Annotated in this window: 53 protein-coding genes and 1 pseudogene; 11 read left to right on the forward strand and 43 right to left on the reverse strand. The window is 36.6% G+C overall.

Going from position 1 to position 55,203, the window contains the following annotated elements; translation table 11 throughout:
• Positions 1 to 101: 101 nt before the first annotated feature.
• Both M1V25_RS06980 and M1V25_RS06985 read right to left on the reverse strand, forming a co-directional pair.
• On the reverse strand, positions 102 to 527 hold the full coding sequence (locus M1V25_RS06980) for a hypothetical protein (RefSeq protein ID WP_498842812.1): 426 nt from the start codon (positions 525 to 527) through the stop codon (positions 102 to 104).
• Between the two features lie 50 nt (positions 528 to 577).
• A complete protein-coding gene (locus M1V25_RS06985; protein ID WP_498842813.1) occupies positions 578 to 856 on the reverse strand; it encodes a hypothetical protein in 279 nt (92 codons plus the stop codon).
• A 223-nt stretch (positions 857 to 1,079) separates the two neighbouring features.
• On the opposite strand from M1V25_RS06985, the gene M1V25_RS06990 reads away from it, so the two are divergent.
• Together M1V25_RS06990 and M1V25_RS06995 are read left to right on the forward strand one after the other, a co-directional pair.
• Entirely contained in the window at positions 1,080 to 8,723 is a 7,644-nt protein-coding gene (locus M1V25_RS06990) for an AAA family ATPase (RefSeq protein ID WP_498842814.1), read from the forward strand.
• A 144-nt stretch (positions 8,724 to 8,867) separates the two neighbouring features.
• Positions 8,868 to 9,068: pseudogene (locus tag M1V25_RS06995) on the forward strand (helix-turn-helix domain-containing protein); the annotation flags it as partial.
• On the opposite strand, the gene M1V25_RS07000 reads toward M1V25_RS06995, so the two are convergent.
• The 30 genes from M1V25_RS07000 to M1V25_RS07145 all read right to left on the reverse strand — a co-directional run bounded on the left by M1V25_RS07000 (position 9,058) and on the right by M1V25_RS07145 (position 39,932).
• Positions 9,058 to 10,065, reverse strand: a complete 1,008-nt coding sequence (locus tag M1V25_RS07000) for a DUF8534 domain-containing protein (protein WP_498842815.1) — start codon at positions 10,063 to 10,065, stop codon at positions 9,058 to 9,060. The pseudogene M1V25_RS06995 and the gene M1V25_RS07000 overlap by 11 nt on opposite strands.
• Positions 10,025 to 10,243 (reverse strand): hypothetical protein, encoded by a 219-nt coding sequence (locus tag M1V25_RS07005; RefSeq protein ID WP_498842816.1) that lies wholly within the window; start codon positions 10,241 to 10,243, stop codon positions 10,025 to 10,027. Before M1V25_RS07005 ends, M1V25_RS07000 begins: the two co-directional genes overlap by 41 nt.
• Entirely contained in the window at positions 10,240 to 12,606 is a 2,367-nt protein-coding gene (locus M1V25_RS07010) for a type IV secretory system conjugative DNA transfer family protein (RefSeq protein WP_498842817.1), read from the reverse strand. Before M1V25_RS07010 ends, M1V25_RS07005 begins: the two co-directional genes overlap by 4 nt.
• Positions 12,607 to 12,700: 94 nt before the next feature.
• Positions 12,701 to 13,222: a single-stranded DNA-binding protein gene (locus tag M1V25_RS07015; RefSeq protein ID WP_498842818.1), complete on the reverse strand. Its 522-nt coding sequence runs from the start codon at positions 13,220 to 13,222 to the stop codon at positions 12,701 to 12,703.
• A 31-nt stretch (positions 13,223 to 13,253) separates the two neighbouring features.
• Positions 13,254 to 13,514: a hypothetical protein gene (locus tag M1V25_RS07020; protein WP_498842819.1), complete on the reverse strand. Its 261-nt coding sequence runs from the start codon at positions 13,512 to 13,514 to the stop codon at positions 13,254 to 13,256.
• A 29-nt stretch (positions 13,515 to 13,543) separates the two neighbouring features.
• Complete coding sequence (locus M1V25_RS07025; protein ID WP_498842820.1) at positions 13,544 to 14,458, reverse strand: hypothetical protein; 915 nt, start codon at positions 14,456 to 14,458, stop codon at positions 13,544 to 13,546.
• Positions 14,459 to 14,469: 11 nt separating this feature from the next.
• A complete protein-coding gene (locus M1V25_RS07030; RefSeq protein WP_498842821.1) occupies positions 14,470 to 16,041 on the reverse strand; it encodes a hypothetical protein in 1,572 nt (523 codons plus the stop codon).
• A 32-nt stretch (positions 16,042 to 16,073) separates the two neighbouring features.
• On the reverse strand, positions 16,074 to 17,516 hold the full coding sequence (locus M1V25_RS07035) for a hypothetical protein (RefSeq protein ID WP_498842822.1): 1,443 nt from the start codon (positions 17,514 to 17,516) through the stop codon (positions 16,074 to 16,076).
• A gap of 29 nt (positions 17,517 to 17,545) precedes the next feature.
• On the reverse strand, positions 17,546 to 18,130 hold the full coding sequence (locus M1V25_RS07040) for a type II secretion system protein (RefSeq protein ID WP_498842823.1): 585 nt from the start codon (positions 18,128 to 18,130) through the stop codon (positions 17,546 to 17,548).
• Between the two features lie 29 nt (positions 18,131 to 18,159).
• Positions 18,160 to 19,308: a type II secretion system F family protein gene (locus M1V25_RS07045; protein WP_498842824.1), complete on the reverse strand. Its 1,149-nt coding sequence runs from the start codon at positions 19,306 to 19,308 to the stop codon at positions 18,160 to 18,162.
• Positions 19,305 to 21,095 (reverse strand): GspE/PulE family protein, encoded by a 1,791-nt coding sequence (locus M1V25_RS07050; RefSeq protein ID WP_498842825.1) that lies wholly within the window; start codon positions 21,093 to 21,095, stop codon positions 19,305 to 19,307. Before M1V25_RS07050 ends, M1V25_RS07045 begins: the two co-directional genes overlap by 4 nt.
• Before the next feature lie 38 nt (positions 21,096 to 21,133).
• Complete coding sequence (locus tag M1V25_RS07055) at positions 21,134 to 21,697, reverse strand: hypothetical protein (RefSeq protein WP_498842826.1); 564 nt, start codon at positions 21,695 to 21,697, stop codon at positions 21,134 to 21,136.
• A complete protein-coding gene (locus tag M1V25_RS07060) occupies positions 21,690 to 23,069 on the reverse strand; it encodes a type IV pilus inner membrane component PilO (RefSeq protein ID WP_498842827.1) in 1,380 nt (459 codons plus the stop codon). Before M1V25_RS07060 ends, M1V25_RS07055 begins: the two co-directional genes overlap by 8 nt.
• 3 nt (positions 23,070 to 23,072) lie before the next feature.
• Positions 23,073 to 24,752: a secretin GspD/PilQ domain-containing protein gene (locus tag M1V25_RS07065; RefSeq protein ID WP_498842828.1), complete on the reverse strand. Its 1,680-nt coding sequence runs from the start codon at positions 24,750 to 24,752 to the stop codon at positions 23,073 to 23,075.
• A gap of 16 nt (positions 24,753 to 24,768) precedes the next feature.
• A complete protein-coding gene (locus tag M1V25_RS07070) occupies positions 24,769 to 25,701 on the reverse strand; it encodes a TcpQ domain-containing protein (protein ID WP_498842829.1) in 933 nt (310 codons plus the stop codon).
• Between the two features lie 62 nt (positions 25,702 to 25,763).
• Positions 25,764 to 26,030 carry a hypothetical protein gene (locus tag M1V25_RS07075; protein WP_498842830.1) on the reverse strand — a complete coding sequence of 89 codons (267 nt, stop codon included), beginning with the start codon at positions 26,028 to 26,030 and terminating at the stop codon, positions 25,764 to 25,766.
• A complete protein-coding gene (traF, locus tag M1V25_RS07080; protein ID WP_498842831.1) occupies positions 26,020 to 26,640 on the reverse strand; it encodes a conjugative transfer signal peptidase TraF in 621 nt (206 codons plus the stop codon). Before traF ends, M1V25_RS07075 begins: the two co-directional genes overlap by 11 nt.
• Positions 26,637 to 28,889 (reverse strand): TraB/TrbI/VirB10 family type IV secretion system protein, encoded by a 2,253-nt coding sequence (locus M1V25_RS07085; protein WP_498842832.1) that lies wholly within the window; start codon positions 28,887 to 28,889, stop codon positions 26,637 to 26,639. The genes traF and M1V25_RS07085 overlap by 4 nt, the downstream gene beginning before the upstream one ends.
• A 5-nt stretch (positions 28,890 to 28,894) precedes the next feature.
• Positions 28,895 to 29,932: a TrbG/VirB9 family P-type conjugative transfer protein gene (locus M1V25_RS07090; RefSeq protein WP_498842833.1), complete on the reverse strand. Its 1,038-nt coding sequence runs from the start codon at positions 29,930 to 29,932 to the stop codon at positions 28,895 to 28,897.
• A 44-nt stretch (positions 29,933 to 29,976) separates the two neighbouring features.
• A complete protein-coding gene (locus M1V25_RS07095; protein WP_498842834.1) occupies positions 29,977 to 30,579 on the reverse strand; it encodes a hypothetical protein in 603 nt (200 codons plus the stop codon).
• A 26-nt stretch (positions 30,580 to 30,605) separates the two neighbouring features.
• Complete coding sequence (locus tag M1V25_RS07100) at positions 30,606 to 31,400, reverse strand: VirB8 family type IV secretion system protein (protein WP_498842835.1); 795 nt, start codon at positions 31,398 to 31,400, stop codon at positions 30,606 to 30,608.
• Positions 31,401 to 31,423: 23 nt separating this feature from the next.
• Positions 31,424 to 32,632: a type IV secretion system protein gene (locus M1V25_RS07105; protein WP_498842836.1), complete on the reverse strand. Its 1,209-nt coding sequence runs from the start codon at positions 32,630 to 32,632 to the stop codon at positions 31,424 to 31,426.
• 14 nt (positions 32,633 to 32,646) lie between these two features.
• Positions 32,647 to 33,366, reverse strand: coding sequence for a TrbJ/VirB5 family protein (locus M1V25_RS07110; protein WP_498842837.1), 720 nt, complete (start codon positions 33,364 to 33,366; stop codon positions 32,647 to 32,649).
• Positions 33,363 to 35,792: a VirB4 family type IV secretion/conjugal transfer ATPase gene (locus M1V25_RS07115; RefSeq protein WP_498842838.1), complete on the reverse strand. Its 2,430-nt coding sequence runs from the start codon at positions 35,790 to 35,792 to the stop codon at positions 33,363 to 33,365. Before M1V25_RS07115 ends, M1V25_RS07110 begins: the two co-directional genes overlap by 4 nt.
• A 161-nt stretch (positions 35,793 to 35,953) precedes the next feature.
• Positions 35,954 to 36,682, reverse strand: coding sequence for a hypothetical protein (locus tag M1V25_RS07120; protein ID WP_498842839.1), 729 nt, complete (start codon positions 36,680 to 36,682; stop codon positions 35,954 to 35,956).
• 26 nt (positions 36,683 to 36,708) lie between these two features.
• On the reverse strand, positions 36,709 to 37,053 hold the full coding sequence (locus M1V25_RS07125; RefSeq protein WP_498842840.1) for a VirB3 family type IV secretion system protein: 345 nt from the start codon (positions 37,051 to 37,053) through the stop codon (positions 36,709 to 36,711).
• Between the two features lie 45 nt (positions 37,054 to 37,098).
• Positions 37,099 to 37,497: a TrbC/VirB2 family type IV secretion system protein gene (locus M1V25_RS07130; protein WP_498842841.1), complete on the reverse strand. Its 399-nt coding sequence runs from the start codon at positions 37,495 to 37,497 to the stop codon at positions 37,099 to 37,101.
• Positions 37,475 to 38,470, reverse strand: coding sequence for an ATPase, T2SS/T4P/T4SS family (locus tag M1V25_RS07135; protein ID WP_498842842.1), 996 nt, complete (start codon positions 38,468 to 38,470; stop codon positions 37,475 to 37,477). The genes M1V25_RS07130 and M1V25_RS07135 overlap by 23 nt, the downstream gene beginning before the upstream one ends.
• 27 nt (positions 38,471 to 38,497) lie before the next feature.
• Entirely contained in the window at positions 38,498 to 39,724 is a 1,227-nt protein-coding gene (locus tag M1V25_RS07140; RefSeq protein WP_498842843.1) for a hypothetical protein, read from the reverse strand.
• A gap of 40 nt (positions 39,725 to 39,764) precedes the next feature.
• Complete coding sequence (locus M1V25_RS07145; RefSeq protein WP_498842844.1) at positions 39,765 to 39,932, reverse strand: hypothetical protein; 168 nt, start codon at positions 39,930 to 39,932, stop codon at positions 39,765 to 39,767.
• Between the two features lie 360 nt (positions 39,933 to 40,292).
• On the opposite strand from M1V25_RS07145, the gene M1V25_RS07150 reads away from it, so the two are divergent.
• A complete protein-coding gene (locus M1V25_RS07150) occupies positions 40,293 to 40,898 on the forward strand; it encodes a helix-turn-helix domain-containing protein (protein ID WP_498842845.1) in 606 nt (201 codons plus the stop codon).
• Here M1V25_RS07150 and M1V25_RS07155 read toward each other — a convergent pair.
• From M1V25_RS07155 to M1V25_RS07180, 6 genes are all read right to left on the reverse strand, one after another.
• Positions 40,888 to 41,466 carry a response regulator transcription factor gene (locus M1V25_RS07155; protein ID WP_498842846.1) on the reverse strand — a complete coding sequence of 193 codons (579 nt, stop codon included), beginning with the start codon at positions 41,464 to 41,466 and terminating at the stop codon, positions 40,888 to 40,890. The genes M1V25_RS07150 and M1V25_RS07155 overlap by 11 nt on opposite strands.
• A gap of 63 nt (positions 41,467 to 41,529) precedes the next feature.
• Positions 41,530 to 43,776 carry a sensor histidine kinase gene (locus tag M1V25_RS07160; RefSeq protein WP_498842847.1) on the reverse strand — a complete coding sequence of 749 codons (2,247 nt, stop codon included), beginning with the start codon at positions 43,774 to 43,776 and terminating at the stop codon, positions 41,530 to 41,532.
• A complete protein-coding gene (locus M1V25_RS07165; protein WP_498842848.1) occupies positions 43,763 to 44,851 on the reverse strand; it encodes a hypothetical protein in 1,089 nt (362 codons plus the stop codon). Before M1V25_RS07165 ends, M1V25_RS07160 begins: the two co-directional genes overlap by 14 nt.
• Positions 44,832 to 45,518: a hypothetical protein gene (locus M1V25_RS07170; protein WP_498842849.1), complete on the reverse strand. Its 687-nt coding sequence runs from the start codon at positions 45,516 to 45,518 to the stop codon at positions 44,832 to 44,834. The genes M1V25_RS07165 and M1V25_RS07170 overlap by 20 nt, the downstream gene beginning before the upstream one ends.
• Entirely contained in the window at positions 45,499 to 45,678 is a 180-nt protein-coding gene (locus tag M1V25_RS07175; RefSeq protein WP_498842850.1) for a hypothetical protein, read from the reverse strand. The genes M1V25_RS07170 and M1V25_RS07175 overlap by 20 nt, the downstream gene beginning before the upstream one ends.
• A gap of 6 nt (positions 45,679 to 45,684) precedes the next feature.
• Positions 45,685 to 46,368, reverse strand: coding sequence for a C39 family peptidase (locus tag M1V25_RS07180; RefSeq protein ID WP_498842851.1), 684 nt, complete (start codon positions 46,366 to 46,368; stop codon positions 45,685 to 45,687).
• Positions 46,369 to 46,671: 303 nt separating this feature from the next.
• Between M1V25_RS07180 and M1V25_RS07185 the strand changes: the two genes are divergently transcribed.
• From M1V25_RS07185 to M1V25_RS07210, 6 genes are all read left to right on the forward strand, one after another.
• Positions 46,672 to 46,929, forward strand: coding sequence for a hypothetical protein (locus M1V25_RS07185; RefSeq protein ID WP_498842852.1), 258 nt, complete (start codon positions 46,672 to 46,674; stop codon positions 46,927 to 46,929).
• The gene (locus M1V25_RS07190; protein WP_498842853.1) at positions 46,926 to 47,084 is read left to right on the forward strand and encodes a hypothetical protein; all 159 of its coding nucleotides are present in this window, start codon (positions 46,926 to 46,928) and stop codon (positions 47,082 to 47,084) included. Before M1V25_RS07185 ends, M1V25_RS07190 begins: the two co-directional genes overlap by 4 nt.
• Positions 47,085 to 47,553: 469 nt before the next feature.
• A complete protein-coding gene (locus M1V25_RS07195) occupies positions 47,554 to 47,898 on the forward strand; it encodes a hypothetical protein (protein WP_498842854.1) in 345 nt (114 codons plus the stop codon).
• Positions 47,891 to 48,772 carry a hypothetical protein gene (locus M1V25_RS07200; protein ID WP_498842855.1) on the forward strand — a complete coding sequence of 294 codons (882 nt, stop codon included), beginning with the start codon at positions 47,891 to 47,893 and terminating at the stop codon, positions 48,770 to 48,772. The genes M1V25_RS07195 and M1V25_RS07200 overlap by 8 nt, the downstream gene beginning before the upstream one ends.
• A 288-nt stretch (positions 48,773 to 49,060) precedes the next feature.
• Positions 49,061 to 49,363: a helix-turn-helix transcriptional regulator gene (locus tag M1V25_RS07205; RefSeq protein ID WP_498842856.1), complete on the forward strand. Its 303-nt coding sequence runs from the start codon at positions 49,061 to 49,063 to the stop codon at positions 49,361 to 49,363.
• A gap of 55 nt (positions 49,364 to 49,418) precedes the next feature.
• The gene (locus M1V25_RS07210) at positions 49,419 to 49,577 is read left to right on the forward strand and encodes a hypothetical protein (RefSeq protein WP_498842857.1); all 159 of its coding nucleotides are present in this window, start codon (positions 49,419 to 49,421) and stop codon (positions 49,575 to 49,577) included.
• 340 nt (positions 49,578 to 49,917) lie between these two features.
• On the opposite strand, the gene dnaB is transcribed toward M1V25_RS07210, so the two are convergent.
• Genes dnaB through M1V25_RS07235 form a run of 5 tightly spaced genes read right to left on the reverse strand, consistent with a single transcriptional unit; the run spans position 49,918 to position 54,136 of the window.
• The gene (dnaB, locus tag M1V25_RS07215) at positions 49,918 to 51,276 is read right to left on the reverse strand and encodes a replicative DNA helicase (RefSeq protein ID WP_498842858.1); all 1,359 of its coding nucleotides are present in this window, start codon (positions 51,274 to 51,276) and stop codon (positions 49,918 to 49,920) included.
• Positions 51,277 to 51,293: 17 nt separating this feature from the next.
• Positions 51,294 to 51,782 (reverse strand): hypothetical protein, encoded by a 489-nt coding sequence (locus M1V25_RS07220; RefSeq protein ID WP_498842859.1) that lies wholly within the window; start codon positions 51,780 to 51,782, stop codon positions 51,294 to 51,296.
• Positions 51,783 to 51,786: 4 nt separating this feature from the next.
• Complete coding sequence (locus tag M1V25_RS07225; protein ID WP_498842860.1) at positions 51,787 to 52,965, reverse strand: hypothetical protein; 1,179 nt, start codon at positions 52,963 to 52,965, stop codon at positions 51,787 to 51,789.
• A gap of 14 nt (positions 52,966 to 52,979) precedes the next feature.
• Entirely contained in the window at positions 52,980 to 53,129 is a 150-nt protein-coding gene (locus M1V25_RS07230) for a hypothetical protein (protein WP_498842861.1), read from the reverse strand.
• A 2-nt stretch (positions 53,130 to 53,131) separates the two neighbouring features.
• Positions 53,132 to 54,136: a ParA family protein gene (locus tag M1V25_RS07235; protein WP_498842862.1), complete on the reverse strand. Its 1,005-nt coding sequence runs from the start codon at positions 54,134 to 54,136 to the stop codon at positions 53,132 to 53,134.
• A gap of 182 nt (positions 54,137 to 54,318) precedes the next feature.
• On the opposite strand from M1V25_RS07235, the gene M1V25_RS07240 reads away from it, so the two are divergent.
• Together M1V25_RS07240 and M1V25_RS07245 are read left to right on the forward strand one after the other, a co-directional pair.
• Positions 54,319 to 54,672 carry a type II toxin-antitoxin system RelE/ParE family toxin gene (locus M1V25_RS07240; RefSeq protein ID WP_498842863.1) on the forward strand — a complete coding sequence of 118 codons (354 nt, stop codon included), beginning with the start codon at positions 54,319 to 54,321 and terminating at the stop codon, positions 54,670 to 54,672.
• Positions 54,669 to 54,965 (forward strand): helix-turn-helix domain-containing protein, encoded by a 297-nt coding sequence (locus M1V25_RS07245; RefSeq protein WP_498842864.1) that lies wholly within the window; start codon positions 54,669 to 54,671, stop codon positions 54,963 to 54,965. The genes M1V25_RS07240 and M1V25_RS07245 overlap by 4 nt, the downstream gene beginning before the upstream one ends.
• Positions 54,966 to 55,203: the final 238 nt, after the last annotated feature.

Genomic DNA, 55,203 nt, shown 5'->3' on the forward strand with positions numbered 1-55,203 from the left:
CACCTGTTAAACGACGAAACTCATCTGCTGCTAACTTGTTTATCGTTTCCCATCTCATTGATCATATCCACCTTTAATTTTTAAATAGCTATTTTGCTAGATTAAATACGGTTTGGAAAGAACTCTAGTGTATGATTCATGTTGAAATATTGCCTGGCGATAAAATGAATTGAACCCACCACCGTTGCTTTGTGATATTCACTCAACCCTGTGGCAATGATATCACCACCCAAGCGGACAATATTGTGGAAACGTATTTTTTCGTACTCCTGGCCAAAGATTGCAAAGAGTTGGTCACGTTTACTACTTTGGTATTCATAATTACGTGCATTAAAAACCGCAGAACCGATTTTATAAAAGTCATGCTCTTGCACATTACTTTCAATTAACTCAATGGCTTTTTTGCAGATTGCTGTTGCAAATGTTGAGTTTATATAATGGTTAACCTTATCTGCTGATAATTTACAAAGTGCGCATTGTGGTTTTAAGAATAACTCAAGGTTTGTTTTTTCAAAGGCAAGCCCCATTAAGAACTTTTGCCGTGAGTCCTTTTTGCGTTCACGTGCTGAAAGGGCAGTTAACTCGGTGCACTTGCGGTTGAGTCTGATGATGACTTTTTTACTTCATCATCCAATTTGTTCATCATCTCTTTGTCTTCTTTGTATTTTTCGGCAATCGCTTTAAACTCTTTTTCGATGATGCCATCTTCTAAATCAGTCACACCATATTTGAGTGCCAACTTACCAACTTTATCAGCGCGATCTTTATCAATCTTTGCTTCCAGTTTTTTAAGCTCATCGATTTGCTTTTGAATATCTGCTTTACGTTCCTGTGTTGTCTTTTTCTTGGCAGCCATCAAAACTTCCTTAATTTTAATCCGATTATGACAGGTCTATGATAGCAGCAAAGGACTATTAAGAAAACATGAGCGTAGCGAATTCATTAGAACATTAGGTTATAACCAGATTGGCATCTTGGTTTTTGCGTTCATAACCTAATACGCACTTGTGCAAGTCTTGCGACTTGCTGTGCGATCTGCTAAAGTACAGGGTATCAATATAAGGATTGAATTGTACTAGATGGCGATTTATCACTACTCCCGAAACTTCGGTAAGCGAGCAGAAGGCTTTAATGCGGTATTTGCCGCAGCTTACATTCGTGGAGAATTAAAAAAGTGTATACGCCTAGATAAGACAATTGATTTTGGTGATAAGAATCACGTTGTTTTTAAAAAGAGTTATTTGCCTGATAATTCCCCTGAGTGGGTAAAAAAGTTTGATGTAAACAAAGAGCTATCTGATCAAATATGGAATAGAATCGAACTTATTGAAAAGCATCCACGAGCACAACTTTGTTTTCATGATGATGTTTCTATACCACTTGAATTTAATTTCGCTAATGCCAAAGAGCTTGTTGATGAGTTTGTTAAAAAGCATATTGCTGTCGATGGCATATTTGCTGACGTTGCGATTCACTGGGAAAAACATAATCCACATTTTCATATTTTAATGCCATTGCGTCAACTAACAGAAACAGGCTTTGGAAATAAAGTTAGATATAACTATGGTGATCTTAAAGAGGTCTATTTAAAAGTCAGAAGTGAATGGTCTGAGTGTGTTAATGAATTTGCAAAATGCAAAGGACTAGATGTTCAAATTGATCATAGAAGTTATGCTGATCGTGGTCTTGATTTGGTGCCTATGAAGAAAGTGGGCAAAGCTAAACATATGAAAGACAGCGAACATCAAAAGTATAAATTAGCACAAAATCAATTGATTAAAGCTGAGAATTTATTAAAGATTCAAGACAACCCAGAGATTATTATTAAGAAACTTGAGCAGGAACGTGTTTGTATTGATTCAGCACATGTTGAAGAAGAGCTATCACGCTTTGTGGTGCCTAATGATGTATTAACTATTGTTAAAAATCAGCAGGAAAACGATGCTGCTGAAAGGGTAGAAAATGGTGATCAAAGTGCAGCTATAGCACCCTTACCATTGGCAGCTAAAGCCGAAAATGTGCAAGAAAAACCTGCTAATGATCATCAATCTTCTTTCGATTCTACGTCTCAAATAGCAGATAATTCAAATAACTTTCCGTCCTCGTCAAGTCAAAATAGTGTGATTCCTACACTATCATCCGACATTGAGAGCGATATTGATAAATATATGGTTAGTACTCATCAGGCTAGTTTGATTAATAATTCACCACTTTCACAATCTGCTTTGACATATCAGGTGATCGAAAAGCTTGAAGCGAGTCACGGTATTTTTAGTGACAAGCAGATTAAAGAGTCAGTTTTTGAACATGATGAAGTGGGGACACAGAACTTTAATCAGGTGTATCAAAAGGTTATTCAGGATAAAAAACTGGTTTATCTTGGTGTGGGTATAGATGGTAGAGATAGCTATACCACTAAGCTGCATTTTGATAAAGAGATAGCATTGCGCGAAATGGCCAGAACGCTTAGTAAGCGTAAAGGCTTTAATGTTTACGATACTGATATTGATAAGGTCTTAAAATCATATGATTTACGACCAACTCAAGAACAATCATTACGTCATTTGCTCCAGGGCAAGTCAATTGGTGTGACGGTTGGGTTTGCCGGAACTGGTAAAAGCTTTATGATGAAGCTTGCTAATGAGATATGGCAAAAAGCGGGCTTTAATGTTTTGGGTACCGCGTTATCTGGTGCTGCTGCGGCTGAGTTGCAATCCTCTTCTGATATTAAATCGCATACCACAGCTTCTCTACTCTATCAGTTAAACAAAGGTCATATGCGTTTATCTAAACGTGATATTGTTGTTGTTGATGAGTTTGGGATGCTGGCACTTGATGATGCTCATCGTTTGATGAAGCATGTGGTGCAAGCTGAAGCCAAGCTTGTTGGTATCGGTGATGACGAGCAAACACAGCCGATTGGCCCAGGTGCATCGATGCGCTCAATTATTGATGAAGTTGGTGCTTCTAAAATGACGGATATTATTCGTCAGAATAAAGAGTGGCAGCGTGAGGCAACGATTTACTTTGAAACACAGGAGATAGGTAAAGGTTTTGATCTTTATCAGTTACATGGTCATGTTCATTTTTATGATAAGGTTGAAGGTAAGCATACTGCGATGCTTGAGCGGTGGCAGTCACACCTTGACGCTGGCGTACCACTATCTGAAGTGATGCTGCTGGCGCATAAGAATGATAGTATTGATACGCTCAATAAAATGGCACGGGAGCGACTGGTCAATCAAGGCAAGTTATCGGGTGGTGTTAACTTTAAAAATGACAATGGTAAACAGTTAACCATTGCTGTTGGTGAGCGCTTATTGTTTACGCGCAATGATAAAAATCTTGGTGTTAGGAATGGGTTTATGGGTACAGTGAGTGCTGTTGATGATAATCAAGTCACTGTGACGCTTAAATCAGGTCAAAGCATTACGTTTGATCCAGCAGCTTATAATCACTTTAACTATACCTATGCTGCCACCATCCATAAATTACAGGGTGCGACCTTTGATCACACACTTGTAGATATTGACTCTATTGGCTGGGATCGTCATTTATTCCTGGTTGGTGGGACGCGTCACCGAGATAACTTTGATTTATTTGTCGACGGTGAGACCTTTAATGATCTTGACCATGTTAAAGAAGTGGTTTCACGTGGTGGTTTAAAAGATCATATTTATGATTATCCAGTACAATTTGCCATTAACCGTGGGTTTGATGGTGAGCATATTGTTGAGCGTGCCGTAGGTTTAGTTGCTAAAACAGCGGACAAGTTACACGATGCCTGGTTGTATTTATCGAATTATCAAGCGTATGTTGAGAAAACACTCGCACGTAAAGAAGCGACCATCAGTGATGAGCAGCGTGAAATGGTGCGTATTAGAGAAGAGGCGCGGATTGTTGCCTCATTTGCCGATAAGCGTATTGAGATTGCTAAGTTATCTAAAGGCATTAATGAGGCGTTGGGTGAGCGCACACTTGCTGATGCGCAAGATGATCCAAAAGTACAAGGCTTGTGGGATGAGCTTTATGAAGCACAGGTTAGTAATGGTGAGTTAGCTAATCGCATTAAAAACAATGCCATTGATCTAACTGAAAGTTTACATGCGAATCGTATTACCAGTGCGACACTTAATAAGGCGTATGATTTCTATGAGAAGCGTGAGCAAATTCTATCTCTTGCTAAAGCATATACCCTTAAGCAGCTATGGCAGCCAGAGCAAGCTGAGAAGGTGGTAGGCGATCTAAGTAGTTATCAGCGACACATATTTAAGGTCTTTGATACGGAAGCGCAAGCTTTTGACTTTATCAATGAGTTACGTAATCAGGCAGCTAATGTCCAATATGAAAAAGCCTTTAGACATTTTGGTGTCGAACATCGCAGCTTTATTAAGGATGCCAGAGATTATATTCAGAGAAACCATACGCTTTTTGAAAGCTATGCAGAGCTTCGCAGCTTAAAATCGTTAAGTGATGGTAATGATGAGAATAAAGAGAATCAAGAAAAAATTGAGGCAGTTTCACGGCGTTGCGCATTGTTAAGACAATCGAGAAATGCCGTTGCTTCAACCTTAGCATCTTCTGGTATTGCTAAAGAAGTTAGTGACTTTTTCCGTATTGATCAGACTAAACTTGAGTCACATGCTCAGGAGCATAAAACCGCACATTATCTTATTGATCGCTTCAAGGCATCTGATACAACATCGATTGCTCAGATGATGACAGCGCATCAGATAAAATCAAAATTTGCGATGATGAGTGGGTATGTCGAAAATGCCTTTACTGATGGCTGGAAAGATATCAATATTGCTAACTGGCACTTTGATAGACACTTACAGGTTTTAAGAGGTACCAAAGAATACCGTCAATCCATTGGTGTGATTAATGATTATATGACACTGGCAAAATGTGCTCGATCAAACTGGCAAGAATTTTATCGCATTGCTGAGCAACAGAAGGCTTATACATCATTTGCCAATAAAGAAAAGGATGGTCATCACAATAAGCAAAATAGTCAATCGATTGATCGCAAAGATAGGTTACGTCAAATGGCGCAGCATTATGGTTATCAGCGTGATGCGTTGGCGTATGATATTATACAAAAGCTTGATCAGTATAGTGGTGCCATTGATTTTGCGAAGATTGATCTGGAGCGATTGCATGAAGCTGCGGGTAATTATGATCGGGTACGTCGTTACCAGTCTGCTTTACAGCGAGTATCACGTTTTGAAGAAGCGAAAGCATTACTCGAAGACGGTAAACGCTATGGTAATCACTTACAGGCGGCTCATGTATATCAACAGGCAAAAGCGGATGTCAAAAAACTTGAGAAGGTTTCTTTACTTCGCAAGCTGACATCAGCAACTAAGCATCAGGATATCCATTTAGTTAAAAACTACCTTGATGCGTCGTATCAAAGCTTTCGTTATTATAAAAAGACACAGCATGCGTTTGATGGTCATGTTTATGTTGATTCTGTGTTTAAACCGGAGCATTTACGAGTTTACGCTGAAACATCAGCTGGATTTGCAAGACAAGCTGATTGCTATGCGTATGCGCTTATTGAGAAGGGCGTTGATTATCGATCTATTCTGGCGCATCAGATTAAAGATGAATCGCGCTTGGCTAAAACCATTGAGCGTATTGATAAAGGTCATGCCAAAGAAGCTAAGCGTTTAGCGATTGACGCTTATTTGAATCCTCAAACACCGCAAGCACAGTTAGAGAAACTTGCTTATCAGTTTACGCAAGATAGTAAAGGTTATTATGGTCTTGCGCGCGAGGCAGGCTTATTGTGGTTGCCACTTTATAAAATAGCAATGCCTGAGAAATTGCGCCAGGTACGTGCTGAATTAAGCGCTTCTGATCAGGCAATATTTGATGCGATTACTGCGCATAGTGATATTTGCCGCACGGTTGCCGATAAGACCAAGGAATTAAAAGCACTTGAAGCGCAGTTGGTCGAGGTTAGAAAAGCTACTAGTACAGACAAGGTAAATAAAATAGTAACAGAAATAGGATATCAGGCAGCAGTAGGGCATGATAGCAATATATCGATTGAAGAAGCTTCACTTAAAACTGAAATTGCAAGCTTAAAGGATAATTATTATTACACTATTGCTATGCGCAATGAAATGGCTTATGAGCTTGCGCAAGAAAACCCTGAGCTTTTAGCTACTGATGAAGATAAGCAGAAGAAATTGCGTGATAAGTTCCCACACTTTTATGCAAAACGCTTTGTTTATCATGTTGGGCTACATGAGGCGCGTCTTATTGCTAAAGCTCGTGTTGAGAGATACCTACAATCAGGTGCCAAGGATAAATCCATTGCTTATGAGATTATGCAAAATCTTGGTAAGCATATGTTTTATCTTACAGGGCGTAAAGATTGTGATATTAAAAGCATTTCAATACAGGCACTTGAACATAAATATGCCGAAGGTGTTAAAGCAATTAATGACAGTCAAAAAGCATCTGTTTATCAGGCGCTTGCAGATTATGATATTGCAATGGCAAAAATACAGCAGGCGTGGAGTAACGTTCGCCAAGCAAAACGACTTAAAAATCCTGATGTTAATATTGCGGAATTAGAAGGTAAAGCTAGCCATCTAACACAAATTAAAAATGAAAAAGCGCATAAAGCTTATGTCAGTAGCAGTCAATTTAAAGATGAGCTGTTGAAAGATACCTTTAAGCATATAGATGTTACTAAGCTAAATAAGGCAGCACACAGTCATCAGTTGATTATTGATATTGGTGAATACTGCAAAGTGAAAGATAAGGATAATCAGGTCTTAGCGCAGATGTTGGCACTTGATCTGTCATTAGATTATGGTAAAGGACAGGTATATAATGCCTTTAAAGCACATGCTGCTGATTACCAAAAAGGCTATTACATTGATACAGTTCGTGCGAGAGAAACTGAATTTAAGCAGTCCTTAAGTGCTGATCAGCGACCATTATACGATGAAGTGTTGCGCTATGTTGATGCAGATCGTCGTTTGCGTTATGTGAAAACACCTGGTTCTTATCATGATAAACTATTACAAACACGGCATAGCCTAGCTGTGCAATTTGCTAAGTGGCCGTCACGTTATGAATCAATGCTGCAATTTGAGGAAGTGAAGTGGAGCCAGGTGCAGGCATATAGTGAACGTGTACCAGTTCTAAATCACATTCACTCAATAATGCAACCACAAAAAATAGTTGAAGCAATACAACCAAGAGAAATAACACGCTTTGATATTAAAGCCATTAATCAGGCAATTTATGCAAATTTAGATGTATATGACTATGCCCTTGGTCAGCCAATGAAAGCGACACAAGATTATGTGTTGTATGAGCATGATCGTATGGTGATGCTAACGGGTGATAAAAAAGGGCAGTGGTATGATCCTCTTAAAGATCAATATCGTCAGCCAGTAGATGCATTTAAAGAAAACTTTGATCAGCAAACAACAGGTATGAGTCATTTTGAGATGGCAGCAATTTTTGCGGGACTTAAAGTGGATGAAGTTAAAACCACTGAAATCTATGATCCTCAGAAAATTGCACAGCAACGTGAAGCTGAGGCAGCGAAAACGCGTGCAGCTGAAATTGCTAAGGCACAAAAACTATGGGCAGCAACCGTACCGTTAAAGGGCACTTTAGCAGAGCGCTACTTAAAAGAGCATCGCGCTATCTATCCGATTCATACGATGCAAATGCGCTTCTTAGCTAAAGGTGCATATAGTTATGAGCAAGATGGGCAAATGGTAACAAACAAACTGCCTATGCTGGTAGTTCCTGTGTATGGCAAAGAAGGGATTACTGGGGTGCAGCGTATTTACTTAGACCCTAAAACTGCTGACAAGCCACACTTTATGGATAACCCTAAACTGACATTAGGTGTGATTTCTGGATCAGCTGGCTTTGTCAATATTGGCTCAGAAAAAGAAAAAGGACGGCTTTATATTGCAGAGGGACCAGAAACTGCTGCTTCTATTGCAATGGCTGATCCAAAAGCCACGGTATTAACAGCCTGTGGTTCTGCGGCGAATATTGGCAAAATGAAAGATATGATTGAGCGTTTTAATCCAAGTGAAGTTATTATTGCAGGGGATAATGATGGAGTTGAATCTAGGTCTTATGCCTTAACCTATGAAGCACAGGCGAAATTAAAAGAACAGGGTATTGATGCACGTGTGATTATGCCGAAGAGTATCGAAGGATTTAAAAAGACAGACTGGAATGACGTGTTGGTACATCAGCACGTTGATGATATTTCAGAGCAAATGGGATTAACGCGTTTGCATACGCGTGTAGATAAACAGCAATTGGCATTGAGTCAAACTGCGCCGGGGATATCCCAAGAAACAAAAGAGGCTTTATCAATGTATGCCAAGCGTTATATGGCGAATCGTGAAGAGTTGATGGATAGGGATGAGTATATTAATGACTGGCTGCGTGAATACTCAAATGATATTTTACAGGCGCACAAATCTGATATTGAGGCGTTAGTGAAGTTTGAGCTGGATTATCCAGGGGAGCGTACAGACTTCAATTTAACCGATGATAAGGTTGAAGCCGTTATTGCTAAATCAGGTAACCCAATTTCCTTGGCTAGTGTGTCAACGATGATAGATATTTATGCTAGGCATCATAGAGAAAAAATGCAGCAGAAGTTATCCAAAGCTAAAGGACAGTCACAGTCAAATGATGAAGGTTATGATATTGGTGATTGATAGAGGATAGCATATAGCGTGAAAACTAAGCTCAACAGGTAATTTGTATTAGTCTAGATATAATCTGACACTCATCTTGACTTAGATGAGATTGCCTGTTTTGATAAACGTGAAACAAAACAAATCAAAAACAGGAGCAACCTCATGTTGGATACTAATAATAAATTCATCAAAAATAAAGTCGGTTTGTTAAATTTAGCAGAGGAATTAGAAAATATTTCCAAAGCATGCAAAGTAATGGGTTTCTCACGTGAAACCTTTTATCGTTATCAAGAAGCGGTAAAAGATGGTGGAGTTGAAGCTTTGTTGGATAAAAACAGACGTGTGCCTAATTTCAAAAACCGTTAAAAGGCTTAAAATTACCTATATCATCGTTGGAATCTGTCACTGAAAAAATCACCAAATAAGGCTTACTATCTTCACCTAATCGACCAGATGATTTTTTGAGTGTACCTTGAAGTTTAACCACAATTTCTCTATTTTTATAACTAAAAATCAGCTTGTTATCGACAATATCGCTTGCTACACCAATACATAACGCATAAGGACGACTATCACCCCATCTTGATAATGATGCTTCCAGTTTTATTTTAATTTGCTCAATGTCAGGGTAAGTAAAAAGGAATTCACTGGCTTTGATACCCTTTTCAAGCTGATATTTACTGGCAACCTGTCTTAGTTTTTTGTAGGTATCACCAATCTTAACCGACTCAATACTAAGTTGATTAAGCTTTGCATCTTCAATAATAGAATACAAAAACCTTGCTAATCTTGGATACTTAGTCGCTGTGCTTTTCGATAACGATTTTTCGCTTTTTTCTTTTTCATTATCCTCGCCTAATCCACCACGAACGTGAATTTTTAACAGGCTTGTTTTACTGACGCGTTTCACCTCATTGTTAGATGTACCCGATGAACGAGGTACCCCTTTAAATCGACAAGCTTTGTGATGCTCACCCCTTGAATTAATATGCTGCAAATAATAATTATCTTTGTGACTTAAGCCAATTGTCATCAAGGCATGGCTGCCTTCCTCAACTTCACAGTCACAGTCAAGCCAACATTCACGATCTCGGATATACTCACTTAACATTTTCACCGTTTGCTTTTGTTGATGATTTCCTTTGTTTTTGATGAATACCCAAAACAAAGCATTTGTTTCATCTTCACTCAATAACCGAATAGAAACAACTCGATCATTGGTTTTGAATTTTTTAATGATTTGCATCACTACACTCCAAAAATTCCACTCACCTGTTTTATAATTTTCCCTTAGTACCAGACCATAGACCTCGTAACATCTATTGAAAAGGCTCGGTGAATGCCCGCTGCTGACCGACATTTGTAATGCGACGCCTTAGTACATGAGCATTTGGATAATAAAGCGCTTTTGATATCTGCTCGATCGTTGTATATTCTCCATTGAGCTTCCACACTTGCCCCCTGTTATTGCGCTTAGTGTGTTCAATTTCCATATTTACTTGTTGACCGTAGTAGTTTATCGGTTTTTTTATAATCATACTCCACCTTGTATTTTTTGTTTTTCTGTTTGAGGTATTAAAAAACGTTCATCATGTGGAAGTCTTACTTGATATAGAAGCTCATACATAATGGTTCCGTTAATCTCTTTGCTTTCCCCTAATAAATGATGATTACGCATAATTTTTAGATAAATCTCTATTGTTATCTGGCTATCCTTAGCCAATTGCTCCACTATAACCGAACTGATATATCGCTTGGAAATATCTGTAAAAATATACTGATTGACCAAATCATCATTCTCAATAACCTCATCAATCAGTATACGAACTTGCTTTTTTAAGTTATTTAATAATGGCTTTTCATTATTAATAGCAGATTGTTTCTGCTCATAATGTTGTTGAGATATAACTTCAGTAGGATTTTTAATCAGTTCTTTTTTTTCAACATAATTGATACCAAACCGACCTTTGTATCTCTCATCTTCATAATAAAAAATACGGTCACATATAAATGAACGCATACCACTTTTAAAAACAAACTGCTTTGATCTATCTAACTCTCTGATCATATCCGTATGATATAAATCCGTTGCCGTTTCCTGCTCACTGGTTGAGCTGGATGTACTGACACTGCCAGGAGATAAAAGTCCAGCTCGTGTACTGCGACTTTTAGAGCTCGATTCATTGCGGCTTTCAACAATAATCGTTTGGCGACCACCGAGCTTCTGAATCCAATCAATGGTCTTAGTATCATTCGCACCAAAAACACGGATTAGGTCAAATCCTTTAATCATATCGGCTTTTTCAAATCGGTCTACTTGATCAACTGACTGAAAATATAAAGATAATCTCACTCCTTTTGCTCCAAAAATCTCATATAAAATAGGAATTTCTGGCACAGGTCCCAATTGTGCCACCTCATCAATCTGAATTGGATAGCATGGATGCAACTGATAAGCTGGCGTGATCGATAGATGTGTTGCTAACATTGATAAAATCATCCGAATAACTTTTGGGTAGCGCGGTACCATATCTTCAGGAATAATTAAATATAAATCGCTATTACCTGTAACATAGTTTTGAAGATTTAATCCTCTGCTACTAAAAAATCTTGCCCAGGCAGGACTGGCAACATAATCAAAGCAGCGGTAGAGGGTTGATAGTATTGATCCGGCTTCCTTATCAGCCACTTTTTTAAGCATGCCTATTCCTGCAATAATTCTGCGACTCTTGTTATCAGCAACATAGGATTCAAGTGTTTTAATGGATCCAGCCTTGTCTAATGGTGCAAAGGTATCATACAAATCTGTAAGCGATTTCCCCGTACCTAAAAAACCATCAATTGCCGCTTGAAGGATTGCATTAGCCGTCTCTTTAAAGTGATCTGTTTCGAACTTACCTTCAACCATCATTGCTCCCGCTAAGGCAGCAATATATCGATCACGTGTCAGTTCATCATTTAAATTAATCTGCTCAGGATTCAGTGGATCATAGTGAAATATCTGAAACTGCTTAAAATCACCATACTGATCAAGCACTCGATAAGGATCAATTGCTACAGGCTTTTTACCTTTATATATTGAATCTTGATAAGTCGTCAAAAAAAGCTCTGATTTAATATCCAATGCAAAAATATTACTCTTAGCATCTAAGATGGATGGAATGGCTGCGGATACCCCCTTACCACTTCTCGGTGGGGCAATCACAAGCGTGTTAAGCGGTTTTTCAACCGCGATATATTCACCATTTAATTTGCCTATTGCATAGTTATCACCAGTTAACGCTTGTGATCGATCAATTACAAAATCCATTTTTTTGAGATAATGGACATCGGCTTGTTTTGCTCCCCCTAATTTGCCAGAGGATGCCTTGGTTTTCGCTTTTGGCATGCGTCTCATTAAAATATGTATTAAGCTGACAACTAAAATTGCACTTGCGAAAAGATTCTTTGCCATCACTAAGTGATAGTAATCTTTAAAGTGTGATGTCATACCGTATGATTGTGTGATAAATTTTAAAGATTGAACTTTCCAGGCAATAACAGCATTTAAAACAAGGTCACCAACAAAGCCAAAAATAACTGAACTAAAGATTGTGGTATTTAAAGCAATCAACATAATATTGCCTTTTTCATTGATAAGTCTTTTATAGCCCCACCAGTAAACAAGAGTATATATGCCTATGATTGCTACACCTTGCCAGTTAGAGTCAATAATACCTTTTTTGAAAACCATAACATCCATACCCAGATAGTACATAGCTTCAAAAAATGACTGATACACCATAAGGGCAAAACAACCAGAAAAAATGAATATCATGAACAACAATATAGATAACTCATTCACAACAGAATAGGGATGGTTGTCTAGTCCGAATTTTGACAGCTTATGTAAAATCATCATATTTCCTTATAACTAGTTGGTATGGTTAAATAACGTTCCACCTTTTTTGGGGTTCTTCCACAGGGATCGTAGTTAATTCTAAAGCCATGATCTATTAAAAAGGAACGTCATCAAAGTCATCGAGCTGCTGAGCAAATTCCTCATAACTTGGTACAATGGGTTGAAGTTGCTCGATGGAGCTACTTGACACACTTTGATTAGTTTCATGACTAACAGGTGCTTGCGATGTACTTGAGGACTGTTGAACTTGTTGCTGTGATTGCGTATTTTGCTGAGAATTACCACCAATCAGCTGAAAACTGACGCCTACAACCTCAGTTGTGTAATGTGTCTGACCATTTTGATCCTGCCACTGATTCGTGCGCAATCTACCCTCAACATAAATTAAGCTACCCTTATGGGTATACTGGGCAATCGTATCTGCTAATTTTCCAAAGAACACAACACGATGCCATTCGGTCATTTCAATAAACTGATTAGTTTGACGGTCTTTATAACCATCATTTGTGGCAACACGTAGATTTGCAACTGAAGTGCCATTTTGCATATAGCGCAACTCCGCATCAGCACCTAAACGTCCTAATAATATTACTTTATTTACTGTACCTTTAGCCATCTTGTTTCCCCTTTTTTATTGATAAAATCGCCTATTTATCTGCTTTTACTGGCTCATCAGCCACCTGATTTTTGTTAAGCTCAGTATCATTATGTTCATTGATTTTTCTATCACGAAGTAACCACGCAATAAGATAATAACCAGACGCAAACATCAAACTAACAACAATACTCACCAGTGTATTGACAACGCCAAACACAAGAATAGTGACCACCACAAATATGATAACCACTGGTAGTTTTATTATCTGCTTACCATCATTTATAAGTTGCTCTAATAATTGATTGCCCATTTCTAATTCTCCTACTTTTTCTAAGTTAATTATTGATTCATACCCAATTTCATTTGACCCTGCTCGATCCTGTAAATTTTGTTACCTCGCTGAATAATCGTGCCATCATTGGCAATACGTAAATCCTTTCCATTAAAGATATAGGCACTGTAAGCAGGATTCTTCTGATAAATGATCTGACCTTTTTGTAAGGGCAATTGATAGGGAGTTAATGCCCCATTTTGATAAACACTTAAAGCACCATTGATTAATACTAAATCGTCATTAGTAAGATGAAACTCCTTTTGTGTGTGTTCATCTGAGTTATTGGCTTGGCAAATCTTTTGAAAAAGAGCCGTGCGTAACTGATCACTTAACCCTGTATTAAGTAAATCGCCCTGCCCTTTTTGACAAAAATCAGACACTAAGGTTTGCGCTTTTAAATTAACCTCATAAGCATTTTGCAATCCTTCTGGTTTAACAATCACAAAATCCTGCGCCATTCTTGAGTTGCACAAATCAATATAACGCTGATCTGGATTAAGCTTCGCTAAATTGTTATAACACCCCGCTAAAAAGCTGTTTTGGGTGACACCTAATCCTTTATCGTAAAGTGTAGCAATACTCAAATAACCTTCAGGGTAACCAAAGCGCACCGCCTGTTTAAAGTCATTTAGCGTTGCTTTAGCTGAATCAAGACTGACATTACTTTTGTCGTGTAAAAGTTGGTTTAATTCAAGCTGACCCAACTTTAAATAAGCTAAGCCAGATCGTGTTTTGACTGCTTCTTTCAATAAACGCTCTTTAGCTGATAGATCAGTCGTATCAGCTACCTTCTGCATAATCTCTTCAACCGTTAGTGGCTTTGATTTACCTCTGCTATCTGGTTGGCCAAAGTGGGTTTGTGCTATAGCAGTATGCGTTAAACCAATGATCATGCTCACTTTAATCAATAAATTTCTCATCGCTAATTCCTTCAACTACTTGCGTTAAGATAATGACAATAAAACGTTAAATTACCCTCAACTCGTCCTGGAGATCCGACTGATGATCCTGAATTTGACCAGGTATATATCAAACTCACATCATCCGATGTCATCCTGATATATTTAAGCGGCCACGCTCGACCTTTACCAAATCCAAATAATCCTCCACTCCAATAAGGTGCATACAAATTAGATATAATCGCCAATGTACCAGGTTGTTTATTAACAAGCGGGCAAGTCAAACCCCAGTAATTGATATTCAAAACAACTTTAAATGTATCGCACCCAGTCCCTCCTTTAACCATATTCGAACGTATGGCGTTGGTATTATTTGTTAATACACTTGGAGGTAATGGCATACCTAAATCACGCGCACAAGCATAAGAACCAGCACTGCCACCAACCATTGTCCATCCTGGAATACTTGGACCAGGAATAATTTTAAGAACACGGTATTCCCCTGCTCTGCTTTTCAATAACTGCGTTAATGTTTTATTTCCCATTGATTTAACCGTAAAGTCATTAACTGCAACATTTGAGGCACCATAAACACCACTTTGATTCCCCAGGTAAACAGTTCCTCCATTTACATTCAGGTTTGTATTATTGCTATTAATGCTGGTTGCCCTGCTACTATCATTAAAACTCACACCACCAATCGTCATAGCTACTCCATCCGTTGTTAAATTTTGTGCTCCACTTGCTGCGATCAAATTAACGTTTGATGTTACACTTATGTCAGTTGCGCGCATCCAAACTTGATTACCAGCATTTATATCAATATCTACTGCCTGCGTTTTAATATCAGTTGCATTAGATATGATATCCCCTGCCGCACGCAACGTTAGCCCGCCATGATTATTGCTGATTGCTGCAGTGGCTGTGTTATTCATCCTTATTGCTGATGGATTAACAAGCTCTCGATGATCATCAGGTTTTGTTGGATTAAATCTGAAATTAGCCTCCATTTGATTAGTCCCATCAGCATGTAACCAAACGCTTGTCGTTGAATCACGTGTTAAATCAATACTGATGGTTGCTGTATTTTTATCTAAATGATAGTCGCTACTCATATCTAACACCTGATCACTGATCAGACCATATTTTGTTTTAGCTGTATTGACAACAATCGCTGACAACCAAGGGGCTGCTTCATCCACGCCATTGGTACGTGATACAATTTGTCCAACATGAATCGTTGCGCGAATGTCACTGGCTGCAACCTGAGTAATATCAGTACTAACAGGCTGCCTAATCAGTTTGTTTGGAATAGCAAAATTACAAGGCAAATAAGGTTTTAATGCAATCCCACCACACGTATTACTAATAAGCCAGTTCACCCCAGAATACGTACCAACTGTAAGCGTAGAAACATCAGCAAGCCGTGCTCTGACAGCTGAAGTATACATAGCTATATGGTTGCCTAAATTAATGGCTAATTCTTTCTGCTGATTTCGCTTATGCATGGTATATGTCCAAACACTCCCGCTCATAATTAATACTAAAATAAACATTACCAACACTAAAGCAACCCCACGCTGACACTGATAATAACTATTCATATTGTTATGCTTACGCATGTTATTTCTCTCATTTATACGGTTTTACAAAAAGCCACCACGTTGCCATCGGCACTATTAGCTGATCCACCATTGATGGATGTTAATGTCACTGTAACGTTATTAATCGTCACACGACTCATTGGATATGACTGCCCCCAGTTACTCCATGCTCCGCCAACATTTAGATGCAAAGTTGATTCGATGTAAAGCTGCTCATCTGGTTGACAGATCAAGTTCCATTTATTGCGATTTAGCACAACCGATGAACCGACAAAATCAGTCACTGGAATCTGATAACCATAAATAATATTGCGCACGTAATATTGACTTGTACTTTTTAGTAGCTCACTTAACGTTTTATCACCCATTGAGCGAATCGTCATATCATTAACAATAACATTCGAGATTCCCTGTGTTCCTGATTGATTACCAAGATAAACGGTGCCCCCCATCTTATTAATATTAGTAACATTAGAGTTCATATTGGTCGTTTGTGCATTATTATTAAAAGTATTTCCTGATAACGTAATATTGGCTGTGTTAAACTGCAGTTGCTGTGCGCCAACCGCAAGCGTTAAAGTATTTGTGCCTAAAATTTGGGTTGTTGGTGCGCGCAATGTGATTTGTTGACTACCATTAACTTGGTAAATATTGGTTGCACTATTAACCACGTTATTTGCGATTTGTGATAAAATATTCGCAGCCTCAAGTTGAATCGCACCATAGATATTACTGATTTCAGCCGCCCCTGTATTATTCATAACAATATTTGATACATCCATAATTTCACGATGATCAGCAGGCTTTGCAGGGTTAAATCTTAAGTTTGCTTCCATAGGCACAGTTCCATCCGTTCTAATCCATGCACCATGTGTATTTTGGACACTGATCTGCACCTGCATAATAGCGGTATTTGAGTCATAACTAATCCCTGAGATACCATTAAAAATACCATTACCATCATTACCGTAATGCGTTTTAATAGTATTAACCATCATTGCGCCTAAGCGTGGCGCCAAATGATAGCTGCCTGCATCATATTCTTCAATTGGGCCTATCGTAATCGTGGCAGTAAATCGACTTTGATCGACATCTAATAAGGTAATACTGGTCGAAACATCTTGACGCAAAAATGGTGAATGAATCGTAAAATTGCATGGCAAGAAAGCGCTATTTGCCGTGCCGCCACAGACGATTGGTTTCAACCAATTAATACCATTATATACACCAATAGCAAGACCATCATAGCTTGAGACTCTTGCTTGTACTGCTGAGATATATTGCGATATTGTGTTTCCTTGCGCTTTGACCTGATCCGTCTGTCTATCTCGTAACTGATTTATATAATACCAGCCAGTCAATAAAGTTAAGATCGATAAAGCCAACAATACACCCAGTAATGAGAATCCACGTTGATCTTTCAAACAAGCTTTGCGTGTCCTATTAGTCACCGTTAAAGGTTGCTGAGCTTTCATCTTAGTATCCTTGTTTTGTGACCAAGTGATTAATTAAACGTAATGGTTAACGTTGCAGGATCATTTGTGGCGCATGCAGTGGCCAAATCAGGACCAGATACTGCTACACGACCATTTCCGGCAACACCCTGTGAATTTTTGCCTAAGAAATAGCGGCCTATTTTAGAACATGCCTCTTTGGGGATTTGATTTAAAGTCACGGTAAACTGGGTATTACCATTTGCAGGCGTAACAGCAATAGTTGAGTTATGATTAGCTGCATACCATGCTGTACCGATTACTTGTGCTCCAGCTGCCCCTTTAATGAGAGACGAAACAACATCTCCACTATTAATCACGGTTTGTGCAGTAAGCCCTAAATAACTACCATTCGTTGCTTGTGCCATGCTATTAATATTGCTTGCCATTGTTGCAATAGCCTGCTGCATCTCACCTGCTTTGCGAGATTCCTCCACATTGTTATAGTAATTAATCACAATCACAGTCGCAATTGCACCAACAACAATTGCTAAAAGAACGCCAATTAATGACAGTCCTTTCTGCTTTTTAAATCCTCTAGATACTTTGTTACTATGTATTATTTTATCGTTTTGTTGTGTGTTAGTATTTCTCATATGTTTTCTCCTCTTAATAACGAAATAAATTAACTAAATCCTTGCCCTATCATCATCACGGCATACATAAACCACAGTGCAAAAATAATGACGACACCTGTCACCAAGACATTGATCACCATAAACATTTTTTTAATACGACTGATCTGCACATCTAGATAGCTATTAGCAAGCTCATAAATTCCTTTTTCAAGTTCATTTGAGTTTGCATACATCGCGATTAAACATGCTATTTGCGAACTAAATAATCCACTTTCTGCAATGACTTTCCCAGGCAGATTTCCCATAACCCCGACACCATCAATCATACGATCTATAAACTTTGATAAATACTCTGTTGCATGTCTACCAATGCGTACTAATGCTTCATGAATAGATACTTGATTATGACCACTGATCATCAATGATAGTGCCAACAAAAAACGAATTGCTGTTAGATTTTTATAGATCAAATAAGGTGGAGCTGAATCTAGCACACGATAACGCAAATCATGCGTTAGATAAAGTACACTCCACGCACATAAGCCAGCTGCAATAATAATCACAACTAATAACAAAATATAATGCTCAGCGAACCATGCGCTAAAATGATAAAGCAGTAAAGTTGATGGATTAAACTTAGTTGGATTATCAGCACTTTGTATAATTGGGTTTAATGCATAGTAGGCGATACCAATCATTGCAAACATTAGCCCAATGTATACGATTGGCATTAATAAACTCTGTATAATAATACCATGCATTTTATGCAGTGATGTAGAAACATGAATTGTATTTTTAAGCGTATTCACAGAAGTTTGACGCTCTGATGCAAGAAGCATCACTTCTTGATTTGGCACGTAAATACTGACTGCTTCATGAAATTCAAGACCTATGCTTTCCATTCGATGGTGAATATCTCTGGCAATTTGCGCATAAAGTTGCATATCATTATGCCATTTTTTATGCCGCTCATACTCACTAATCATTTGATCTAAAATATTCTCAAAACTAAACCCTGAGCTTAATAGACGTTTAACCACATCATAAAAGTTGCGCCGTTTTTTAGCAGTAAACTGCAACTTTAAAAGTCTACGCTTAATGATGCTATATAAGCTATCCTCACCTACTTTCAAAAAAATATTTTCTTTTATCCTTTTCTGAAATGCTAAGCTGGATTTTTGAATTAAATTTTTCATACAACAGCCTCGTTATGGTGTAGAGAATTTGTAGTCGCTCCCCACTTATGTTGAATTACAGTTGAGTTTAGCTGGCTTAGAAATTGTGAGAAAAACGATGCATCAAATACATCATCATCAATTTCAAGTGTATCAATGTCCCCTAATGCATTTTCAAATAAGGTTGGACAAATTTCACCCCTAAAGACTTTTAATAACCCATGCTCTGCTTTGGTTCTGCCTCCCGAGCGACGCCATTCCTGCCAGGCGTTAATGGATTCTCTTTTTAATAAAAACTGTAAAACCTTAGTCGTTGGCTTAATAACTTCCGCAACAATTGTCATACCTGTCACCCCATTAGCACAATGTGAACAACCTGATTCGTTGCGAAAACGAAGTTGCCCTTTAAGATATGAATCCAACTGATAACGCGCCATAACCACATCAATACGCGCTAAAAGCTCCGCAGCTTCATGTTTGATTGATCGATCAGACGATTGATCACTTATAGCTATAAACGTATCTATGCTATGGCTACAATGTTGGCAAACCATACCTACTAGTGCCTGATTAATCAGAAGATTAATAAATCCACTACCACACACAATTTCTCGCTCTGCCCCTTCAAAAATAAGCCGATCAACAATACCCAAAGCATTATTAGCGTGAATCGTCGACAAAAAAGTGTGTCCTGACTGAATAATCTTTTGCGCAAGTATTGCAGTTGTCTTATCACGAATCTCATTACAAAAGCCCACATCCATATCAGAGCGCAACGCGGTAATAATCGCTTCAACAAATAGTTTTGCTTTATGCTCTTCTGATGCATCAACAGGGCAATTAACACGAATCTGTATAAATCCAGGTATGACGTATTCAACGGGGTCCTCAATGGTTAAGAAATTTTTACGACCTTTAAATCGCTGATAAATCTGTGACATGTGTGAAGCCATCATGGTTGACTTTCCTGACCCCGTTGGTCCTGATGAAAAGGTTGCGCCTTTGGGTGCCGCTTGTGATTTTTTAAGTAACACCAACTGATCTGGCTCAAATCCTAGCTGATCCAATGGGCGTATATCACGACGATCCGTTGGCAGATTTCTTAACGCCACATTAAACGCCTCAGTAAACTTTTCATTAACGTGATAATCAGGTGATTCAATATTGGTTGATGCAAACCGGATTCTATATTTACGCCCATTCACCATACGCTCTAAAATCGTTTGCATTTTTTTATGCGCACTAAATTCTTTTGCTTTTTGTCCTTCTTTGCCTTTAGCGTTATAAACTGCATTAATCAGGCGCCGTGCTTCATCCGATGCAATGGTTTTGTAATGTCGGTACTCACCATAGCGTTTAAAACTAATGGTTGCTTCAAGCCCCGTTACCGTAATACGAATATCACTGACTTTTTCAGCTACCGAGTGACTGACCATATTGTCAAATTTCTTAATCATGGTCTCACGATCAGCCATTGCCTCATCAACAGAGACTTTTGTTTTCGCTTCAATAAGCACCCCTGGATGTGCATAAAAAGTGCGTGTGGTTAAGTTTTTTAATTGTTGTGTTGCTTCATATCGGTATTTATTAATAATTGGCTGTATGTCATTGGATACCGATGTGGATATCACCACGGCAGTTTCATGGTCTTTGGTTTCAAACACCATAAAATCTTTATGATGGCTTTTAAGCTCATCCATAAACATAATTTTAATCGGCTCAAATGGCAAAGAATTAAAATCACGAATGACGTTATTTTCATAGTTTTCATAGCCAGATTTGGTCGCAAAATAATTTATTTTCTGCATACTTATCTATCTCCCCTAATATGTTATATATCAACTTCTCAGCTGCTCTTTTCGTCTGAAGATTCTTGAACTGGGTGAGCCAAATAAACAACTCTAATGTCATCTGAGTGTCTAATGTGTTGTAATTTAACGTAACTAGGCATAACTTCTAATACGCGCCATTTACCCGAAATGTCATCATCCTTTTTCACAGGAAATAAGCTGTTATCGTAGTGCAATGAAGCAACTAGATTACTAGATGGACCCGAAACACCCATCAAAGTGAAGGTTTGTGATTTATTAATTACCAACTTACTACCTGTGTTCGTATTAAGATCATTGGGAGAACTCTGAGCTGAGGCAAAGCTAAGACTAACTGCATCTCCATTTTTAATTGCTTCAAGTTGCATATTCATCTTGGCACGCTTAAGCTTTGCTTCAACCACTTCATTTTGTGCTGACGATAACGCAAGTTCCTGTTGATACCGCTTCATCTGAGTGACATAACTGTTGTCATCAATAGCGGTGTCTGCATAAACAACACCAGAGGATACTGTACCTAAAGCGCCTAGCCATACTAGCAACTGCTTATTCAATAGATTTAACCCTTTTAACTTATTCATAAATAACTCCTTTAAAACTCCAATTAGTGATCATGCTGTCGTGTATAGAAAGCTTCAGATCTGAAATAATAAAAAATGGATTTGATTCAGCTGATTTAGTTAATGCTAATAACGTATAGTCACCTAAACCATTGACCTGAATTGTCTGGATCCGTCTGCCATCAACAATCGTGGCTTGTGAAGCCACATAGGCTAATGAATAGCTTTGAATAGCAGACATTAACTGTGTCGCTGATAAAATGCGATTTTGTTCGTTGTTAAAAGCCTGAAGCGTCAAATCAGGCTCATTGCGTGTGCTCATTATTGCAACATCAACGTGCACCTTAGAAGCGTCTTTCTCAATATCCAGTTTGATGGGTTGGATACTAGCACTTTCTTTTAGAAAGCCATCTAACGTTGCATACCCGTTACGTTGATACGTTAGTCGCAAAATGCCCACGCGTTGCTGCACATAATCAATATCCGTTAAGTCCCAGCCAGCAACAAGGTAATTAAGTGTTGCCCAACGATCAATCAACGATGATAAAACATAACTTGCATTGTTTTGGTTCACTAAACCAATAAACGTTTTACTTTTTTCTATTCTTAATTGCTTGTCATACTGTTCTTTTTGCTGTTGTCTTATCTGACTATCATGTATTGCAACAGCTTCTGCCTTGTATGCTAAATACTTATCAACACCATACCATACAAGCCCTACAGTTAAGATCGCCAACAATAACTTAGCGGCAAAACTATTAGCCTTAACAGGTTTAATCATATATTTTTTAGCCAGTTGCTCAACTTTAGGTGCAATTAAAAACTGATTTAAATCAAATGGCTGAATGTAAAATGCTGACTGATCAAATAAGCTTTGTATGTCATCACTACAATGAATACTGGTAGTCAGTGTAGCTTGCTGTTGCATTGTATTCTGTCTTGCTACATGCGCAACAAAAAAAGGGAGTTTGTCGCGCGATATAAACATATCACCCGAGTATATTTCATCTTCGCCAGTAATCGGACTTGTATAAACAGATCCTGAATCAATCACTCTCCCGTTCTGCACAAGGCAAATCCACAACAACGGAAGCATCTGCCCATCCACTGATTCAACCTGTGTTGCATCGCCATGCTGATCAGTTACATACAAAAAATTATTGAACTCACTTGCGAATAAAAGGGATAAAATCGGTTTATTCAGTTGTGACTTAAGTTTCGTAACAACTGCCTGATTATGTTTAGCATTAAAATAGCCATAAGCATTGCCATACTCTTTTAAAAATGCTTTTTTGTTTGCTACATAGTGATAATTACATCCTAGCGCATAACGTTTAAACATTTTTTGTAAATGCGACACTGGCGGCGCTACCACTTGATTTCCATCCCTCATTTTTTAAGCCTCGGTTTCGTTATTATCAATGATGTAAGGTGTTACAATCACAACCGTAACAGTATGCTCTTTGTTGGTTGCCTGTTTGCCACCGAGATACCAGTACTTTTGTGATCCAACTGAATTCGTGCCATCATTATTGGTATCATTCTGAAAACCGGCCAAAACCGCTGTCTGCCCTGACGTTAATGACACCGTTTGCATAAAGGACTTATTTCTTAAGTCTGGTAATTCTATGGTGCTTTTCGCATCTTTAGGACCTGAAGTAACCTGACGCATTTTAAGTAGTGACGAAATATTTACGGACAGGCTTAATAAGACCTTGTTGCCTTTAATAATACGAGGCGTGACATCAACGGTATAACCAGTGCTAATGGTGCCAGGTGTCATGCTTGTTTGAATATTATCAGATGAGACTGAGCCTGTGCCTAACGCAGTCACTGAGGTTTCTTTAACATAGTCTGTTGAGCGGTTAACTTGAATCGGCGCAGGTCTGCCATTAACTGTATAAACTGTTGTCCCTGTAACATAAGTGGTATGTCCCATCTGTTGTAAAGCAGATACAACTAACTTAGATCCTTCAAACGGTCCTGAGGAAATCCCTCCTGTTACGGTTGCCGTCTCAATGCTGCCAGAATATGGATCAGATAGCGGATTGGGAATGCCGTTAGAACTCCAAGATAATGCCCCTTTAGTGACTTTATACATTGCATTCCAGTCAATACCATAATTAGATGAGTTAGATGTTTCAACATCGTAAATATCAACGCGTAACGCAATACTTTTACGCGCTGTTGTATTGAGCGTATCAATAAAAGTCTGGACTTCATTAATTAAATCAGGAGTTGACGTCACAGTGACATAGCCTGTGGCAGGTGCCGCCTGAACACTGCCAGCTTTGCCAATGATATCGGTAATAATACTTAAAACTGATTTCCAAGGATCATTCACACCAGAATCAAAATCATTGCTCATGTTTTGAGTGGCATTTTCCCCTTTTGATGCGTTTTCAATTTTCACTTTCGTTTGTGATGTGCCAGGCAACATATCCAAAGCAAAGGTGCGAGTTTCTAACCGATAAACATCAACCACATCACGATCATGGTTATAACGCCATGATAAGTCATAGTGCGTGGTCACATAGGTCAAAAGCTTAGCCAATGTTCCTTGAAAATTGAGTGACATTTTTAAATCACGAGTTTGTTTCTTTGATGGCTGAAGCGATGAGATCGGTGCGACTTGCGCATTGCTTGCCTTATTTTGATCATCTCCATTTAATAATTCATCCATATAAACCTGGGCATCTTGCGTCACGCGAATACTGATACTGCTGCTTTGTCCAATCTCATTTAAAATATCGAATAAATCTTTTTTCTGATTAGAGCGAAAGGTAAAGCTTTCAGAAAAGACTTTCGGTAACTGCTCAGAAGGTGCTTTAACTTCGAAACCTTTATCAGTAATATAGATTTGCTTGTTGTAAGCAATTAAATCATTATCTTGGTTGGCATGTGCTTGATTGATAATGTCTTTAGCCGCATTAAAATTATCCTTGGCTGCTTTTTGTGTTGCCTCAATATTAGCGCATCCGGACAAAGCCATACTTACCACAATCATTGCAACAAATATGCCTTTGATCTGGGTCAGAAGCTTTGATTTCTCTGATGTTTTATATATTTTATTCATTATTTTTCCCTCTTAGTTATGCATTATGCTCAGCAGTATTAGTATTAATACTGGTATTATGTTCCACTGATTGATCTGCCCCAGGCATAAGAAAGTTTGAACTATAACGATCAGGCTTAATGATCAGCACCTTATTGGCAGTAATCTCTGCTTTAAGTGGTGTTGGAGTCTGTGTTAATGAACTAAGCAGTGTTTGCAAGGGACCATTTTTTGATAAAAATGCACCATACAACGTCGTATCCTGTGTGATGTTAAAGTCCATCTTTGTTTGATATACGACGTTATAACCATTACGTTTAGCCCAGCGATCAATGGTTTGACGAACTGTTTGCCCTTTATACAGATGATAAATCTCAGGCTGTTTAATCGATAACGCCTGTGCGGATTGATCATTTTTATCCAAACTAAATGCAATTACTTTGCTCTCTTTATTAACATACAACGCAGGATAAACGCCTAACTGATTTCGATTGTTTGTACTATCATCATTTTCCACATCTGCTACTTGATCTGAAATCACATGAATATTACTGTCATGAATATTTGCCAGATATTTTTGCAATGGCGAAGAAAAACGAATCTGATAATGATCAGTTGGCAAATTCTGATTGTTAACAATTACCTTAGGATGGTTTGCTTTCTGCCAGTCAAAGTTATCAGCAAATAATTGATAAATAACGTTATCATCAGGCTTTTTAGATAACAGTGAACCAACGTATAACTTATCGCTGTTAATGGTCATGTTTGGCAAATTAGCTACATCGATGGGTGTATTCTGTGACTGACCCCATCGCTGCACTGTTTGCTGTAGTGTCATCCCTTTAACCGCGTAAAACTCTTTCACGTGACTCATTCCATCCGTATTATCGCCAGCTGCATATGTCGTAGTAATGCTAGATAAACAAAATAATCCACCGCTAATTAAACATGTGATACTTTTTAATTTCATAATTCTCTCCTTCACAATATTATTTTTTCAATACGCTTAAATAACCTTTAAATAATTCACTTTTAACTATCCAATAATTTAATACCTAAACGATTCCCAATTAACGCTCCAATCACCGTTAGAAGAGTGAATACAGTAAAACCGACAAACATCGCCGCTATAGGTAAATTGGCAACAATAAACTGTTTTAACCAATATCCAATACAGCCACCAATCACGCCACCTAGTAACACCAATGCCACACAAACACCTTGCATCACGTAGTAATAAATGCGCTCTTTAAAAGTCCGTTGCTCAGCTGATTCTGTATGATGATTTTTACGCTGCATAGCTATCCCTTGTCAGCACCATCGCATGCGATGATGTATTTGATATTTTTGAAGTATTGTTACCATCAGACCAAACCCATAGCGGTCTTAATACGTGAATAATATTGCTTGCCTGCACTGCCCCAAAATAACGTGAATCCCACGAGTAGTCGGTGTTATTGCTACCATATAGCCAATATCCATACACTTGTGAGTCACCTGATTTAACAAACCTTGTAATAGCTATCCCAGATAATGACAAATCGTGGACTGGTGCACTATATGCTGTCTTATTCACAACAATCTTTGAATTTGTTAAGCTAACATGATCAACAGGTAACGCAATAACCTCTTTAATAATCGATCCTGCACCATCTGGGCAAATACCCTTTTGATCTATATACCCCTTAGCAATCCCTTCTGAAAGAATATCACTGGATAAACAAACTTCAACCAGCGCGCCTCGTGTAATCCGTGTGTTTTTATCTACCACATACAGACCCATCGGCATAGAATCACTAAGATTAAGCCGCAAGCCAAATGTTTTAATGACCAGATATAAACCCAGTAAAACAAGCACCGTAACTGCTAAAAAATATAAAGCAAATCGGTTTTTAATCGTTAATGTCATGCCTGACCACCTGTATTATCGAAGTGATACCAGCTTGGGAACACAATATCGCGTGTCGTCAAAATCGAAAAGTTGTTGCCAGGCTGAATTTTAATCGTAGGTTGAATGTTCATATTCTTAGCAATCATTTGTGCTGCTGTTTGCGTTAACTGCTGTCCAATTGCTGCATAAATCACCTGCTGATTAGATGTACTACTGCCATTACTATTATCATTGGATGGTTGAGATAATTGCCCCAACGCACCAAATACTGAGAACATCAACGCATTGCCAAATATTCGCCAGTAGTGATTGTTTACATCCCCGGTGACCCCTGCAAATCCTCGCAAATCAGCCCCGGGCTGATTATCAAGCTTGATTGAAGTACCATTAGGAAATAACAGACGAGTGAATACCATCAATACACGTTCTTGTCCGTAGGCAACTTGTGAATCATATTTACCCATGATTTTAGTCCCTTGCGGAATCAATAAGTAATTACCTGTCCGTGTGTCATACACATTGCGCGACACACGCGCAATAATTGTCCCTGGCAAATCTGAATTAATGCCTGTCTCAAATGTCGCTGGGATAATCGAGCCCGCAAATAACGTGTAAGGACTTACTGGGTGCTGAAGCTGAGCATCAGATTGATTCGGTTCTGATTGATCTTCTTTTAAAAAAGCAGCCTTCGAGCTTTGTGAATTTTGCTGTGCGTATTGATCACTCCCCTTAGTCATCATCGAGCTCATTGCTTTGGCTTGCTCGCGTAATGCCGTCATTTGTGAGTTAAGGGCTTCCTGCACCCTATCTTGTGGTGATCGTTGAGCAGGTGCATTGTCTTTTGCTTGCATCTGACCATCAAAAGAAACTAACGAGGACTTATAAGCTGCCATTAAGGATTGATCATATCCCGCACGTGCTTCTTCTGCGGTATCAGTGATCGCATTATCGCCTGCTTTCTTTTCTTTCTCACGCTGTAACTTTTGATCTTTGTAAATATAGCGATAGCCATCTTTATCTTTGATGCTTTGACCATCTTCCATTTTATGTAGCTTGCCATCATCACCTACAACATAAGGCACACCATCTTTCCAGACAATCTGCCCTGGCCTTAATTTGCCTTTAAACAGGATTAATTTGCCATCATCACCAATCTCATATAGCTTACTGTCTTTAACCACCAAATGCTTAGGATCCGCACCAAGTTCAGATAGTGGCACCCATTTGCCATCTTTCCAAACATAAGGCTTGCCATCAATCGTGTGTACCATGCCCTCAGTTAATGGCACCAAGTGACCATTTTCATCGACCATATAGGGTTTGCCGTCTTTCCAGATCACCTGCCCTGGTGCTAACTCACCCGCATAAGGATATAGTTTACCGTCTTCACCTACCTGATAGAGCTTGCCATCTTTTTCAACAATGTCTCCAGGTTGTGGCTTGTCCTCTATTAGATGAAGCTTACCATCTGCCCCAACCACATAAGGTTTACCATCCTTCCAAACAATGTCACCTGGCTTTAATTCGCCATCATAAGGGTGTAATTTTCCGTCAGCACCCACGCGGTATAGCTTGCCATCTTTCATAACAAATTGCCCTTCGGTAGGATGATCACCTACTGGATGTAATTTCCCATCAGCACCCACAACATAGGCTTTACCATCTCTCCAGACAATCTGCCCTGGCTTTAATTTCCCCTCATATGGATGTAATTTGCTATCAGCACCAACCTGGTATAATTTACCGTCTTTATATACTAGATCGCCCGTGTGATAAGGTGACTGATTACCATCAGCAATATCCAGTGGTACAAATTTACCATTTTTAAAGATATAGGCTTTGCCATCTTTGTAAATCACATCACCATCTTTCAAGGGACGATTCACGCCATTAATCTTGGCATAAGCATGACCATTGTCAGCCTGGTAAATTGCATATTGTTGACCATTGATTAAAAGTGCCCAATTTTGCAGCAATACCATCGGTACATTCATTGCATTAATTTCTTGAATTTTGGCAATTGATGCGTCCGAATTAGTTTTAATTTCTCGAATAACCGTTTGCTGAACTGTTCTTTTAGTGGAGTAATTGACAGCCAGAACAATCGCAATCAGCATAAATGTAATAAATCCCAAAATTGCCCATTTAAACCTTTTGGCAAAATCCACCGCTTTAGGGACTGACTCACCAAATTGGTCTCCCAAATGTGCACGCTCATGCTGCTGATCTGTCGGTTTTTTGCTGTTAAAATTTTTAAGCTTTATCATAACCATCACGCAAAGTTATTATTAATTATATCGACTTCTGTTTTATGTTTACCCGAACCGTCAATTAAACGTGCCTTTTCAAATAAGCCATCAAAGCGAATATAAGGGCGTGTATATTGATAGTTTTGAAGTGTTTCCTGCCCGTTCTGGTAAACATATAAAACAGGTAAGGCCATACGATCTGTAGCAGGCGGCATTCTAATCCATGTCTTGTTGCCATCATCAAATACTTGGCTTGGTGTCCACGCGGGATTATCTCCAGAGAGTGAATAATTGAAGTTTAAATTATCGACATTAATATAACTTTGATTTACGGCTTTTGGATTACCTGAGGCAATCACATTATTATTATCTGGAGCATTCTGTTGAGCTTTTTGAATCCAGCTATTACTTACCTCGCGCTCTGCCATTTCTGATGGATACCAGAAATTAACCACCGGAGAAACACCATTTTTAGATAAAAGCCCCAAATTATAAACGCGTTTATCTGTGGCAATAGTCAGATTAGTTGATATATCCAAAGCTGTTGGTTTAAGAATGACAATCCAAGAACCATTCTCAGCGGTGCCTGTGTAAATCTTATCTGTCATCCAACGCATTGAATCACCCAAAGATATCGCGTTAATTTTTTCGCCTTTCTCTAGAATAATCTGGCAAAGTTGCAATGGCGCGCATTGAATGATTGGACGATTGTATGGATTAAACGGCAAAGTAATAAACCCGTCTCCTTTAATGGCTTCCGCATTCCCTGTAGCCATATACTTTTCATAGGCCATTTTAATTTGTGGTGAATTAGTAAACCCTGCCGAGGTCAGCATCGTATCTTTTTGCAATATGGGCACAGTTGTTGCACCAACTGTTTGTACAGCGTTACTTTGCGCTAAAGGATTTGATGGAATATAACCGCTGGGTCTATATTCCATTTTCATTGGTCTGGTTTGATCCATTGACGCGCAGCCTGATGCCATCACTCCAAATATCATCAGAACGCCTAAACGCAAGTGCTGATGCAATAGATTTTTATTTACACTATTTTTATTCACTATTCTCACCTTTTCCTTTCTATTTTCATTACGTGTACACGCCACTAAAAAAAGCATTGCAAACCAATACTCAAAACCGTGTTTGTCAAAGTCACATGTCCATATGGATAGGCACTAGAACCACCGAATGTATGTTGAAAATCAAACGTAAGCTCAGTTAGTGGATTGATATAAACACCCGTACCAACAGCAGCTACAAATCCAAACCCAATATCCGTGCTTTGATTAAAATTAACCTGTGAAGCCACGCCTAGTTTGCCATGAAACTCTAAATGAGGATTTACAAAACCTGTCAATGTACCAAGACCAGCAAGCTGAAATAATTGTTGAGAGACTCTGTTTTGTTGATAAGTAAAACGATCATATCCCAGATATTGCAGATCAAATTCACCACCAAGATAAAATCGATCGTTAAGAGGCAATCTTTGTCCTAAGGCAACACCAACCATCACAGGTAGTGCAGAATGCGCCGTTGTGTTATCTGGTGCCTTTAATAATCTTACCCCACTATCAATACGCCAATAACTGATTGCATCCAAGCGTGTAATAAATGAAAAATCCTGTGTTAAACTTAGGTTTGGCAACAATGCTGGAAGCACGATGGCTGTTGCTACCAGACATTTTTTAATTTGCATATAAACATTCATGTGTTTGTTACTCCTGCGTTACTTCATTACGCCACCTGATCTTCAGCGCGATAATCTTTTGTCCATGAGATATGGGTAATATAAAAACCCATTGGATTGTATAAGGCAATGTCCTGACCTTGCGGTGGCTCATCGTTTTGTTTATAGGTAAAAACACCTGTGTACTGATTATTGTCAATCACCTTACCTGTTTGCGTATCTTTGGTAATTTCCGTCCAGCGAACTTGTGTTGAAGTTGGACTACCGCCAACTGCTGGGGTAACACTATTAATCACCACACTAATGGTTTCCGTTGCCGCGACTTTAAATGGATCACGCTTTTGATAAAAATCCTCTAGTGTTTGTGTCGCAGCTCCCTGTAAATAAGCATACGCTGACTTGATCATGTCCTGTTGCAGATGACCATCAAAACTCACCTGACGCGCATTTTTAACAAACTGCTCAATCAAATAGGTATGCATTTCCGGCGTGATAGAACGAGGATTAATTTGTGCTGCTTTCTCAATGCTTAAAATCTGATTGTTACCATTAACCTTTACGATCACTGGATAAACTTTGGGTGTCATATACAACATGACGGAAGCAATCAACAGCACAAAGCTAAACACGGCTAATATCCAAACCGTCGTCCAAAGGCGCTTAACGGACTCCTGACGACCTGAATTTAACATGCGCATCATTTCACTCATTTGTGCCTGATTATTAGGTGTTATTGGCTGTCCTTCTTTGCCTTTATTATGATCTTCTACAACAACGCCGTGCGCTGTATCTTGTGTTTTAGAGGCAAAGGAGCCGTATATTTTTTTTGGTTGCTCTGACATAGATTTTATTTCCCTTCATTATGTTATTTTTTGCTTGGTCCATGTTTAATATGATTCCACGCAGCAGTGCGAATATTTTTAGTGGCACCGCCTAATGTATTGGTTAATGACTTAGATGATGCCTTTGTAATGCCACCAGCATATTTAGCTGCTGCTACACCACCCTTAATCAGTCCACTTTTATCTGCTTGTTTAAAAGCTTCTGCGGTACTTTTAAAACCTGAAGCCATATCATTTTTGGTATTCCAAAAACCTTTGGCTCCACCTGCAACCATATTGCCTAACCCTTTCGCTGCATTTAAAGCATGATGCCCACCGGTCCCTAGTGCCGCCGCTGCCCCTGCTGCTTGTGTTGGCGCCGTTGCCACCCCTTTAACAGCACTCACCGTCATTGCTGCAGCCGATAAGGCAGAAGCCACAGCAGCTTGCCCGTAATCCCTAAAAGAACCGGCACCTGAAATTTCAGCAATAAAGGAGGGGACGTTCTGCACCACCAGATAAAAAATGACTAAGCCACCAATAACAATTAAAATATCGCTGTAGCTAAAAATACCTACATGAGCAGAGTGCTGCAGTGAGTCCACCCAGCCTTGACCGACATGAACGCCAACGCCAATTACGATATACATTGTCATGATCTGAAGACCAATCCCAATAAGCTTCCCAATATAATTATTAACCGTAGGGCGCGTAACATCATTCATCCCAAAGGCAAAAATAATCGGTCCAACTGAAATTAAGGCGTAGGTTTTAATTAGTAACACACAAAGGCTTGCCGCAATAAAAGCATAAATAATGGCAATAAAAACGCCTGAGATCATCGCCAGTAATGCAGTTGGCAAATGCGTAATACCCATCTTGCCTGCTACCTGAAAAATACTGGAGGCTAAATAAAATCCCTGATCAAAAACAGAAGAAGGATCAATACCAGATAAGTTCCCTGCTTTGGCACCTGTTTGCATAAAGCCATTAATCCACGCTGGAATCCATGAGCCACACACCTCAATTAACGTAAAGAACATGCCAAACAATATCGCCATCTGAGTTAATTTGGATAACAGTTTATTTATCTCCTCACCCTGTAAAATCATCATCAAAGTGGTGAAGGATATGGTGATATAGGCTAACCAGTAAGCAAGGTTATTGCCTGCTAGGAATATCTCATGCATGGACTGCTGAAAGCCCGTTAGAAACTCCTGATTTATCGTATTAAGTACTTGAACATCTGCCATGTAAATGATCCTTTTTAATTCGTTGAGAAATCAGGAATGGTTTTAAATTTATCATCCGCCTCATAGCGTGGTTTCTTTAATTCATAATTTATGAATTTTTGATCAGCTTTAGTCGCTGCCATTTCCTGTGAGGCATTCGCTGCGGCAATGGTTGCTTGTTGCGATTGCATCTGGTTTAACGACTGGTTTATTGATTGCAGTTGTGCGGCATTTGCTTGCAGCAGCTGATTCGTACCTTGCAATACCGCTTTCGTGCCCTGCGCTGAATTAGAGTGATTGACAATCTGATTTAAACCATCTGCTTGCTCAGCCATGTAGCCCATTTGTTTTTTGGTTGAATTTAAAGTGCCCTTCGTCGTATCTAAGACCGTCTTCATACGACTGTTTGTCTGATCTTGCGCATCACCTTTTTTCTTATCTCCAAAGACATCATTAAAGCGTTCATTAATATGCTCGGTTGAATAGGTTAATGCCTCACCTGTTGACGCCATATTGCCAACTGTGTTGGCTGCATTGGTGTAATCAGTTAGCGTCTTTAAATCGGAGTTTTGCAGCATAATACGCTGGTTATTCAACTGCTCAATCTGATTGGCAACGCTGCTCGCACTGTTTAGTGCAGATGAAGTATTTTGAATAAGGTTAGTTGGATCAATTACCACATCCCCACCAAAGCCAAATGACTGTAAATAAATAGCAGAAAAACCCACTGTTAAAAAAATGTGTTTACTCTTCATGACAAACTCTCTTCAACTGAATGTGCTATGTATGTGCGCTTGGCAAAATCAGCAGCATCTTTTAACCCTTTTGCCGTTAGATATTCCACCATCCACATTGGATCATCCTCGCGATAATATTGATCAAACAAGGCTCTATCAGGTTCACTGCTAACCGCTAAAAATGCCAAAGCAAGCTCGCCTAAATTCAGATCAATTAAACGCTTACCTGTCGGTTGTGAAATGTAGTAATGCCTTTTTGGTGTTCCATTGGCAATCAGTGATATTTCTTTGGCATTTAATGAAAAAACTTCATACTGTGCTTTAACCTCTGCTGAAATGGCTTCAGCATTTGGCAGATAAACTTTAGTTGGACAGGATTCTTTTAAGACCTCAGTAATGGCACTCTTAGAGACATCTGACAATGATTGCGATACAAAAATCACCGAGACATTAAACTTCCTCAGTGTTTTTAACCAGTCTTTAAGCTTGCGCTCTAAAATTGGGGTGTCCAAATACAGCCATGCTTCTTCCATAACAAGTAAACAAGGATGTAAAGACGTTGATAAAAGCTCAATTTGTGCATTTAGGCACTCAATAATGGGAATAAATAAATGCTCGGGTAACTTTAATATTTCGCCAATATCAAAAGCCAGTAATGATGAGGTAAATAAATCACTTGAAGTTCCATCCATTAAACTCCCAAATATACTGGTTTTTAAAGCAATATAGGCATTGCGTAATTCCTGCTCCTGAAACTCAAGATTACTGAACTTACACTCCTCTTTTGGCAGTGATCTTAAATTTGTCAGTGATTCTTTAACAATCGTGCGACGAGTTGACTCCATCTGTACACCATTGATCTCAAACGTGTCACATAACCACTTATGGATAATCTCAAAACCATAATCATCATTAATGGCAGCAAAAGGGGTTAATTTAGCGGTTTTTAAATCTTCAGGTGAGTAATATTTGCCTGCATGTGATCGAGTAAAATATTTATGTGAGCTATCTTTATCAAAAATCACCACACGCGCATTTGGATACTTTAAGTGCTGCGACATCATAATGCCTAATAATGTTGATTTACCTGCGCCTGTTGGTCCTAAAATCATCGTGTGTCCAACATCACTGACATGCAGGTTTAAGCGATAGACATTACTACCATCAGTAACTGCATATAAAAGCGCTGGAGAATGCGCAGGATATAATTGGCTAGGACAATAACGCTCCCCGGCATAGATAGATGACAGTGGCAACTGATAAGCCCATGATATGGAATCCAGTAGATTAATACGACAGTTATACATACCATGCCCTGAAATACTGCCTAAATAAACTTCCGTAGCATTTGCACGCTCATTGCGAATTAAAAATCCAAGGTTAGTAATAACATCGGTAAAATCACTCACAACGCGATTAAGTTCAACAATGTCTTCGTGCATAAAGACAATACAGCCATTATAAAAGCCATACTTAATCTCACCGGATTCGTTCTCTGTAATACAGGCTTGAGCATCTAAGTTTTTGCCCTGTGCATCTTCATCAAGTTGAGGACTACCGCCAATAGCCTGGACAATAACACCTTTCATGCCAATCGCTTTAGATGACCAGGTACGTTGTATCTTTTTTAACTGCCGTTTTGCCTGCTCTTTGGAAAGCACATAAAAGCGAGTATGATAACGAAAAGGCATGCGCATTGTGTTAAGAACGTGCATCATCATTGGCTGCAATTTCATCGGATACTGATCAATCGTCAGTGTTTTAATATATTTATCACCAATCATCGGTTGATGACCCGCTAAGAAAGGATCGCGTGCTAAGTACAAATTTAAAAAGTTATTTTGATCAGGTGCTGCAATCAATTGACGCTTGCCGGTGATGCATAAATGGCAATACTGCATTAACTCATCACCATTTAAACGAGCAAACTTACTTTCATTGCCATATGCCACAAAGCTCATAAATAGCTGAAGCTTATTATTAAAATCACTTAATCGCTCATTAGGTGTTTTATCTCTCACTTGGTCATTGGTGTTATAGATAAACTTTTTGGTAGCTTTAGAGATTTCTTTATCTTCTTTAAAAGTGATTGCCACATACGTTAAAGACTCGTAAATATCTCCAGTGTGATCAAATTGATAACGCCTTTCCTGGTCAATTAAAGCCGGAACAATTGCAGGAAAAACCTGATCATCAGAATAATTTTCAGCCTGCGTGCGAATGACATCATGTTCGATCATAATGTTACGACTCCAAATATTGCACACCGCTTCTGACCAGCGAAGAGAATAAGCAATACGCATTTCATCAACGACGGATGCGACATCATCACCATGAAAACGAAATACGGCTTGCAACGCCCCATCTTTCATCACGATAACGTTATCGATTAAAAAGGCGTAACCTAACTTATCAGCCAATCCAACATATTTATTTCGCTTCATTTTTAGCCCTTAAGTTGTGCATATTTTTTAATCATTCTCTAAAATTTAGATTGAGTATAACCAAACCATTTAAAACGGTCGTATTAAGCTGTTTTGTTTTTAATCTATGAAGTGTGTTTGGTGATTATGTATAAATGCCCATTAATTACTCCCTTCCCTTGTTATATTTTTTTAACCATTTCAGGCTGAATAACTAGTAATAATTTTTGCCCTGCTTGCGCGCTTTGCATTTGTATAAATGCAATTTGTCCATTCTTCACAGTAAACTCAGATGATATGTTACTTTCAGAGATGTTTGGCTTGCCAATTTGAAGATCACTTAAATGAGCACTAGCTTGATTATTAACTGCCTTACTCACTAGTGATAAAGCTAGTGTTATGTCGTAATTAGTTAATCTAATCGTTGGTATTATGTTTATCCAACTGCCTACCTGAACCAATTTTGGTGTTATTGCCATATCACCATCTTTTTGTTTTTGGATATGATCAATATAAGGAATGAAAGTAGTGGTTATAAATGGAGTGCTCTTATTCCATTGTGTGTATGCTGCCAAATGACGTATTAAGCTAATAGTAGTTAACGAATCTATTTGATTGCTAAAGTTATCAAATAAGCTGATTTCTTTATTGTTTTGCAAATTAAGGTAGCCAATATTACCCATGATCGTCACCTGATCTTTAGGGAGTTTCGATTTGATCAATGAGAGAGTAAATGATTCTGTAACTTGATACAAAGACATATTAAGAACTACACCATCCGCCGCAGAGCTTTCTTGTTTATTTATCGCAGCACTTGGGCTTGTTATAACAAATGAAACCACTACGAATACACAAGCTAGGACTATTGCTGTAATTAATAGTTTTAAGCCTTTAAATTTATACTCTGACATTATTAATATCTCCACCCAATATTAACTTACGATCCTTTCTTTATTAAATCGATTTCTGGAAACGAGTTAAAGCGATGACTATAGTTACTTGCCAAACCAGGTAGTGCTGGGAAAAATCCTTGTGTGTGTCGTGTTGAACGTTTAAATACCTCAACACCTCGAGGATCATGCTTACTTGCTGCCATACATAACCCATGTACAATGACAAATAAAGGTATAGCGAAGAAGGCTGGCCAGGTCAGACGCGTGCCTAATACAAAGCACAAACAAAATATGAAATTCAAAGTAAATAACGATTTTTCAGTTCCCATTGTTAATACTGGCTGCGTTAACGCCTTACGGACTGGCCAGTCATATAATATACTCATCATCTATCTCCCAAAACCTTCAGCACTAAATTTTAATATCTATTGCTATTAAAGGATAATTGCACCACTTGACCAACCAAAGGTTGAAATAATGCTGCCCGCAGTAAATGCGATTGATAGCCCAAGCAATACTTTAACAAATAGTTTTCCACCGCTTTGCAAATCAACAAACGCAATTGCAAGACCAGATACGGCGACAGCAATAATGCCAATCGATAACGCTACTGGTCCTGAAATACTATCAGCAATTGTTTTAAGTACTTTTTCCCAACCAAATTGTCCTGATCCGATTGTGCTTGCAAAAACTGTGCCAAAACTTAAAAATGTCAGCACATAAACAAATATTTTAGTACTTGTCTTAACAGTACTGCTAAACTTCAGTGCAAAAAAATCCCTCAGCTGCGCTTTTGATCCTACCATTATTTTAATTCCCTTTATTAATTTCATTGTTCTTCTCTCCAAAGTTTATTGGTTCTACATTAAAAATCTTTTTGTTATAGTCATAGCTTTTCAGCTCTGCAATCGTTGCAACCCTCCTTCCATATGGGTGTGATGGATCTTTGATCATATGCACAATCACATCCACTACCGTGTTAATTAACGCAATCGGTGGTTCAATACCTTTTTCACAGCAAAGCTCAATTAATCGCAAAGGTGCCGCATGCACGTCTTTGGCATGAAAAGTTGCAATACCACCTGAGCAACCTATATTCCATGATTTGAGCATATCGTGTGCTGAATGGTCTGTTACTTCACCAACAACAATACGATTGGGTCGCATTTGAGCTGTCGCCTGTACCAGCTGTTGCATTGACAGTGGATTCATCTGTAAATACTGTTTATCTTCAAGATTAACCTTAATTTCAGGCGTGCTCTCAAGGATCAGAACACGATCATCAGCACATCCTACTTTTGCAATTTCATTGATTAATGCTGACGTTAAAGCAGTCTTACCCGACTGTGGAATCCCAATAACGCAAATATTGCGATACAAGCGAATGCATGCACGTAAAAACTCTGCTTGTTTAACCGTAACCATCCTCTTTTGAACAAAGTCTTCAAGTGGATATGCCGTCTTAGCATGCCGCCGTATAACCATACATGGTGCAGGTGCTGCCGGCTCAATAATACATTTGCATCTTGCACCATCAAATGGTGCAAGATGAGGCATTTCAACCGTGTGACTTGGTGAATCCGCGTTAAGATAATAGCCACGATATTGACAAAGCACCTTCATGGCATGACGAATATGCTCAAGATCAACATCCCCCACACAATGCTTGCCATCTAACTTAGAATCAACCCAGAGTTTAGCATCTGAGTTAACATAAACATCCATTACGTTGCTATCAGCAAGCGCTGCCATAATCTTGTCCCCTAAGATATTGGCAACGAATCTGACATCATGTATTTCGCTCATATCACACTACCAAGCCTATAAACTCTATTAGCTTTGAGTAACCGTCAACTGACTACCAACGCTTAAGCCAATAACCGTTGACGTATTACCTGTTGCGGAACCATCAAGGCTCCAGCCCCCACCCAGTATTTTTGTGTAAATATCACCATCATTACCAATGCTAGCAAATAAATTTAAATTACTGAGTACCTTAATCGCAGTAGGAACGCTAGTGGTATCTTTAATGAAACCACTAGTGCTCCATGCCCCTCCGGTATGCATATACATACTTCCACTGCCAGTGATACCAGAATAGATATTGCCTTGCCCATCAACATCAAAAGCAGTGAATACAGAATTAGCATTTGGATTACCTAAATTATTCCAAACACCATTAAATTTCTTAAATACATCATGATTAGTTGCTGTGTCAGCTTGTGTGTATAAATTACCTGCATTATCAAATTTAAGATAATTAATGCCTGTAATCGCATTATCAACTAAACCTTCATCATGCCAGCCTTTGTTATACGAATAAATATGATTACTTCCACTACCTGCAACATATAATTTGTTGTTTGCATCAAAAGCCAAGGCATTCACAGCGGTAAGTGACGTATTTGGGATGCCTATATCATCAAAACCTTTTGAAAATATATTTAGCTTGAGTATATGGTTATAACCATCATAGCCGGCAAATATAATACCGTTATTGTCAAGCGCAATAGTATGAATGTGATGAGTTACATTAGGCGGAGATGGAACCTCTGCCCAACTACTATCATCTGTTTTAGCGTAAACATAACCATTTATATCTAATGCGTAAAGTAGCCCTTTATTTGATAAGGAAAAACTATGTACTGTGTTACCATTTGTGATACTCATTGTATCGTTTATAGTATGTCCATAGTCAGTGACCTTAGCATTCACATAAATATAACAACTTGAATAGCGACCCAACGCACCAGATTGGCATGTATTCTTACAAAAAGTTGGCTTACACCATGATGTATCACTTACACCGTCATAAATTTGAAATTGTTCAGAATCTGGACCTGTATAGAATAAATATCCTGTAGAGCCATCTGCATTATTACTAACTTTAATACCTGTCACACTAGCTGACATTTGCGTCACTGTGATTTGTACTGGATTACCAACACTACCAATTTGAAATTCATTACCACTATCACCGCCTCCGCCACCGCAAGCTGATAACAAGGCTGCACCAGTTAATGCAATAGATAATTTTAATACTAAGTTGCTATGTTTCATGGGTTTTCCCTCTTTAACTTTAACATCACTGTTATTACTTTTATTCAGTTTTAATATTCCTATTCTCATCATCTATGTAGCCATTGTTATTTAAATGCTTACCAATAATTTTGGTTGTTGCTTCAAACAGTGTCAGGGAATAGTCAAGACAGTACTGCTTTAACAACCTGTGCAAATCCTTTTCTATTGCCACCAACTTGTGTTTCAAAACCACTCCTTAAACTATCTGGTTTGAAGATTTAAATTTTTAACTTTTAAAATCAAAGAAGAGCGAATCGAGCAGATGTATTTACGAATAAGCAAATATCATCTATTATTGACACGCTGATCTCTGATCAGTTATTTACTTAGGGCTTCACCTCGGTCGCCAAACTTTTGGTGGAGTCCTTAATTGAGTCTGTAATTTCATTCATTAGTTTACAACTTTTTACAATCATTCCTACTGCGGATAACCGCAAAAATTTGAATAGCTGACTTTTTATTATCATCTTTTCAAGTATAATCAAAACTACCAAAGAAAAATTATAATGTCAATATAAAAATACATATTTATGTATTTTAAGGCTGTATGGAACTTCAAATCTCAAAAGGTCAACGCATTAAAATGATCAGAGCTTTTTTAGGACTAAGTCAGGATCAGTTTGCTAAAATATTTTGTATTAACATTAATACAATAAGAACATGGGAAACCGATCGTGCTCATGGTTTAAGCAAAAAAGGTGCTAAATTAATATGTCAAAAAGCTCAAGAATTATACTCATTGTTAATTTCAGAAGAATGGCTATATAAAGGGATCGGATCTCCACCACTTCTGATAAGTTATGATGATAAAAACTCTAATGACAATTCCATAAACGACGAACTATTTTTATTTATGAAAAATCATAGAAACTCCCTATACTTATCTATAAGTTTTGATACTACAGATGATTTTTTTTCTAACGGCGATTTGGTCGCTGGACAAATATGTGAAAACATGCACGACACTCTAAATAAATATTGCATTATAGTAACTGAAAATAAAACTAACTATTTTGGTTATGTAACGAAAATAGAACATGAATCATTAACCATTCAATTATTAAATAACAATGAAAAGACAATTAATTTACCTTTGAAAATTGCCCCTGTTTTATGGTGCAGAAAACCTGACCACACAATATCTAAAGCATAACTTTGCTATTAAGAATAACTTCTTTAACTGATTTAACTTCCAGTTTTCTAAAAATATTTGTTCTGTGAAATTCAACAGTTCGTTTAGATATAAACAGCTCTGATGCTGTTTGTTCAACAGATTGACCACTTACCATTCTTTTATAAACTTTATATTCACTTTCTGTTAATAGTTTGATACTAAGGTTATTCTTTTTCTCATTGGAGCATAGCGCATCTTGTATAACTTGAAGCACATTTTTTGGATGTGTATTTTTTTCTATCAAATAAAAAGCTCCATTTTTCATAAGCTGCGCAGTAAGCTCTATTGTTGCATACCCAGAGAAAAAAATACACGGAGCTGAAATTCCACTTTTCTTTATCCTGTAAAATAATTGTTCACCAGATTCATTCCCTAAATGCAAATCTATTATAAAACATTCAGGATTATTTGGCTTGTAGTGAGAAAAAAAACTGTCACTATTTTGATAGATACTTACGCTATAGCCTTGCTTTTCAAGCAGACCCTTCCAAGTAAAACAAAATTTAAAATTATCATCTATAATGTGAACTTTAGCATTTTCCATCATTAGTACAAATTATGATATGCTCACTTTTTTAACAATGAGTATAATCATATTAGGTAGTCAAGGCTAGGTAAATGGTATTATTTTAGATTTAATATCTTTAATCCAATACATGTCTTTGAACATTAATTTAGGTTTGCCCGTAACCAAAGTAATTTTTTGAAATCCATATTCGTCAAATAATTTTTTAGCGCAGTACTCACCAGAAATAGTATTTATCCCTAAGTCTGAATCTATGTATACGTGAATCAATGTATTGTATTTTCTGCAAACAACCTCAAATTCTCTAAATGAATTAAAAACATGGACACATATGCCCTTTTTGTGTCCAAGCAAACGCCAAGACTCACATAAATTGATATTATCATCTATAAGGATAATTTCTTTATCTACAGCTTTATAATCAAATTCAATGTTAGCGATTGATAGTATAGGTTTAGGCAGAATATTAACACCAAGTTGCTCACACTTAATAATTATTGATTCATTATTGTACTTTGAAGTCACTAAAGTTGTATTTTTTGCAATAGAAAAATCCTCAACGATTGAAAGCCCGTTTTCATTGCCGAGATCAAAATCAATAAAAAAATGAGTATTATTAAGTGTTTCTTTACTAAATGAAGATAATAAGTTTTTTAAATCATCTCCACAGAAGCATCTATGGACTATAATTTGATTTGGTTTCAACCCATCTACTTTATCTAACCAGATATCATGAATTAAGATATCATCATCTAAAATAACATTATGATTTGATATTGAGATACTACTTACAAATATTGTTTGATATTTGCTTACAGGAATAATAAAACTTGCTTTAGTCCCATGATTGATCCCATCTGAATTTATAAAGAACTTACCACCCCACTCATTTGCTTTATTTATTGCATATTCTACACCTAAACCACTACCGCCTGATTTAGTTGATTTTATATCCTTATTATAAATACACTCAATCTGCTCTCTAGTCATTCCTATACCATTGTCAGTAATTGCTATCTGTATATTTTCATCTAAAAGTTCAACTGATAACTTTACAACACCATCTGCCTTAGATATTGATTCACAAGCATTATTTACAATGTTCATAATTGCTCTAATGAAATCACTTTTATTAATATCAATCATAATTCCATAAGAATTATTGATAAAATCAACTTCCAGCTTTATTTTGTCATCTTTAAACCTAATTTTAATAGTATCTATCACAAATGAAACACATTCATATACAGATTCAATCATTCTTTCCTGATCCTTTCTATATTCACTCAAGAGATTATTTGCGATATCATGTATCTGATGAGTAACATTCATAATGATAGTTTTATACTTTTTTTCGAATTCATAGCTTTCAATCACGGTATTCAACGCCATTAAGGGAGATCTAATATCATGAGCAACTTGAGTAGCAATTTTACCCATTTCAGCTAGTTTTTCATTTTCCTTCGTCGATTTAATCTTATCATCCCTCTTTCTAATTTCTGTTATGAGGTACCTAAATTCCTCTATATAGTCTAAGTTATGTAACACATCAATTTTATCACTTGATTTTATTGTATTTACTATTTCTCGAATTGGATCAGAAATTGCAAAATTAAATATTCTTTTAATTCTTATGGTTATAATTAAGTAGATAAAACAACCCATAATTAAAAATAAAAATAATGTTACTAGATAATGATTATCTACTTGATTACGAACATCTAATCGAAGTGGCATTTGATTATGTCTAGTTATTGAAAATTTGCCAATTTTTTTATCACTAAAAAAATCTTGTTCATAATCCACCCCTGTAGTAATCATTGGATTTATTTTATTCAAACCCTTGGTTATAGCCAAACTGTTAAAGTATATTTTAAATGTATATGTGCAATTACCATGTTCGCTATTTAATTCGTCATCTAGATAGCAAATCGGAACATCAGCAAAATATTCGCTTTCCCCTCCACTTGAGTAAATAGGCTGATTGCTATTATCATAAATCTGTATGCCACTTATTTCAGGAGTATTCAATGAGTTCATCTGCAGGTTAAAAGCAGCATATATTTTCTTCCTTGTAATATCTCCTGAGCGTAAATAAGTTTTAAAATCAGTTGAAGTTGCAATTATACTTAGCTTTTCTGATATATTAGATTTTAAGGTTTTTATATTCGATGATATTAAACTGCCATTGCTAGCCATCAGTATTTTTTGTTGTCTATGGAAAAAAATAAGTAAAACAAACAATGATATCAAAACAGGAATAAGAACTGAAAATAATAGGCTTCGATCAATTTTTTTAACTACATCATATATTGATTTAATTGATGTCATTTTGCGATCTAAGTTTTGATATTTTAACTTGTATATCAGACCAATTATTTTCCAGCTCAGTATACTCTGCATCAGAAACGCTTGGTAACCATTTTAACTCATACAGTCGTTTTGTTATATCACCATAAATTTTACTATACATCCCTGGCTTAATTTCATATGTACGTCCAAAGGGTGTGAAATATTGCGTATCCGCTAGAACATACCTCATTACTTCAGAAGACATTATTTCGTTGATAACACATTTTGTTTCTGGTTTATTATTCATTGCTACTATTAAATCAGAACTAATATAAGACACTTTAGGATCAATATATAATTCAAATTTTTTCTTAGGATGGTAACTTGCATAAGCATCAAATGAACCAGTCCATATAAATGCGCCAGCAAATCTTTTGCTGTCATACAATTGGTTATTGTTATTTGCAATATAAACATCCGTATGTTGCATTAATTTTTCAAAATTGTTAAAGTTTAATGAACCTGGAACTACATTCTTTGATTCGTTAATTAAACCATATCCAAATTCACTGGTATTAATCAAATTCCATATTTCAACTGGATCATCTAGCATTACAATAATTTTATCATTTGCTTTAGTAAATATTTCCTTGAATGATTCTCCTTTTGCTATATTTAAAACATTTGGATCATATAAAAAGCCAGTCAATGAATGAACAAAATACCCAACATTCTTTGGAAAATGTTGACTCAAATAGTGCTTCTTTATTGCAGGGTGATACAACTCTACTTCATTCATCAAATTTATCCCATTTTTTGATATATATCGTTCCATGGGTTTGTATATTGTTTCTGAAAAAATCAGAATGTCATATTCATCTTTATCAGTTTTGCTCATTCTATTTAGAATTTCACTGTTTGTATAATAAATGTCATGCGAAAATTTGACATTACACTTATTCTCAATTATTTTGACTACACCAGGCGGATCATCAAAATATCCATACCAAACCAATACATTAACATCATTTTCTTTTGGATAAATAAAAGTCGGAGTTGAAAAAACTATCCATATACTCCAGAAAAAAATAAATTTATTTTTTCTCAAAAACATAATCAATCCATCCAGGGATAGAAATATTCTTCATATTATAATCTTTAACAATATCAACTAACTTTAAATCTAAATTCTTATAGAATTTATACAAGTCTTGTTCTGATCTATATATTCTGACAGGGTAATCAAATTGATATTTTTTACCTTCTATTTGATATAAATCAGACCACACAGCTTTATTACCTTTTATAGTGTAACTTGAGGAATACTTGACAACACGGTTTTCATAATTAAATTCATCCTCCGAAGGATCATCCCAGTTTAAAATCGGATAATAACTCAATGAAATTTTTCCTCCATAATTTAAAATATCTGATAATTTTTTAAAAAACAATTCAATATCATGGTCTTTTTGTAATAGGCAAAAAGAATTAAATCCTGCAATAATACGTTCATAGGTCGTATTAGGATTAAAGTCCAAAATGTTGCATAAATGCTTTTTAGACTCACTTAAAGTAATAAATTTCATGAAATTAGGTTCTATTTCAAGGGCATCGATATCAATATTCATTTTGCTTAAGGGGTTAGTCAATCGTCCGTATCCAGCAAAAATATCTAGAGATTTATACCCTGTACAGAATTCATGATAATAATTAAGATCACCAATAAAATTTTCTGTATGTGCTTTATATAGTGCCCAACTATTAATATACAGTGTTTTCATATATAATCTTAGATAAGTTCAATATTTCACTTTCTATAATCATAGCAGCACTTAAGATAGCTTGGTCATCAGAACTGCATTTTATTAGCTCTACACTTGGCAAAATAACACCTATAACATTAGATACGTAATGTTCACTCAAAGTAATTTTTTTATCCATACATGTTTAAACCTTTTTAGGTACTGCGACTATATATATGCCTCTAACAAGATTGCCGGGATTAAAATACTGAGCATCAAACCACATCGCAAAAAATCTATCTGGGTTAAATGACGTTAACCCATAAATTGTCTCAAGATTATTATCATGCGCTTCTGGGTCAGCAAAAAATATAGTGTCTTTATTATCACTATAATGGTTACCAAGACTTTGATAGCCAGCAACAACAACCCAATGTCCACCCCAGTCTATCCATTCAACTAATGTTGGTATACCTTTTTTTAAATTATCCTGAAGCATTTCAATAGTGCCATTTACGCCATAATGTGCCTCAAAACCATTATTATTAAACCAATCCACTATTTGCTGTGGAGTTGTTCCTTTTTCTGGTGATGTTCCCATTTCACGTGCTATTTTATTTTCAGTGGTTATATTTAAGTCTTGATCATTTAATATATCATAATATTTTAAGATACTCATAACCGCAGCTGGTGCACATGTATAATCGGTAGACTGTTGATATCCTTGGATATCTAAAACGATTAAATTGTGATTTGATTTTAAATTAAATGTTTTAAATACTTCATTTTTATATTCCTGGCTGGCAAATTTTTCCGCAAATCCAATACTTATTGGTGTTATGATAAAAACAACAAACAGCAATATATATTTTCTTGCATAAGAAACCATAATGCTTCACTCCACAATAACATCAAGTATCATAATTGGCTAATATTACCAAAGAACAAATATTTAATAAAATAAAAACTACTTACCTAAATTCCTATTCTAAAAATTATAAAGCTCTCGTATCTATGAACTTTATTAGCGGGAATCTCCTTTCTTTAGGAAGTCGAGGATGTTGCTTATTAAGCACAGCCAGAATCCCTTAATCACATATAGTACATACAGTAACTGTGGTGTATTAATTACTAAAGAATATAATAAATTAAAGAGGTTTTTGAGTGATATTTAACGAACCCAAGAAGAAAAATGGGCAACCAGCGCTTGCTTGGAATTAGTCTGAAATACTATATCAATAATACACACAACAATCGTTGGTATTTCAATGGTGAGCGTGTTGCATTTGAAAAAATTGCGGCAGGGCTCTTGTATGAGAATAAGACTCAACTGCAAAGTGCAATAAGGAAGTATGGTATGGTAAAAGTGTTTAAGTATGGATTGGATAAGCTAAAGGCTGGTATTGATGACTATCAATACTCAAAGGACTCATTTAAGGAGTTACGATGAACATTCAAAAGTTTTTAGAAACCGAAGTTGGTGCTAGAGCATTAAAAGCCAAGCTTAAATCTTTACCCGACCACGAAAAAGCAAAACCTAATTATACAATGCTATGTAAAAAAGCCTGTGATGCAGTAGATGCTTTCAAAATAAAGAAGTTGTGACGGATTAAACCAAAAGGAATCAAGTGAAAGTAGTGATAAAAACAAATCGAATTGAAAATGATAGCGACTTAGACATTCTTAAAAAATCATGTGTCAAAAACTAGACAAAATTAAACAAAGCCGCAACAACAAGTTAATCAAACAAAACAGAAGAAAAAATGAGCATCCAAGACAAGGAACCCTGCAAAAACTAAAGAAAGCACAATCTTGAAATAAGCCTGTATATTTGACCTATGCCAATTACGAGAAAGTTAACGGTAAAATAGCTGAGATCGACAAGGTGTTTGTGCATATCGAAACAAAATAACAAGACGGTCCAGTGACGCTTGAGATTGAGATTGAGAAGATTATTATAATATTGTTTTTTATTTTAAAAAACAACAATTTATTACAAAATTATTTTTGCTAAAAATTAAATTAATAAATAAAATAGGAACATTAAACAAGTGGCTGTTATGAAGGTTAAATCATGAATAAAATTAAAAAAATACTACTTCTACCAATACTCGGAATTAGTTTGTACTCATTTGCCTCATCTAATATTGATAGCACATCTGTTAAAATTGTAAATCTTACTGATAATGTGATGATCACTGATTATGCCAAAGAATTCATAGATATAAATCAAATTCCTTATATAGAGATTTCTGATTTGTATAACAAAATAATAACTAATAGTGATTCAGACCTCTTATTTTTCAAAAAATCAGAAAAAATTACTGTTGGATATAAGAAATACAAAAATATGGAATTAAGTATGACTGTAGAAAACAAAAGAAAAATAATTAAATCTGTGAGTATAGACTATGAATAAAAAAGCTGTGCTTATTACATTAACGTGTATTGCATCATTGGAACTAGGATTTTCATCAGAAAATACAGAATATGGTGTATTTTTTTGCACGAGAGACTTATCTCCAGAATTAGTCGAGAGAATTGACCAATCTAAGGTAGCAGCAGCTATCTCGGGCTCTTTAGTGTCATCTCTTGTTTCTTTTTCGACTCATTCAACCCCTTTGAAAATAATAAGCTCAACTTCAGCAATTGGTTCAAGTGCGATAGCGATTTATTATGCCTCTGAAGCCTATGAAAAATGGAAACAAGGACTTTATCGTGGACTAAGACAAATGATAAATCCGGTTTCTGGTAGTTCAAACATAGATAATAACTACATTAAAGTTAAAGACGATAGAATTGATGGCAGTGTATATAGACATTGCTCTATTATTTCTGCTGGTTATAAAGAAACAAGTGATCGAGAAAAACTACTTTTAAAGGGTTTTGAGACTAAAGGTTTTTATCAAGATAATGATGAAGGAAAAAGTTTTTCTTCAAAAAGAGAAGCTGTGGTACGAGATGATGCACTTTATGATTCAACTGTTTGTACATTAGTCAAGAAAATTGATAATAAATCCGATTATATAAATACTAAATTTGAAATTGTAAAATATTTTGAAGATCAAGCAGATAATGGATATACCTTGTTTGGTAATAACTGTTGTACGGTAGCTTATAATGCTGTTAATAAAATAGCTGGAAACACAAAAGTTATAGATAAATCTAGCTTTAATCATGGTATTGGTATGCCAAATGGATATTTTTCTTTTTTTGTTAGCACAATTGAAAGCAACAAACCAACACAGCTTGACCAAACTAATGAGGATAACGAAAAAAAACCTGATTTATAGAATAATCTTCAACTTCTCTTTATCTTTACTTTTTATTCTTAGTTACAACCGCACCTTCGGTTCTATGAGAAGCTGGAGGGTAAGCCATTCTGGCTTACTCGACCAGCTAATTAAGTCAATACTTTTTTGTTGGGGAAATAAGGTTGCGATTAAGAAATGAGTCGTATCTTAATAATGACTCAAATTTATAATATCAATCATGTTATTTTATTTCAACAATTTTTGTTGTATAAATTATTCTATTAAATTAAAATGTACTTATTGATGAATAAAGGAAATTAAGCGATCATGAATAAGGAAATCAATCATTTAAACGTTACTGAAATAAATGCTTATCCCGAGATATTAAACCTTATTCGCACAAACCTTAAAATCTACATGTATCAAAATAACGTTAATAGTGTTGAGTTAAGTAAAGAACTGGCTATATCAACGGGAACAGTCAGTAAGATTATCAATGGCAAATGTAATCCTAGCATATTGACGTTATTAGCAATAACAAATTATTTAGAAATTAAGATTGACGATTTATTAAAAGAGAATACCTCAGTTGAAAAGTCATATGAGATGATTTTTTATAAATACGATTAAATAATATTATTTTTCAAAGTGTCGTTTTTGACAAAAAAAGCAAAGGAGCTGTATTATGGTTACAATAAATAATCAACATCAGTGGATAGATCAACACAAACTAGAAGAAGCGATGACCATGTTACAAATGGGTGCACCATTATCGATAATAATAAAAGCAATTGATATTCCCATTTCTGCTATTTTACATATGACAGCAAATGAACATTTTTAAAGACTCATTTTGTGTCTCTTATTGGAATCCGAAATTTGAGTTATGATCTCTGAATGTAACCTATTGCTTTGTGGTTTACTTCTTTTTTTGAGTTTGAGTATCATATCCAGATCAAGACCTGTTTCGTTGGCAATCGGGAATTTCTTTTGCAAAATAGTTTAGTGCTGCACGGATTATTAAGTGTACAAATTGATGCTCGAACGTGACTGAAGTCAGTTCTTTGATTTCCATTTGATTTTAAACACCACGTTTGAAAAATAGGCAACTGTCAGGTCAAGTCTAAACTTATACAGATTATGAAAGCGAGCCGCTACAACTAATACATATCATACTTACAGTTTTAAGTTTCAATTCTTTCTTCATAGACTCTAAACTCTCTATTGACAAACTTACAAAACTCTCCTCTAAATATCAATCCAACTTCTCCTATCTCACCATTTCTCTGCTTTCCTATCACAATATCCGCTAATCCTTTTAAATCAGGGTCATCAGGTTTATACACTTCTTCACGATGGACAAACATAATTACATCCGCATCTTGCTCAATACTACCAGAATCCCTTAAATCACGCATCATCGGTTTTTTATTGCTACGATCTTCTAAACCACGATTCAATTGAGATAACGCAATGACAGGCACTTTTAGCTCTTTGGCGAGTGCTTTAAGTTGTCCTGATATATTTGATATTTCCAAGTTACGGTTATTCTGATACGCAGGACTTTGCATTAACTGTAAGTAATCAATAACAATCAACCCCAAGTCAGGATTTTCACGTTTGAATTTACGAGCCTTGTGCTTAACTTCTGTTGGTGTTAAAGCGGCTTTATCAACAATCGATAGTTTCATATTCTCCACTTTGGTAAATGCTAAAGTGAGCTTTGCCCAGTCATTATCTTCGAGTTGCGCTGATCTGATTTTCGAAAATGATAAAAAGCCTAATGATGAAGCCATACGCATCATAATATCTTTAGCTGACATTTCCATTGAGAACACTAACACTGATTTATCTGTTTGTGTTAATACGGCTTCTGCTATGTTCATGGCAAAGGTTGTTTTACCCATTGCTGGTCGTCCAGCAACAATAATCAACTGTTCTTCACGCAGACCACACAGCTTATCATCCAGGTCAATAAAACCCGTTGGCAAGGCGGCTAAGCCATCTTTTTCCGATAGCTCATCCAAATAATCAATAATTTGTGGAATAACCTCTCTTGCAGCAATAAAATCATTATCGCCACTGTCTATATCCTGGCGTACAGTTAAAACCGCTTGTTCAACCTTATCCAATACATCTTCTTCACTTAAGCCTTGACCTTGTAGCATTTCGTTGGCTTCAATCAATGCCTTGGAAAGTTTGCGTTTAATCGCCTTGTTTCTAACAATCTCGGCATAAGCTTTGACATTGACTGTAGTCGGTGTCTCTTTGGCAATTTCCGCTAAATACCCTATTCCACCAACCTGATCACTTAAACTTTCTTGGGCTAATAATTCTTCAAGCGTTACAATATCATAAGCTTTGCCATCATTTGCCAGTTTTTGAATGTGCTTGTAAATTAACTTATTGGCAGGGTGAAAAAAATCCTGGGGTGTTAAAATATCACTAATGCGGTCATAAACATCGTTGTCTAAGATTAAAGAGCCAATCACTGATCTTTCTGCCAAAAGTGAGCTGTCATTATTTTGTTTTATTTCATTCATATTAAACATCCAATAATTTATTTTTTACAAACCATGGGAGTCGGCATCCAATATTTTGTCTCGATTGGTAAATCCTCATTACTACAATTTTTCTTCCAATCGAAAACATCACAGCGAATATCCGAATACCAATAATCCTTCATCGCTATAAATATTGTTTGTGACTGATTTGGTATTGCAAAATTTATATCAATCCACCCGTTAGTAGATATCCTTTTAGACTCATCAAGATACTGCCAATGCGTTACCTTATCTTCTATTTCTCTTTCTTCTAGGCTACTATTAAAAACATCAAATGTTTCCCACCAAAAACGATATCCACCGCATGAGTCATAACAATATACCGCAGGAAATATAAACCCACTTGCAACTTTTACTAGACAAGCACCACTATATTCTGATTCATCTTCGTATTCAAATTGAGGTAAAATTTTTTCAGAATTAATCCACTCAAATATAAGATTATCTTGATCATGTTTAATTTGATTTATGGCTTGATTTATCATACTATTATCCTTTGTAGACGTTGTTTTTAAAGTACGTTTTAAGCGCGGCTACATAAAGCTTGTTGTCACCTTTGTTTTTGAATGCACGAGGTGGCATCTTGCTTTGCAACTCGCCCTTTTCTTCGACCTCGGCACGTTCAGATTCAGTAAGTTCTTCACGCCAAAGGTCAAATTCAACGTTAAATACTTCTTCTTTTTGTGCTTTGATTTTTTCTAGTCTTTCTTTTTTCGCTTTTAGTGATGCCTCAAACGCTAAATCGTCAGGTGACTTATAATTAGCTTCTGTCCAGTTGCCACCTTTTTTCAACACCCCTAATAATCCACGCAGACGGTTGTTATCGGGCGCATAGCTTTTCATCTCATCTAAGCGGTTACGTAGCGCCCAAGCATAATGTTCAATTGACTCTTGAACACAGTCAACAGTCAATTGGTTATCAGTATCGAAATTTTTATTGAAGTTTTTGATTTGGGAAACATGACGTTGTGTAAAACCAAATTCGACTAAAGAGGAATAATCAAGATCACTCCAGTTTTCAAGATCAGGTACTTGGGATGTCGTTTCTGCGTTCTCGTTCTCGGTCACAGTAACTAATTTTGTTTCCGAATGGGTTTTTGACTGCGGTTGCAAAAACAATTTTTGCAGGTCGGCTATTTTTTCATTTTGATGTTTAATAAATTCAATTAGTTCATCTTTTTTGGGGTTAGTTGGTTTTGGTTCAGTGGTTGGGTTGTTAGATTTATTTATAATATTACTAGTACTATATATAGAATCATACATAGTCTTTTCAATTTGATATTGTGACCAACCTCCTCGACCTGATTTATGCTTAAAAATTGAAATACAGTTTTTCTCATTTTTAAGTCTTGATATGGCGTTTTTCAAAATATTAGTATCTTTATTAACAATAGAACCTATAAGGGATAAAGTGACTTTATCTGTTATTCTTAACTTATCATCAATTATGTGTTTGTAAAGAAACATAATCACATCAAATTGTATTCCAGATAGCTCGGATATAGTGTGTTTTATTGGTTTTGAAATACCAGCATTTTGCTTACCATTAGCTAACTCTTCGCTAACCATTTGCTTACCATTAGCTAACTCTTCGCTAACCATTTGCTTACCATTAGCTAACTCTTCGCTAACCATTTGCTTACCATTAGCTAACTCTTCGCTAACCATTTGCTTACCATTAGCTAACTCTTCGCTCTAACCATTTGCTTACTGTTAATTAGTTTTGTTTCATTTGGCTTGACTCGACTCAGTGTTGGATTTTTTAAAGCCGAAATATCACCAAGCTTGCTTTTTGCAAAAAAAGATTTTAGCTTTTTATCATCTATAGCCATTTTTAAAAACCTATAATTTTCGATAAATCGCTCATAAGAGAATAATAATCATCAGCTAAAGGTGATTTTGAATCATATTCAATAACGGAAACTTTTTCTAAACTACTTTCTTGCCCAATTGACGCTGCCCTAATAGATGTGCTTGTGATTAGGTCTGGGAAAAGACCTCTATATTGCGCTTCTATTTGAGTGCTTAGTTTAGTGCGTTCTAATTTTGTTGGTATTAAAGTAAAGCTGTTCCAAACCAAGTCCATATTAGATTTGAAATTATTTATCATTTCAATATTTTGCGTAAGTGATCTGTATGTCTCTATATCACAGGATATTGGAGAAATAACATCAGTTGCCATAGCAAGGGAGTTTTGAATTAAGAAGTTCCAATTTGGAGAATTATCAAAAATGATTACGTCATAGTTATTTTTGATTGGATTTAAAAGTCTAGTTAAAAAATATTCCCTTTTGGTTTTATCTCTTATTATTTGTTCTAACAAATTTAATGAGGTTGACTCAGGTATAAAGTGGAGGTTATTTAAATCTGATTGAAGTACTAATTTGTCTATACCAATACTTTTATCTGTCTTTGTCGCATCATATAGTCCAAAATATTGAGGTATTTCATCTAAGCTACTAATCTCTTCTTCAAGATCAACTATAAGGTTGTTTGTCACAGAACATTGAACATCTAAACCAATTACTAATACTTTAATATTATGCAATGCGAGTATTCTAGCCAAATTAAACGAAAATGTTGTTTTTAGGACACCACCTTTAGGGGTATAGATTGATATTATTTTTTGAGATTTAGGTTTTTTTATAAAACCATATTTTTCGCCAATAATAGGTAAGTCATTTAATATCCATGATCGAATATATGTTTTACCCCTTTCTATCCTACTTGCTTCTGGAATTAAACCATGTGATTCATCTTTATATAATGCAGTTTTGGTTTTTTGAATTCTGAATAAATTTATAACTTCATTTGGAGTCCATAATTCCTTTTTAGCCATGATGTTTATACTTATTTGATTAATTTACTAAAAAGTATAAACCATTGCATTAAATAGTAAAAATACTTTTTTATATTTTTTCTTGTTGGTATAACGCTACTTTAATAGGTATACCCCAACAGGGTTGTATTTTAATTGTAAAAGGTTATAATTAAGCCATAGTAATGACGGAGTTATTTATAATGGCTAAATGGCAGTCAATCATAGAAACCAATACATTTGAAAAAACTTCAAAAAGCATTGCTGATGAAGACTCTATAGAAGACATGCTAGAACACATTGCTAAAAACCCACTTTCTGGCGATCTTATTGAAGGCACTGGTGGTTGTAGAAAAATACGATGGCAACGTGCTAAAAATACGGGCAAAAGCGGTGGAATGAGAACTCTATATTACTATTACAACGAAAGCATGCCTATATATATGTTGTTGGCCTATTCGAAAAATCAACGTGACAACATTTCGCAAGAAACCAAAAACATTTTAAAGGCGATGGTTTATGACTTGGTCAAATCGCATAAAGGAGAAAAAAAATGAATAATTTTAATGAACTATTACAACAATCAGCCAGAGAGGCTGTTGAAATTGCACAAGGCAAAGCTGATGGCGTGAAGCATAAATTTTTAGTTGAAAGCGGTATTGATGTCATTGCTATTAGAAAAACACTAAATATGAGTCGAAGTCAGTTCTCAGAAACATATGGCTTAAAAGTCCGTACTGTTGAAAAATGGGAACAAGAAAAAAACAAGATGGATGCAACTGCAATATCCTATTTGACGGCAATTGCTAATAACCCAGAAGGTGTCAAGATGGCTCTACGAGGGCTTTAAAAGATTTAAAACTGAGCTGATAACTGCAAAAAAAAAAACTTTGCAATGAGAGCGCTGGTTTGTATTGATTTTCTCAACTGGTTATTTAATTATAAAATTGAGAGATATAAGTGTAGCGGCTCGCTTTCATAATCACCCCAACCCGCTTTTATCGCTCAAAGTGGGACCACATTAATTGACTCTATAAATATTTTCTGACCCACATTAAATGACTTTATAAATTTCTCGACCCACATTA

The organism is Candidatus Nebulibacter yamunensis (genome assembly GCF_024208055.1).
In the GTDB taxonomy this organism is placed as follows: domain Bacteria; phylum Pseudomonadota; class Gammaproteobacteria; order Francisellales; family Francisellaceae; genus Caedibacter; species Caedibacter lacustris.

Bases quoted from the DNA above. Each gene is read 5' to 3' on its own strand.
- M1V25_RS06980 (WP_498842812.1), bottom strand. From the start codon at position 527: ATGGGGCTTGCCTTTGAAAAAACAAACCTTGAGTTATTCTTAAAACCA.
- M1V25_RS06985 (WP_498842813.1), bottom strand. From the start codon at position 856: ATGGCTGCCAAGAAAAAGACAACACAGGAACGTAAAGCAGATATTCAA.
- M1V25_RS06990 (WP_498842814.1), top strand. From the start codon at position 1,080: ATGGCGATTTATCACTACTCCCGAAACTTCGGTAAGCGAGCAGAAGGC.
- M1V25_RS07000 (WP_498842815.1), bottom strand. From the start codon at position 10,065: ATGTCGGTCAGCAGCGGGCATTCACCGAGCCTTTTCAATAGATGTTAC.
- M1V25_RS07005 (WP_498842816.1), bottom strand. From the start codon at position 10,243: ATGATTATAAAAAAACCGATAAACTACTACGGTCAACAAGTAAATATG.
- M1V25_RS07010 (WP_498842817.1), bottom strand. From the start codon at position 12,606: ATGATGATTTTACATAAGCTGTCAAAATTCGGACTAGACAACCATCCC.
- M1V25_RS07015 (WP_498842818.1), bottom strand. From the start codon at position 13,222: ATGGCTAAAGGTACAGTAAATAAAGTAATATTATTAGGACGTTTAGGT.
- M1V25_RS07020 (WP_498842819.1), bottom strand. From the start codon at position 13,514: ATGGGCAATCAATTATTAGAGCAACTTATAAATGATGGTAAGCAGATA.
- M1V25_RS07025 (WP_498842820.1), bottom strand. From the start codon at position 14,458: ATGAGAAATTTATTGATTAAAGTGAGCATGATCATTGGTTTAACGCAT.
- M1V25_RS07030 (WP_498842821.1), bottom strand. From the start codon at position 16,041: ATGAATAGTTATTATCAGTGTCAGCGTGGGGTTGCTTTAGTGTTGGTA.
- M1V25_RS07035 (WP_498842822.1), bottom strand. From the start codon at position 17,516: ATGAAAGCTCAGCAACCTTTAACGGTGACTAATAGGACACGCAAAGCT.
- M1V25_RS07040 (WP_498842823.1), bottom strand. From the start codon at position 18,130: ATGAGAAATACTAACACACAACAAAACGATAAAATAATACATAGTAAC.
- M1V25_RS07045 (WP_498842824.1), bottom strand. From the start codon at position 19,308: ATGAAAAATTTAATTCAAAAATCCAGCTTAGCATTTCAGAAAAGGATA.
- M1V25_RS07050 (WP_498842825.1), bottom strand. From the start codon at position 21,095: ATGCAGAAAATAAATTATTTTGCGACCAAATCTGGCTATGAAAACTAT.
- M1V25_RS07055 (WP_498842826.1), bottom strand. From the start codon at position 21,697: ATGAATAAGTTAAAAGGGTTAAATCTATTGAATAAGCAGTTGCTAGTA.
- M1V25_RS07060 (WP_498842827.1), bottom strand. From the start codon at position 23,069: ATGAGGGATGGAAATCAAGTGGTAGCGCCGCCAGTGTCGCATTTACAA.
- M1V25_RS07065 (WP_498842828.1), bottom strand. From the start codon at position 24,752: ATGAATAAAATATATAAAACATCAGAGAAATCAAAGCTTCTGACCCAG.
- M1V25_RS07070 (WP_498842829.1), bottom strand. From the start codon at position 25,701: ATGAAATTAAAAAGTATCACATGTTTAATTAGCGGTGGATTATTTTGT.
- M1V25_RS07075 (WP_498842830.1), bottom strand. From the start codon at position 26,030: ATGCAGCGTAAAAATCATCATACAGAATCAGCTGAGCAACGGACTTTT.
- traF (WP_498842831.1), bottom strand. From the start codon at position 26,640: ATGACATTAACGATTAAAAACCGATTTGCTTTATATTTTTTAGCAGTT.
- M1V25_RS07085 (WP_498842832.1), bottom strand. From the start codon at position 28,889: ATGATAAAGCTTAAAAATTTTAACAGCAAAAAACCGACAGATCAGCAG.
- M1V25_RS07095 (WP_498842834.1), bottom strand. From the start codon at position 30,579: ATGAATGTTTATATGCAAATTAAAAAATGTCTGGTAGCAACAGCCATC.
- M1V25_RS07100 (WP_498842835.1), bottom strand. From the start codon at position 31,400: ATGTCAGAGCAACCAAAAAAAATATACGGCTCCTTTGCCTCTAAAACA.
- M1V25_RS07105 (WP_498842836.1), bottom strand. From the start codon at position 32,632: ATGGCAGATGTTCAAGTACTTAATACGATAAATCAGGAGTTTCTAACG.
- M1V25_RS07110 (WP_498842837.1), bottom strand. From the start codon at position 33,366: ATGAAGAGTAAACACATTTTTTTAACAGTGGGTTTTTCTGCTATTTAT.
- M1V25_RS07115 (WP_498842838.1), bottom strand. From the start codon at position 35,792: ATGAAGCGAAATAAATATGTTGGATTGGCTGATAAGTTAGGTTACGCC.
- M1V25_RS07120 (WP_498842839.1), bottom strand. From the start codon at position 36,682: ATGTCAGAGTATAAATTTAAAGGCTTAAAACTATTAATTACAGCAATA.
- M1V25_RS07125 (WP_498842840.1), bottom strand. From the start codon at position 37,053: ATGATGAGTATATTATATGACTGGCCAGTCCGTAAGGCGTTAACGCAG.
- M1V25_RS07130 (WP_498842841.1), bottom strand. From the start codon at position 37,497: ATGAAATTAATAAAGGGAATTAAAATAATGGTAGGATCAAAAGCGCAG.
- M1V25_RS07135 (WP_498842842.1), bottom strand. From the start codon at position 38,470: ATGAGCGAAATACATGATGTCAGATTCGTTGCCAATATCTTAGGGGAC.
- M1V25_RS07140 (WP_498842843.1), bottom strand. From the start codon at position 39,724: ATGAAACATAGCAACTTAGTATTAAAATTATCTATTGCATTAACTGGT.
- M1V25_RS07150 (WP_498842845.1), top strand. From the start codon at position 40,293: ATGGAACTTCAAATCTCAAAAGGTCAACGCATTAAAATGATCAGAGCT.
- M1V25_RS07155 (WP_498842846.1), bottom strand. From the start codon at position 41,466: ATGATGGAAAATGCTAAAGTTCACATTATAGATGATAATTTTAAATTT.
- M1V25_RS07160 (WP_498842847.1), bottom strand. From the start codon at position 43,776: ATGACATCAATTAAATCAATATATGATGTAGTTAAAAAAATTGATCGA.
- M1V25_RS07165 (WP_498842848.1), bottom strand. From the start codon at position 44,851: ATGTTTTTGAGAAAAAATAAATTTATTTTTTTCTGGAGTATATGGATA.
- M1V25_RS07170 (WP_498842849.1), bottom strand. From the start codon at position 45,518: ATGAAAACACTGTATATTAATAGTTGGGCACTATATAAAGCACATACA.
- M1V25_RS07175 (WP_498842850.1), bottom strand. From the start codon at position 45,678: ATGGATAAAAAAATTACTTTGAGTGAACATTACGTATCTAATGTTATA.
- M1V25_RS07180 (WP_498842851.1), bottom strand. From the start codon at position 46,368: ATGGTTTCTTATGCAAGAAAATATATATTGCTGTTTGTTGTTTTTATC.
- M1V25_RS07185 (WP_498842852.1), top strand. From the start codon at position 46,672: ATGGGCAACCAGCGCTTGCTTGGAATTAGTCTGAAATACTATATCAAT.
- M1V25_RS07190 (WP_498842853.1), top strand. From the start codon at position 46,926: ATGAACATTCAAAAGTTTTTAGAAACCGAAGTTGGTGCTAGAGCATTA.
- M1V25_RS07195 (WP_498842854.1), top strand. From the start codon at position 47,554: ATGAATAAAATTAAAAAAATACTACTTCTACCAATACTCGGAATTAGT.
- M1V25_RS07200 (WP_498842855.1), top strand. From the start codon at position 47,891: ATGAATAAAAAAGCTGTGCTTATTACATTAACGTGTATTGCATCATTG.
- M1V25_RS07205 (WP_498842856.1), top strand. From the start codon at position 49,061: ATGAATAAGGAAATCAATCATTTAAACGTTACTGAAATAAATGCTTAT.
- M1V25_RS07210 (WP_498842857.1), top strand. From the start codon at position 49,419: ATGGTTACAATAAATAATCAACATCAGTGGATAGATCAACACAAACTA.
- dnaB (WP_498842858.1), bottom strand. From the start codon at position 51,276: ATGAATGAAATAAAACAAAATAATGACAGCTCACTTTTGGCAGAAAGA.
- M1V25_RS07220 (WP_498842859.1), bottom strand. From the start codon at position 51,782: ATGATAAATCAAGCCATAAATCAAATTAAACATGATCAAGATAATCTT.
- M1V25_RS07225 (WP_498842860.1), bottom strand. From the start codon at position 52,965: ATGGTTAGCGAAGAGTTAGCTAATGGTAAGCAAATGGTTAGCGAAGAG.
- M1V25_RS07230 (WP_498842861.1), bottom strand. From the start codon at position 53,129: ATGGCTATAGATGATAAAAAGCTAAAATCTTTTTTTGCAAAAAGCAAG.
- M1V25_RS07235 (WP_498842862.1), bottom strand. From the start codon at position 54,136: ATGGCTAAAAAGGAATTATGGACTCCAAATGAAGTTATAAATTTATTC.
- M1V25_RS07240 (WP_498842863.1), top strand. From the start codon at position 54,319: ATGGCTAAATGGCAGTCAATCATAGAAACCAATACATTTGAAAAAACT.
- M1V25_RS07245 (WP_498842864.1), top strand. From the start codon at position 54,669: ATGAATAATTTTAATGAACTATTACAACAATCAGCCAGAGAGGCTGTT.